The 44,132-nt window shown below is 41.6% G+C and carries 42 protein-coding genes, 2 rRNA genes and 1 pseudogene; 39 read left to right on the top strand and 6 right to left on the bottom strand.

Features of this window, described 5'->3' with window-relative positions:
• From AC07E5_RS00420 to hisC, 9 genes are all read left to right on the top strand, one after another.
• Window positions 1-107: ribosomal RNA gene (locus AC07E5_RS00420) — 23S ribosomal RNA — on the top strand; the annotation flags it as partial.
• A 191-nt stretch (window positions 108-298) separates the two neighbouring features.
• Window positions 299-413, top strand: a 5S ribosomal RNA gene (gene rrf, locus AC07E5_RS00415).
• A 207-nt stretch (window positions 414-620) separates the two neighbouring features.
• The gene (locus AC07E5_RS00410; RefSeq protein ID WP_131261926.1) at window positions 621-2,075 is read left to right on the top strand and encodes an RNA polymerase factor sigma-54; all 1,455 of its coding nucleotides are present in this window, start codon (window positions 621-623) and stop codon (window positions 2,073-2,075) included.
• Between the two features lie 166 nt (window positions 2,076-2,241).
• The gene (hpf, locus tag AC07E5_RS00405; RefSeq protein ID WP_004975196.1) at window positions 2,242-2,574 is read left to right on the top strand and encodes a ribosome hibernation-promoting factor, HPF/YfiA family; all 333 of its coding nucleotides are present in this window, start codon (window positions 2,242-2,244) and stop codon (window positions 2,572-2,574) included.
• 138 nt (window positions 2,575-2,712) lie between these two features.
• The gene (ibaG, locus tag AC07E5_RS00400; protein ID WP_004975198.1) at window positions 2,713-2,964 is read left to right on the top strand and encodes a BolA family iron metabolism protein IbaG; all 252 of its coding nucleotides are present in this window, start codon (window positions 2,713-2,715) and stop codon (window positions 2,962-2,964) included.
• A 7-nt stretch (window positions 2,965-2,971) separates the two neighbouring features.
• Window positions 2,972-4,228, top strand: coding sequence for a UDP-N-acetylglucosamine 1-carboxyvinyltransferase (gene murA, locus AC07E5_RS00395; RefSeq protein WP_131261925.1), 1,257 nt, complete (start codon window positions 2,972-2,974; stop codon window positions 4,226-4,228).
• Window positions 4,228-4,932, top strand: coding sequence for an ATP phosphoribosyltransferase (gene hisG, locus AC07E5_RS00390; RefSeq protein WP_004975201.1), 705 nt, complete (start codon window positions 4,228-4,230; stop codon window positions 4,930-4,932). Before murA ends, hisG begins: the two co-directional genes overlap by 1 nt.
• A 177-nt stretch (window positions 4,933-5,109) precedes the next feature.
• Window positions 5,110-6,414, top strand: a complete 1,305-nt coding sequence (gene hisD / locus AC07E5_RS00385; protein ID WP_165492545.1) for a histidinol dehydrogenase — start codon at window positions 5,110-5,112, stop codon at window positions 6,412-6,414.
• Window positions 6,415-6,549: 135 nt separating this feature from the next.
• Window positions 6,550-7,638, top strand: coding sequence for a histidinol-phosphate transaminase (gene hisC / locus AC07E5_RS00380; protein ID WP_498624458.1), 1,089 nt, complete (start codon window positions 6,550-6,552; stop codon window positions 7,636-7,638).
• A 66-nt stretch (window positions 7,639-7,704) separates the two neighbouring features.
• On the opposite strand, the gene pabB is transcribed toward hisC, so the two are convergent.
• Entirely contained in the window at window positions 7,705-9,045 is a 1,341-nt protein-coding gene (pabB, locus tag AC07E5_RS00375; protein ID WP_004975209.1) for an aminodeoxychorismate synthase component I, read from the bottom strand.
• A 255-nt stretch (window positions 9,046-9,300) separates the two neighbouring features.
• On the opposite strand from pabB, the gene filA reads away from it, so the two are divergent.
• The 6 genes from filA to filF all read left to right on the top strand — a co-directional run bounded on the left by filA (window position 9,301) and on the right by filF (window position 17,478).
• Complete coding sequence (filA, locus tag AC07E5_RS00370) at window positions 9,301-10,320, top strand: putative pilus system protein FilA (RefSeq protein WP_131261922.1); 1,020 nt, start codon at window positions 9,301-9,303, stop codon at window positions 10,318-10,320.
• A 193-nt stretch (window positions 10,321-10,513) separates the two neighbouring features.
• A complete protein-coding gene (filB, locus tag AC07E5_RS00365; RefSeq protein WP_131261921.1) occupies window positions 10,514-11,347 on the top strand; it encodes a putative pilus system C39 family peptidase FilB in 834 nt (277 codons plus the stop codon).
• A 46-nt stretch (window positions 11,348-11,393) separates the two neighbouring features.
• Window positions 11,394-12,524: a putative pilus system protein FilC gene (filC, locus tag AC07E5_RS00360; protein WP_131261920.1), complete on the top strand. Its 1,131-nt coding sequence runs from the start codon at window positions 11,394-11,396 to the stop codon at window positions 12,522-12,524.
• A gap of 12 nt (window positions 12,525-12,536) precedes the next feature.
• Window positions 12,537-14,201, top strand: a complete 1,665-nt coding sequence (gene filD, locus AC07E5_RS00355) for a putative pilus system OmpP1/FadL family transporter FilD (RefSeq protein WP_004975217.1) — start codon at window positions 12,537-12,539, stop codon at window positions 14,199-14,201.
• Window positions 14,195-15,547 (top strand): putative pilus assembly protein FilE, encoded by a 1,353-nt coding sequence (filE, locus tag AC07E5_RS00350; protein ID WP_131261919.1) that lies wholly within the window; start codon window positions 14,195-14,197, stop codon window positions 15,545-15,547. Before filD ends, filE begins: the two co-directional genes overlap by 7 nt.
• Window positions 15,548-15,567: 20 nt before the next feature.
• Window positions 15,568-17,478 (top strand): putative pilus system protein FilF, encoded by a 1,911-nt coding sequence (gene filF, locus AC07E5_RS00345; protein ID WP_498624457.1) that lies wholly within the window; start codon window positions 15,568-15,570, stop codon window positions 17,476-17,478.
• Window positions 17,479-17,579: 101 nt separating this feature from the next.
• Here the strand turns inward: filF and AC07E5_RS00340 are convergent, their stop codons facing one another.
• Window positions 17,580-18,128 carry an NUDIX hydrolase gene (locus tag AC07E5_RS00340; protein WP_026438436.1) on the bottom strand — a complete coding sequence of 183 codons (549 nt, stop codon included), beginning with the start codon at window positions 18,126-18,128 and terminating at the stop codon, window positions 17,580-17,582.
• 123 nt (window positions 18,129-18,251) lie between these two features.
• Here AC07E5_RS00340 and AC07E5_RS00335 point away from each other — a divergent pair, with 123 nt between their 5' ends.
• The 9 genes from AC07E5_RS00335 (at window position 18,252) to AC07E5_RS00295 (ending at window position 26,620) form a co-directional block, all read left to right on the top strand.
• Window positions 18,252-18,848 (top strand): CoA pyrophosphatase, encoded by a 597-nt coding sequence (locus tag AC07E5_RS00335; protein ID WP_004975226.1) that lies wholly within the window; start codon window positions 18,252-18,254, stop codon window positions 18,846-18,848.
• A gap of 31 nt (window positions 18,849-18,879) precedes the next feature.
• The gene (locus tag AC07E5_RS00330) at window positions 18,880-19,410 is read left to right on the top strand and encodes a gamma carbonic anhydrase family protein (RefSeq protein ID WP_131261917.1); all 531 of its coding nucleotides are present in this window, start codon (window positions 18,880-18,882) and stop codon (window positions 19,408-19,410) included.
• A gap of 160 nt (window positions 19,411-19,570) precedes the next feature.
• The gene (gene tsaB, locus AC07E5_RS00325) at window positions 19,571-20,236 is read left to right on the top strand and encodes a tRNA (adenosine(37)-N6)-threonylcarbamoyltransferase complex dimerization subunit type 1 TsaB (protein ID WP_131261916.1); all 666 of its coding nucleotides are present in this window, start codon (window positions 19,571-19,573) and stop codon (window positions 20,234-20,236) included.
• A 12-nt stretch (window positions 20,237-20,248) separates the two neighbouring features.
• Complete coding sequence (locus tag AC07E5_RS00320) at window positions 20,249-21,073, top strand: undecaprenyl-diphosphate phosphatase (RefSeq protein WP_131261915.1); 825 nt, start codon at window positions 20,249-20,251, stop codon at window positions 21,071-21,073.
• Entirely contained in the window at window positions 21,067-21,888 is an 822-nt protein-coding gene (locus AC07E5_RS00315; protein WP_131261914.1) for a class I SAM-dependent methyltransferase, read from the top strand. Before AC07E5_RS00320 ends, AC07E5_RS00315 begins: the two co-directional genes overlap by 7 nt.
• A 146-nt stretch (window positions 21,889-22,034) precedes the next feature.
• Window positions 22,035-23,444, top strand: coding sequence for a C13 family peptidase (locus AC07E5_RS00310; protein ID WP_131261913.1), 1,410 nt, complete (start codon window positions 22,035-22,037; stop codon window positions 23,442-23,444).
• 18 nt (window positions 23,445-23,462) lie between these two features.
• Complete coding sequence (gene fghA, locus AC07E5_RS00305; RefSeq protein ID WP_131261912.1) at window positions 23,463-24,302, top strand: S-formylglutathione hydrolase; 840 nt, start codon at window positions 23,463-23,465, stop codon at window positions 24,300-24,302.
• A gap of 168 nt (window positions 24,303-24,470) precedes the next feature.
• Entirely contained in the window at window positions 24,471-25,574 is a 1,104-nt protein-coding gene (locus AC07E5_RS00300) for a YjgN family protein (protein ID WP_131261911.1), read from the top strand.
• 14 nt (window positions 25,575-25,588) lie between these two features.
• Complete coding sequence (locus AC07E5_RS00295) at window positions 25,589-26,620, top strand: M48 family metallopeptidase (protein WP_179990899.1); 1,032 nt, start codon at window positions 25,589-25,591, stop codon at window positions 26,618-26,620.
• Between the two features lie 10 nt (window positions 26,621-26,630).
• Here the strand turns inward: AC07E5_RS00295 and AC07E5_RS00290 are convergent, their stop codons facing one another.
• Window positions 26,631-26,912, bottom strand: a complete 282-nt coding sequence (locus AC07E5_RS00290; RefSeq protein ID WP_026438437.1) for a DUF2218 domain-containing protein — start codon at window positions 26,910-26,912, stop codon at window positions 26,631-26,633.
• A 229-nt stretch (window positions 26,913-27,141) separates the two neighbouring features.
• Here AC07E5_RS00290 and rpe point away from each other — a divergent pair, with 229 nt between their 5' ends.
• The 8 genes from rpe to AC07E5_RS00250 all read left to right on the top strand — a co-directional run bounded on the left by rpe (window position 27,142) and on the right by AC07E5_RS00250 (window position 34,579).
• Complete coding sequence (gene rpe / locus AC07E5_RS00285; RefSeq protein WP_004975246.1) at window positions 27,142-27,828, top strand: ribulose-phosphate 3-epimerase; 687 nt, start codon at window positions 27,142-27,144, stop codon at window positions 27,826-27,828.
• 426 nt (window positions 27,829-28,254) lie between these two features.
• The gene (locus AC07E5_RS00280; RefSeq protein WP_228291838.1) at window positions 28,255-28,776 is read left to right on the top strand and encodes a hypothetical protein; all 522 of its coding nucleotides are present in this window, start codon (window positions 28,255-28,257) and stop codon (window positions 28,774-28,776) included.
• Between the two features lie 45 nt (window positions 28,777-28,821).
• Window positions 28,822-30,750: a multicopper oxidase domain-containing protein gene (locus tag AC07E5_RS00275; protein WP_253132485.1), complete on the top strand. Its 1,929-nt coding sequence runs from the start codon at window positions 28,822-28,824 to the stop codon at window positions 30,748-30,750.
• The gene (locus AC07E5_RS00270) at window positions 30,737-31,654 is read left to right on the top strand and encodes a copper resistance protein B (RefSeq protein ID WP_498624456.1); all 918 of its coding nucleotides are present in this window, start codon (window positions 30,737-30,739) and stop codon (window positions 31,652-31,654) included. Before AC07E5_RS00275 ends, AC07E5_RS00270 begins: the two co-directional genes overlap by 14 nt.
• Before the next feature lie 122 nt (window positions 31,655-31,776).
• Window positions 31,777-32,838, top strand: a complete 1,062-nt coding sequence (locus tag AC07E5_RS00265) for a cation efflux transmembrane domain-containing protein (protein ID WP_253116819.1) — start codon at window positions 31,777-31,779, stop codon at window positions 32,836-32,838.
• Window positions 32,839-32,984: 146 nt separating this feature from the next.
• Window positions 32,985-33,302 (top strand): quaternary ammonium compound efflux SMR transporter SugE, encoded by a 318-nt coding sequence (gene sugE / locus AC07E5_RS00260; RefSeq protein ID WP_004975255.1) that lies wholly within the window; start codon window positions 32,985-32,987, stop codon window positions 33,300-33,302.
• A gap of 95 nt (window positions 33,303-33,397) precedes the next feature.
• On the top strand, window positions 33,398-33,889 hold the full coding sequence (locus tag AC07E5_RS00255) for a methylated-DNA--[protein]-cysteine S-methyltransferase (protein ID WP_004975257.1): 492 nt from the start codon (window positions 33,398-33,400) through the stop codon (window positions 33,887-33,889).
• A gap of 51 nt (window positions 33,890-33,940) precedes the next feature.
• Window positions 33,941-34,579, top strand: coding sequence for a nuclease-related domain-containing protein (locus AC07E5_RS00250; protein ID WP_253132487.1), 639 nt, complete (start codon window positions 33,941-33,943; stop codon window positions 34,577-34,579).
• Between the two features lie 63 nt (window positions 34,580-34,642).
• Here AC07E5_RS00250 and AC07E5_RS00245 read toward each other — a convergent pair whose 3' ends face one another.
• Window positions 34,643-35,410 carry a hydroxymethylpyrimidine/phosphomethylpyrimidine kinase gene (locus AC07E5_RS00245; RefSeq protein ID WP_136144318.1) on the bottom strand — a complete coding sequence of 256 codons (768 nt, stop codon included), beginning with the start codon at window positions 35,408-35,410 and terminating at the stop codon, window positions 34,643-34,645.
• Between the two features lie 88 nt (window positions 35,411-35,498).
• On the opposite strand from AC07E5_RS00245, the gene AC07E5_RS00240 reads away from it, so the two are divergent.
• On the top strand, window positions 35,499-36,158 hold the full coding sequence (locus tag AC07E5_RS00240; RefSeq protein ID WP_019837216.1) for an HAD-IA family hydrolase: 660 nt from the start codon (window positions 35,499-35,501) through the stop codon (window positions 36,156-36,158).
• A gap of 106 nt (window positions 36,159-36,264) precedes the next feature.
• The gene (locus AC07E5_RS00235; RefSeq protein WP_004975264.1) at window positions 36,265-36,612 is read left to right on the top strand and encodes a hypothetical protein; all 348 of its coding nucleotides are present in this window, start codon (window positions 36,265-36,267) and stop codon (window positions 36,610-36,612) included.
• A 117-nt stretch (window positions 36,613-36,729) separates the two neighbouring features.
• Here the strand turns inward: AC07E5_RS00235 and hemJ are convergent, their stop codons facing one another.
• A complete protein-coding gene (hemJ, locus tag AC07E5_RS00230) occupies window positions 36,730-37,182 on the bottom strand; it encodes a protoporphyrinogen oxidase HemJ (RefSeq protein WP_004975266.1) in 453 nt (150 codons plus the stop codon).
• Window positions 37,183-37,200: 18 nt separating this feature from the next.
• Window positions 37,201-38,430 (bottom strand): beta-ketoacyl synthase N-terminal-like domain-containing protein, encoded by a 1,230-nt coding sequence (locus AC07E5_RS00225; protein ID WP_019837217.1) that lies wholly within the window; start codon window positions 38,428-38,430, stop codon window positions 37,201-37,203.
• Between the two features lie 284 nt (window positions 38,431-38,714).
• Here AC07E5_RS00225 and AC07E5_RS00220 point away from each other — a divergent pair, with 284 nt between their 5' ends.
• From AC07E5_RS00220 to AC07E5_RS00200, 5 genes and pseudogenes are all read left to right on the top strand, one after another.
• Window positions 38,715-40,223, top strand: coding sequence for an EcsC family protein (locus AC07E5_RS00220; protein WP_253116823.1), 1,509 nt, complete (start codon window positions 38,715-38,717; stop codon window positions 40,221-40,223).
• A gap of 139 nt (window positions 40,224-40,362) precedes the next feature.
• Window positions 40,363-40,737, top strand: coding sequence for a 30S ribosomal protein S12 (gene rpsL / locus AC07E5_RS00215; protein WP_000246374.1), 375 nt, complete (start codon window positions 40,363-40,365; stop codon window positions 40,735-40,737).
• 179 nt (window positions 40,738-40,916) lie between these two features.
• Window positions 40,917-41,387: a 30S ribosomal protein S7 gene (gene rpsG / locus AC07E5_RS00210; RefSeq protein WP_004975277.1), complete on the top strand. Its 471-nt coding sequence runs from the start codon at window positions 40,917-40,919 to the stop codon at window positions 41,385-41,387.
• 131 nt (window positions 41,388-41,518) lie between these two features.
• Complete coding sequence (gene fusA, locus AC07E5_RS00205; RefSeq protein ID WP_096902149.1) at window positions 41,519-43,654, top strand: elongation factor G; 2,136 nt, start codon at window positions 41,519-41,521, stop codon at window positions 43,652-43,654.
• A gap of 114 nt (window positions 43,655-43,768) precedes the next feature.
• Window positions 43,769-44,132 (top strand): annotated as a pseudogene (locus tag AC07E5_RS00200) (GTP-binding protein); the annotation flags it as partial.

Below are 44,132 nucleotides of genomic sequence, written 5' to 3'. Positions count from 1 at the left end.
TATGCCTCCTAAAGAGCCGTTGAAGACTACGACGTTGATAGGTTGGATGTGGAAGCATAGCGATATGTGAAGCTGACCAATACTAATTGCTCGTGAGGCTTGACTATACAACACCCAAACAGTTGGGATTGTATGCTCAATCGATTCAAATCCAATCAGTCAATTCAGACTGATCTTGATTTAGTTAACGCTAAACAATAAAATTCAGACCCAATACAGCCCAATCTGTTACAGATTCGGAAAACGCAGTGCATCACCATCGTGAATAAGACCAATGCAAGTCTCCGTAAACAGTTGTGCTGGCGACCATAGCAAGAGTGAACCACCTGATCCCTTCCCGAACTCAGAAGTGAAACCTCTTCGCGCTGATGGTAGTGTGGGGTTACCCATGTGAGAGTAAGTCATCGCCAGCTCATTATTCGAACACCCTCAACTAGCGTTGGGGGTGTTTTTTTATGTGGGAAAGAAAAGTAGAAAGAAATCTGAACAGAACTTCTGATTAAAATCTTTATGTCTTTTAATGAATCTATGTTATACCTAATAAAACGGCATAGAAATTGCTTATCAAAAACTTATATATTAAGTTGTTGAAAAACATAAATTTAAAAGAGTGGGTGAAAATGAAGTTATCGGTTGGATTAAAAGTTGCAAACTCCTTGTCACTGACACCGCAGTTACAACAAGCCATTCGTTTGCTTCAACTTTCGAGCTTGGAACTTGAACAAGAAGTTCAAATTCAGTTGGACAGTAATCCCTTATTAGAAAAAGTCGAAGAACAAAGTAGTGTCGAAAGTTTATCCACCTTAGAAGAGCAAGAGCATGATCAAAAGGATTTGACTAAAGAATTAAATGCAGATCATCTACCGAATGACTTGCCTGTCGATACAGACTGGGATGATGTGTACACTCATTTACCCACGAGTTTGGGAGCAGCGGAATATGAAGAGCGCGAGGATAATCGTCAGGGACATTTAGGTTTAAAAGAGCACATGATGCAACAAATCAATCTGTTGCATTTTTCTCAAGTCGAGCAGCTCATTGCCTACTGTATTGTCGATGCTTTGGATGACAATGGTTTCTTGGATTGTGAAATATCTGAAATCACTACATCTGTGCAACATTTATTGATCTCCATGGAATACGAAGATGAAGTTGAAGACGATGAAGTTTTGGTCGTTTTGAAACATATTCAGCGTTTAGAGCCGATTGGTATTGGTTCGCGTAATTTGGCGGAATGTTTATCTATTCAGCTTGAAAGTTTGGCTACAGATGTGCCTTATCGGCAGGAAGCACTGCAACTCTTGCAGCATTATGAGTTATTAATTTCGAATGATTTAGCCAAGTTAATTAAGCAAACGGGTTTAAGCGCAGATCAGCTACAGCATGCAGTGGCTTTATTAAAAACCTTGAAAGCGCATCCTGGTACAGCATTTGAAGATCAGGAGTCAGATTATCAAATTCCAGATGTAGTGGTCAGTAAAAAGCAGGACCATTGGCAGGTGCAGCTGAATCCTGATGTTGTGCCTAAGCTTAGAATTAATTCGTTTTATGCCAATATGATTAAACGCGCAGATCAAAGTGAAGATAATCAATATTTGCGTAATCAAATGCTAGATGCGAAAAACTTTATTAAAAGTGTTGATGAACGTCATAAAACCTTATTAAAGGTAGCGACTTGTATTGTGCAGCATCAACGTGAATTTTTAGAAATTGGTGCTGAAGGAATGAAACCGTTGATTTTGCGTGATGTAGCTGATGAGGTGGAGTTGCATGAATCTACAGTTTCACGGGTGACCACCAATAAATATATGTTAACTCCACGTGGTTTATTTGAATTGAAATATTTCTTTTCAAGTCATGTTGGAACCTGTTCAGGTGGAGAAGCATCCTCAACTGCGATTCGCGCGAAGATTAAAAAGTTAATTGCAGATGAAAATCCACGTAAACCTTTGTCAGACAACACAATTGCAAACCTTCTTAAGGAAGAAGGAATTGATGTGGCACGTAGAACGGTTGCGAAATATCGTGAGTCATTAAATATTCCGTCATCTTCTGAACGAAAAGTCTTGATCTAGTTTTTAAAATCGGTCTATTCTAAGGATTCATTATGACCAAATAATGAATTTTTTTTGAAGGAATAGTTAGACATGATTTAAAGTGACCGCTGCAGTGATCTGTTATTTGGCAATCAATCATGTGAACTATGCCTTCCTAATCCTAATGAAGGTGAGGGATAGAATTATGCAAATAACAATTCGTGGACATCACTTAGCTATCACCCCTGCAATTGAAGAAAATATTCGACTTAAATTTGCACAAATGACCAAACATCTGGATCAGGTCAATAGTATGCAGGTGAAATTAAGTAAAGATCATCAAATCGATAAACATTCTAAAAAAGGCAGCGCCAATCATATTGCAGAAGCAATTATTCGTTTACCTGGAACGGAGCTTTTTGCGCAGGCTAGTGCAGATGATATGTATACTTCAATTAAGATGATGACAGAAAAATTAAAACGTCAGTTAGAGAAACATCGGAAGATGCAGTTGGATTATCAGCCTTTAGCCATCTAGTTAAAATGTGATTTAAAAAGAGGTTTTGGATAAACCTCTTTTTTTATTGCGATAATGTATAGTATTAATGAATTATTTTTTCTATTTATAGTAAAATGACAGGTTTTTACACCGTTGGTCCTATAAGAGGTCTTTGTGATGAATAGTGAACAGCTCACTGAAATTTTAAAAGCTGCTTTTCCAGAGGCTGAAGTTGCTGTAAGTGGGCAAGGCGGCAAGTTTGATCTTCGTATTGTAGATAATCAGTTTGAAGGTAAGCGTCCTGTTGCTCGTCAACAAGCAGTGTATGCACCATTGAATAGCTATATTGCCAGCGGTGAAGTTCATGCGGTTACAATTCGTGCAATGACACAAGAAGAATGGCGTAAAGCAAGCTTATTTGGAGCTTAATAATTTAATGGATAAATTTTTAATTCAGGGCGGTAATAAGCTCGAAGGTGAAGTGCGTATTTCTGGTGCAAAAAATGCAGCCTTGCCACTTCTTGCTGCAATGATTCTTGCAGAAACGCCAATTACATTGAAAAATGTTCCAAATTTAAAAGATGTAAATACCTTGGTGAAGTTGATCGCAGGCTTGGGCATTAAAATGTCTTATGAAGGCGATACAGTCATTGCAGATACATCAACGTTGGACAACCAATTTGCACCTTATGAATTGGTAAAAACCATGCGTGCTTCTATTTTGGTGCTTGGCCCATTGGTCGCGCGCTATGGTAGTGCAAAAGTATCTTTGCCAGGTGGTTGTGCAATTGGTTCACGTCCTGTCGATCAGCATCTTAAAGCACTTGAAGCTTTAGGCGCAGAAATTGAAGTTGAAAATGGCTATGTGAATGCCAAAGTTAATGGTCGCCTTAAAGGTGGCGAAGTGGTCTTTGATATGGTCACTGTTGGCGGAACAGAAAACATTCTCATGGCTGCGGTATTGGCAGATGGTGTTACCACTATTCGTAATGCTGCACGTGAACCTGAAATTACCGACCTTGCGCAAATGCTCATCAAAATGGGCGCTAAAATTGAAGGTTTAGATACCGATACTTTAGTGGTTACAGGTGTTGAACACTTGCATGGTTGTGAGTATTCGGTGGTTGCTGACCGTATCGAAACGGGTTCTTATTTGGCTGCGGCTGCAATTACAGGCGGTAAAATCAGAACCACACATACCGATCCTGCCTTGCTAGAATCTGTGTTAGATAAGTTTGAAGAAATGGGTGCGGAAGTCACACGTGGCGATGACTGGATTGAACTGGATATGATGGGCAAGCGCCCTAAAGCCGTGAGTTTGAGAACTTTACCACACCCTGAATTTCCAACAGACATGCAAGCACAGTTAATGGCGGTGAATGCGATTGGACGCGGTTTTGCTACCATTTCGGAAACTATTTTTGAAAACCGTTTTATGCATGTCCCTGAGTTGTCACGTATGGGTGCCAATATTCAGGTAGAAGGCAATGATGCGGTGGTGACAGGCGTAGAAAAACTTTCTGCTGCACCTGTTATGGCAACCGATTTACGTGCCTCATTCTCGTTGGTGTTAGCAGCATTGGCGGCAGAAGGCGAAACATTGATTGACCGTATTTATCATATTGATCGCGGTTATGAAAATGTAGAACAAAAGTTACAAGGTTTAGGCGCCCAAATTAAGCGAGTAAATTGATGAATGACATGAGAAACGATGATCCAAATTTTGACGTCATGGGCAATTTTGATCATGGTTTAACTTTGGCATTAAGTAAGGGGCGAATTTTAAAAGAAACTTTGCCTTTATTAGAAACTGCGGGAATTAATTTACTGGAAGATCCAGATAAATCACGTAAGTTGATTTTCCCAACCACACATAAACAAGTGCGTATTTTAATTTTACGTGCCTCTGATGTACCAACTTATGTTGAAAATGGTGCGGCAGATATTGGGGTTGCGGGTAAAGACGTGCTGATGGAGCATGGCGCTCAAAATGTATATGAGCCGCTGGATCTGAAAATTGCCAATTGTAAATTAATGACTGCGGGCAAAGTTGGTATGCAGCGTCCAAAAGGTCGTTTAAAAATTGCCACTAAATATGTGAATTTGACCCGTCAATATTATGCCAGCTTAGGTGAGCAGGTTGATGTCATTAAACTCTATGGCTCAATGGAATTAGCACCATTGGTCGGTTTGGGTGATTACATTGTCGATGTGGTTGATACAGGTAATACTTTACGTGCCAACGGTTTAGAGCCGCTAGAAGAAATCTGTAAAGTATCTTCACGTTTAATTGTCAATAAAGCCAGTTTTAAGCGCAAGCAAGATTTGCTCAATCCAATTTTGGCACAACTTGAAAAAGCTGTGGCAGAACGAGAGTTGGCAAAACAATCTGCTTAACTTTGAACTTTGTATCCATCATCCTGCCTTCTCAAAAAACCGTCATTCAATGGCGGTTTTTTTATGTTCGTGCATGATTCTGTTCTTGAATTTCCATCAAAACATACTGCTTTCGCCATGTATAGATTCCCACAAAGCCCTAGAAACAAGGTAAACTAAACTTTTCTATCAAACCTTGTGGGTAAATTGATGCGACGTTTATCGACTCAAGATCAAAGCTTTAAACAAGCCTTTGCAGACTTGTTGGCTTTTGAAACTGTCAGTGATCCTGAACTTTTAAAAACTGTAGATCAAATTATTGCTGATGTGCGTCAGCACGGTGATGCTCAGGTTCTTAAACTCACTCAACAGTTCGATCGACATCCAGCGCATCAATTTTCAGAACTTGAGTTAAGTCAAGAACAACTGAAAGCCGCATTTGATGCTTTAGATAACGAAGTTCGTGAAGCTTTGGAATTGGCTGCTGCACGTATTCGTGAATTTCACCAAGCGCAAAAGCAGGATGGTTGGACTTATGTTGATGCTTTGGGCAATACACTCGGGCAAAAAGTCACACCATTAGACCGTGTTGGTATTTATGTGCCAGGTGGTTTGGCGTCTTATCCATCTTCAGTGCTTATGAATGCTGTACCTGCGCATGTTGCTGGCGTGCCTGAAATTATTATGGTGGTGCCTGCACCGAATGGTGAACTCAATCCATTGGTTTTGGCTGCTGCATATTTGGCAGGGGTGACTCGTGTATTTACCATTGGCGGCGCGCAAGCCGTTGCTGCGTTGGCGTATGGTACAGAAACTATCCCTTCGGTAGATAAAATTACGGGGCCGGGTAATCGCTTTGTGGCAGCTGCAAAACGTGCTGTGTTTGGTCAGGTCGGCATTGATATGATTGCAGGGCCATCCGAAATTTTGGTTTATGCTGAAGGTGAGAATAATCCTGAATGGTTGGCCATGGACTTACTTTCTCAAGCCGAGCATGACACGGTTGCACAATCTATTTTTATTACACCAGATGAGCAATTGCTGAATCAGGTTGAGCAAGCGATTGAACAGCACTTGGCGAATTTGCCTAAAGCTGAAATTGCCCGTACTTCTATTGCAAATCGTGGTGCATTGGTTTTGGTGAAAGATCGTCAAGAGGCGATTGAATTGATCAACCAAGTTGCGCCCGAACACTTAGAATTGTGTATGGATGATCCACAAGTGATGGCAGAAGAAATTCGTCATGCGGGTGCGATCTTTATGGGGCGCTATACACCAGAAGCTATTGGTGATTATTGTGCAGGGCCAAACCACGTATTACCAACGTCGGGTACAGCACGTTTTTCATCGCCATTGGGTGTTTACGATTTCCAAAAACGCTCAAGTCTGATTATGTGTTCAGCTGAGGGCGTGAAAAGTTTGGCGAAAACCGCTGATATTTTAGCGAAGCAGGAAAATCTGGATGCGCATGCACGATCAGCACGTTATCGTTATCAATCATAAATAGCATTACAACCTCTCCCTGACCCTCTCCTAATAAAGAGAGGGGAATTTAAACCACACAAATTTTGTGTCTTTAGTAATGAAAATTCCTCTCCCTTTGGGAGAGGTTAGGAGAGGGTTTAAAGAGAATACAAAATGAATATCACAGCAGAACAAATGCGTTTTTGGAGCCCTGAAGTACGTGAGCTAGAGCCTTATGTACCGGGTGAGCAGCCAAAAATTCAAAATTTATTAAAATTGAATACCAATGAAAACCCGTATCCACCTTCGCCTAAAGTGGTGGAAGCGGTGCAAAAGGTTTTAGAAAACTCGGCAGATGCACTGCGTTTATATCCAGATCCAGATGCGTCTGAGCTTAAGCAAGCCATTTCGAAACAGCAAAATGTAGCTGTTGGAAATGTCTTTGTTGGCAATGGTTCAGATGAAGTCCTTGCACATATTTTTAAGGCTTTTTTTGTTCAGGAACAGCCGTTACTGTATCCGGATATCACCTATAGTTTTTACCCTGTATATAGTCAATTTTTTGGGGTAAAAACTAAAATTTTGCCTTTAAATGATGATTTTGAAATTGTAGTTGATGACTATAAGCAAGCCAATGGTGGCATTATCATCACCAATCCGAATGCACCGACCAGTATTGCTTTAGGTTTAAGCGCGATTGAAGAAATTTTACAGGCCAATCCAAATTCAGTGGTGGTGATTGATGAGGCTTATGTCGATTTTGGTGCAGAGTCTGCAGTGAAATTGGTGGAAAAGTACGAGAATCTAGTGGTGTGTCAAACCACCTCTAAATCACGTTCATTGGCAGGTTTACGTGTTGGTTTTGCGATTGCACAACCACATTTAATTGCCGCATTGGAAGCCGTAAAAAATAGTTTTAACTCTTATCCAATGGATCGTTTTGCCATTGCAGCTGCGGTGGCATCTTTTCAAGATCAGGCGTATTTTGAAGCCCAATGCCAAAAAGTTATTGCTAGCCGTGAGAAATTGGTGACGGATTTAACGAGCTTGGGCTTTAAGATATTGCCATCACACGCCAACTTTATTTTTGCATCACATCCTCAACAGGATGCGGGTGAATTAGCTGCAGCATTACGTGAACGCGGTATTATTGTGCGTTATTTTAATAAACCACGCATCAATCAATATTTGCGCATTACTATTGGTACAGATGATCAAAATCAACGCTTAGTAGATACTTTAAAATACGATATTTTGGCTTAATTGTTAAAATATCGTAGAGGCGAGTGAAGCATTGAATTCACTCGCTTTTTTTGTTTTTGTGACATGCTATTGCGCAGGTTTGTACCAGCGGTTCAATAAGTCCAACATCGCTGAAACCTTGTCAAAACATTCTTGATATTCTGCTTCACAAACAGATGCAATCGTGACGCCACCACCAGCCCATAATGAAACATCTTGCTGATATTTCTGAATAGAACGGATCAGGATATTCCAAGAACCCGTTCCATCGGCATCAAAATAACCCATAGAGCCGCAATAGGCGCCACGTGCTGCACCTTCGAGTTCATCTATAATTTGCATGGCACGAATTTTCGGTGCGCCTGTAATTGACCCACCTGGCAAGGCAGACATCAACACATCAAAAGGATTCATCTCGGCTTTTAGTGTTGCGGTCACTTCACTGACCATGTGATGCACTTGGTTAAAAGACTCAATATTGAATAACTTTGGCGTTTTGACGCTGCCAGTTTCGGCATAAACACTTAAATCATTACGTAATAAATCCACAATCATCACATTTTCAGCCTGATCTTTTTTAGATTCACTTAATTGTTGTTTCGATTGTCGGTCTAATTCAGGATCGCCATAACGTGGCATCGTGCCCTTAATGGGTTTTGTGGTAATTTTTCGATTTTCCTCAAAATCGATAAAGAGTTCGGGCGAACAACTTAAAATTTCAAAATCACCAATACGTAAATAACCTGCATAAGGTGCATTGGTCAGTTGCCAAAACTGAGCTGCAGTCTCTAAAAGTTGACCTTGAGCCTCAGCGCTAAACTCTTGCGTAAGATTAATTTGATAACAATCTCCTGCCACTATATAGTCTTGAACATGTTGAAAGGCGCGTTGGTAATCTGTGAAATTCCAGCGGGCTTGACACTTTTGGCTTAATTGGAACTGTTCAATTATGGTTGATTGAGTATATAAATTTAAAATAAAATCAAAGATTTGAGTAGCAGCATCGTCTGAACTATAAAAATACCAGCCATCAGTTTCTTGCTGTAAATAGCTTTTAAATTGACCTAAAAAAATACTTGGCTGGGGACGAGACTGCATATTGATGTGTTGCTGTGCTGCTGCATCATACGAAACAAACCCCATTACACTGCAAAATGGGGCGGTGTCAGCATCTTCTAAAGCACCGAGATGAGCTGTTAAATCTAATTGAGTTGGACTTAATTCATATTGATCCAATGCCGTTTTTTGAAAGTAAAAATGTTGATGGTTTTGCTGCACACAATAGCGTTCAGCCAAAAAAGCAATACGTGCCTTTCCATTATTTTGCAAATAAATACAATGTGAAAGTGCTGCCAAAGCTTGCAAAATTCTTGCAGCCTCATATTCAGGTTCACAGAATAATTTTTTAAAATGAGTAGGATAGGACATAAAGCGTAAACAGCTGAGAGATTTTAAAAGGCTATTTTACATGATTGCAGCAGATAAAAAGCAAATAACCGTTTGTCGGTAAGATGTGGATTGCGACCAACAGCAGTTGAACAAAAAATAACTCAGATATACCTTTGTATGTGCAAACCGGCTACTCAAGGAATGTGTGTCAGTGTTGTCCTCATCAAATAAAAACACAATCACTGGCACTGAGTGGTAAAACCAAAAAAATAATACTCTCGGGAGAGTAACAAGATGAAAAAATTTACTAAACTTGCTTTGGTATCATCAATCGCGTTAACGACAAATGCAATGGCAATGCAGGCAATGGACGATACTGCATTAAGCGCAACTACTGGTCAAGATGGTTTAAGCATCGGGATTGGTATTTCTAAAATCGAAATCGAAAAACTTTTAATCCATGATAATGATGGTTTGGCTGCAAAAGGTGCTGCTGGAGACTTAGGTTTCGGTGGTACTTCAAAGGCAGGTGCTATCGTAATTAAGGGCAATGGCGAAGGAAAAACAGCGAATCACGGTGTGGTTATTGAAGCCAATATGTCTGATGTGACAAATCCAACAAAATATTTATTGGCTTCTCATAATTTAGCAGATTTAGTCATTGATACAGATGCTGGTGAGACTGCTGATGGTGGTGCATTTATTAATGTAGCTGCTCAAGTAGCTGGGCTTGAAATTAATATTGGTGAAATTGGTGTCTCTGCATCGAATGCTAAGCCAGTAGCTGGTGCTACGAGCATTCGTCGTGGTAATGATGATAACAACTATAATGCAATTTTATCTGGCTTAACGTTAAAAACAGGTAAAATGGATGCCAATATTCAATTGGGTGCAGCGCCACAAGGTGCCATGATTAAACTTGATACCACAATGGTGGGTGGTTTAGAAATTGCAAACTTAGGTATTTTAGATAACTCTACTAAAGCAGGTACTGGTGATGGTACTGTAGGTAATCGTGCAGCAGGTGAAATCTTTATTGAAAGTATTAAGTTTGCAGATGCTAATTCTACGGACTTAACCTTAAAGCAAGATATTAGTGTGATAGGTAAGGAAGGTGCAAACAATGGCTATATTCAAATCATTAGCCATGGTGGTGCAAAAGATAATTATGTACAAGGTATCCGTTTAGGCAGTAAGACTGCTGCTTCTATTGGTGATATGGAAGTTCAAGGCTTACAAACTTATTACGGTGGTAATACATTGCAACCTGCTGGTTATACACAAGGTGCAAAAATCACCATTTCGGGTCACTAATTTAAACACTGAAAAAGCGCGTGAATTCACGCGCTTTTTTTTACAAATAAACTGATGAGTTCGCAAAAAAATATAGAAAGCTCTTTTTTTTTTCTATAAAACGAGTATCTTTCTAAATACAAGGAAGTAGAGTGAAAACTCTAAAAATAAAAATATTAGGCAGGTATTGCCGAGAACTAAAAAGTAAAAATATATGTTAGAGATCGCTTTGGGCTCGGCATTGATCTATTACGCTGCCACACAAGCCTTTGATTTAAAAGAACAGCATCCAGAAGCTGTGCACTATACAGAAACTTTGGATTCTAGAAATAATTCATTTACCCGTATGCATAGAGAACCTGTGCAAATTAAACCTGCTTTAGAAGATCAATTCCGTGGCATTGTACGCCAAGCCTATGACTATAGCTGTGGTTCTGCAGCGTTAACGACTTTGCTCAATGGTTATGTTGGCACACAACTGAACGAACAACAGACCATGAGTGGTTTACTTCGTTATGGAGAGTATGAGCGAATTATCGAGCGTCGTAGTTTTTCATTGTTAGATATGAAGCGCTTTGTTGCTGCTTTAGGGCTAGAGAGTGGGGGGTATCGTGGTGAATTTGAAGATTTAGTCAAGCAAGGGCAGCCTGCAATCGTACCAATTTCTTATGCAGGTTTTAAACATTTTGTGGTGTATAAAGCCTATAAAAATGGGCGGGTTTATGTGGCTGACCCAGCTTTGGGCAATATTAGTTTTGATGAAGAACGATTTAAGGACGTTTGGGAAAATAACACCCTGTTCTTAATTAATGTAGCACCTCAGCATCGACAAAATATGTTGGCATTACATGAAAAAGATTTACGTCATGTGGAAGATGCAACAGTGAATCGTTATGCCTTTGTTGATATTCAATATCCACAATTTGCGATGGAAAAAATAGCCGATAAAGCATCGACAATACGTCTGGAACGTAATGTAAATAAAGATTCCGAAAATTATGGACAGTACGAGCATCGTTTTTTAAGACTCTACTATAAAAACAAGTAATTAGTTGTTCACGAAATACAAAAATAAAAAATGGAAGGGGTAAATCATGGATCGTAAATGGATGAATAAAACCTTATTGGCTCTCAGTATTCAAATGGCATTTGGGGTGGCTTATGCCGCAGAGGAGACGCAATTAGGGGAATATGAAACTACAGCTGAACAGGCAGAAGTATCAAATACAGCAGCATCAACTGCAGATACAAGTGCTGAAACAAATAGTGCGGTTGTCGCTACAAATGGCGTACAAGCAGCATCATCTGCTTTGCAACAGCAAGAGGGCGATGCAACCAAAGAGGCGAATTTAGAAGAAGTATTTACCTCGAATGAGCGTCAATACTCGCTCATGAAACAAGGTGATATTTCATCTTATTATGATATTGATTATACCTATCATCGTGATACGCAGCTCGACCTTGAAATGGCTCAAGGTCAGTTGTATCAGCTTCGTGTGCAAGAAAATGCGTCCCACGCATTAACTAACACCTTCACCGCACAATATGGTTTGCGTGACAATTTAACTTTATCTGCTTCTGTACCATTGGTTGCAAAGTCAGACTTGTTAAAAGATGCCACGGCAGCAGGCTTGGGGGATATTTCTTTAGGTGCACGTTGGGAGCCATTCCCATTAAAAGCGGGGCGTTTACCTTTAATTTTATTCGCAAATTTATCGACCAAAACGGGGGATAGTCCTTACGAGATTAATCCTGTTAAAGATTTATCAACAGGTAAGGGTTACTACTCTGCAGGCATCGGTGCAAGTACGCGTAAGTATATTGACCCAGTTGTATTGTTTGCTTCTGCTTCAGCCAACTATGGTTTTAAAGAAAGCGGTCTCAATCAAATTCGCGGTAGCCGTATTATTGAAGAGTTTGAGCCAGGTATTAGTGGTGGTTTTGCTTTTGGTTTTGCTTATTCGTTTAACTACGATGTGTCGATGACCATGTCCTATCAGCAAAGCTTTAATACAGGTTCGGAGTTTACTTATCATACGGGTGAAAGCTATTCACCTGCAGACCAGACCAGTTCGACTTTGGCTATTTCATTAGGCGTTCGCGTTTCACCTGAAACCATTGTGAATGGTACGGTAGGAATCGGTCTGACCGAAGACGCGCCAGACGTATCACTTGGTTTGTCATTCCCACTGGATATTCTCGGTTTCGGTAAAAAAATTCGCTAAGAGGCTAGTCGCATGAAAATGATACGACTTCGCCCGTTAGTGACTGCAATTATACTGTCGGGCTGTTCAGGGGCTGCTTTTGCGCAGCTTGGACAAAACTTATCTGTCGATATTCGTTCTTTGACTATGGGGAATGCGGTCACTGCAGATCCTCCTGGTATTAGTGCGATTCACTTTAACCCTGCTGCACTGACCAAGATTGAAGGTTTGCAAACAGATGTGCAAGGGGTGTTGGCACATTTTGATGTACAGCGTGAGCTTTCCGTTCCAGCAGGTTATGACGTATTTGGTTATTCTGATGACCCTGTGGTGTGTAACGATGGACCAGAAATTTTGGCCGATTTTTGTACCGATTTTAAAGGTACAGTACAAGCCGATGTAGAATATCCAACGCTGTATGTCCCGATTCTGAAAAAATTTGTCGATTTGGGTAAAGGCATGCCACTGGCAGCGCCAACCAACGGTATTGCCTATAATCCACCAGGTTCCAAAGTGACCTTTGCCACCGCATTATATGCGCCGTTGATTGCGGGCTTTGGTGCCGAAAATGGTAACCCTGGTAACTTTATGGGACAACAGGTTGCCTTAGAACGTATCACCTATCTTTCTCCATCTATCGCCTATCAAGTCAATGATGAATTGTCAGTCGGTGCGTCAATAGGGATGTCTTACCAAGCCATCGCCATGAATACCGATTTACGCTTCCCGAATGAACTGATCGGGATGTTACGTATGGTGGATGAAGTGGTCTGTACGCCATTTAAAGAAAATTCAGACATCATTACCGATATTTTGTTGCTCGGGATTTGTAATGCCGAAGAAGGTATGAATCCATTTTCCCGTTTTGGGCAAATGCAACTGGCGGTTGAGCAAAGTTTAAGCCCGAGTTATAACTTGGGTATTTTGTGGGAACCGACAGAAGATTTTAGCTTTGGTATGGTGTATCAGAGTGCAGCTAAAATGCGCTTAAAGGGCAAATATCATATTGATAACTCGAAAGCACCGCGTGAGTTAATTAATGGTTTGATGTCTTCACCAACAGGTCAGATTTTAGCGGCAATTTTAGGTTTCCCAAGTTATATTCCAGCCAGTGAGTCTGGTTTGGTTTCTATGGATTTTGAATATCCTGCGCACTTTCAAGCGGGGATAAAATATAAAGTCATGCCTGATTTACAAGTCAATTTTGATGTGGGCTGGACTGACTATAAAGCATGGGATAAATTCAAATTCGAGTTTGACCGTCAAATCTCGGCATTAAAAATTGCAAAATTGCTTTCGGAGCATGTGTCTGATGACAGTTTAGCTTTGCCATTAGAGTTTAAGTCACCGTGGAACTGGGGTGTTGGCATCGAATATTCAGCCACAGACCGTTTAAAACTGCGTGCGGGTTATGAACCACGTGGTAGTGCGATTCCTGACAATAAACGTAACACTATGGTACCAATTAATAATGCACGTTTATTCGGTCTGGGTGTGGGATATCGTTTTGATGCAGATACAGACCTTGATTTATCCATCGGCTTTTTACAAAGTAAGGATAAAATTCCAGCCAATACCAGTAGCTTAGCCAATAAGGAAGGTGTGAATAACCTGCTGTTAAACCCTTATGCGGGTTTGAATGTGAAAACGGATACAAAAATTACAATTCTTGGATTGAGTTATAGAACACGATGGTAAGTTCAGTACGGAAAATAAAACGGACTTTATTTTCAAAGTCGATACTCACACTGATTTTCAGTATGGGATCGGTGTGTTACGCGAATCAGTTTTACACCATTATTGGACCAGATGGTCGTCCAATTGTGGTGCAGCGTAATGCTGCAGAAAAAAAGCAAACGATACAGGCGTTGGAAACCGCACAACAGCAAAAGCAAGTCCAACAAAAGCAACTACAAGAAAACCAACAACAAGACCAGTTTAAGCAAGACAAGGTGCATCAAGTACAGCAGATAACTGCTCAAACATCCGTTCAGGTATCTAAAAATATTTCTGTTCAGGCGAGCAAGCAACTGAATTTGTCTAAGCCGAATATCTCAGAACAATCCGCTATGTCACAAAATCAGGCTAGTCAAAGCAAAGAGAACTCATCATTGCGTGCATCACACACTGAGCCAAATGCAGTGCAGCAAGATATTTCCAGTGCGGAATCTGTTCATCAAACAGGATTGGCAAAAGAAGCAGCGATCAACAAAGTCGCGGTAAAACCATCTGTACTAGAGGATTTACAACAGCTTCCTCAGCAATTTGCGATTGATCCATCCACAGTGTCTGTTTCTAAAAAAACACCAGATCAAGCATCGCATGCATCTGCCCAACAAACGGGTTTTATGGAGATGGCGGGAGAACAGTATGTTAAAAGTGAGTATTTGGAAGATCAGGAGTTTAATTTAGAAGGAAAAAAACGCTTTTATAGTATGCCAGAAGGCATAATTGACACAAAAAATGGCGGTGGTACTCGTATGCAAGTGGTCGAACGTGAACGTGGTGTAAGCCGTTCCGTTCTCAATAAATTATTTAAAAAGCAATCGGTTGCTGAGCCTCACGCTATTGTTTTGGCTGCAGACTATTATCGTGTTAATCAAGCTGAAGCAATTGAGGGTTTGGGGCAGCAATGTTTTGCTGAAAGCAAAAAAAATAAAGCTAAAACCTTAAAAGCACAACAAGATTTAAATTTGTGGCCTAGAGCTCCCTTAACCGAAAAATTTGATTATGAATTGGTGAAGTTAGAAGGCAATATTCAAAATATTCAAATCAACTCTTATGCTACGAAGCAAAATCAACCTACCTTTTATTGGCCTTTTGTGGTTTTTCTGGATCAAAAAGGCTGTGTGATTGAAGGTGCTGGTGGTTTTAGAAATCAGGATACTGCAGGCAATGTCTTACAACATGAGGTGATAGAGGGCATGCTGCAACTTCCAAAAAATAGCCACTATGTATTATTAACGCCATTGGCTTCTGCAGTGGATATGGAACATCGCGCGCTCAGTAACCAAGGGCAATTAAAACTCATTGCGATACGCTAACAACAATAAGAGAATTCAGGATGAAAACAAGACATATTTTACCTTTTGCAACGACAGCATTGATGGCGGCATTGAGTGGCTGTGGTGGAGAAAGTGCCAATATTAATCCAGAGCCTAATGCTGTGGCGTATATCAACGGGAGTTGTGCCAGTACAGCAAAAAACTGCGTGGAATTTGCATTGGATTATCCTGTGGATGGTTTGAATTTTACCTGTAGCAGTGATACCAGTAAAACCTACATCACCATGATTGAGCCGAAAAGTAATGCGGCAACAGGTAAATGTAGTGAAGGAGATAAAGTCCACTTCTTTATTCAGGAAAAGACCAATCAATATATTGATTTAGGGACAGTATCATTGTCTGATATTGGAATGGTCAGTACTGCAGGTGCGGGTTATCCACGTTTAAGTGTGTTAGATATGGCACGTGGATTAACAGGACGCCAAGCAACGAGTTTAAGTAGTAGTGACGAAACGATACAGGTCGCGACTGCAATTGTACGCTTGCTACAAGCACTTTCTGTTGAAGGTGGAGGAACCATTGCAGGTGATATTCAGCCTTTAACGATTACGACACTCAAAAAAGAACAATTGGCAAATATTGCTGAGTCCGTTGAGGTTGGTGACTATCGTTCAGGGGCTTATGCCAGTATTTTACGCCCGTGGGTAGATGTGTCACAGGTATCTCAAGATGATGCTTATCAAGCATTAAACACCTTGGTTTACATGAATAACTCGGCATCTTATCAAGCTAACTATCCAATTTTAGCCAAAGAAGATTCACAATTACCACAAGGTTTATATGGCTGTAATTTGGCAGACTGTAAATCTACGGTCGCAGATTTGAAACACCTCATTGGGCAATATCAACTAATCACAGACCGTTCTGGATATACCTTCGGTTATGGTATGCAATGGAAAGGTGCGGTGTCTGCAAACACGACCAACCCAATTTTAACGGTGAGTGGTGAATTGATTCGTAAAGTACGTCCTGAGCGTATGGTAGCAGCAGCACAAACCACATGGGTCAACCCATTGAATAAACGTATTCAGGGGCCATTCCGTTTTAGTGTGAATGACAATGCGGCTGATGATTTTAAAATTACCCAAGGTAAGGTGTTTAATGATTATTTAATTGCAGGCACGGAAGGTTTTTATAAATTATTGACCAAATCTACAACAGCGAATCCTGCAGATTATGGTCAATGGCAACAAACCATAGGTACCGATCAGTTCAAAGGTTCTTTTGATGCCTATAAATTCTTTTCTGTGAACTTTTTGGATAATCGCGTTTTTAAAACCCAGAAAAATGTACCTTTAGGCAGTCGCTATATTTTCCCAATTTATGCAACCTTGACCTTTAATTTTGATGGCGGAACGACTACAGATAGCATCAAATTAGGTGTTGTTTTAGATGAGGATGGCAATATTCGTACAGATATAGCACCAAATGCCACAGAAACCGATATGTCTGGTCAGTGTGCAGCAATTCCTCAGTCTGGTGCTGAATATGTTGATACAAATGGTGTGCAGCAATACCGTATAGGTGTGTTAGGTGCAACCGATATCGACAATAAAGCAGTCACTTTACGTATGATTTTAGCCAATCCAAAATTTCATAAACTTGATGGCGCAGTCATTGGTTTGAATACCAAAATTGAAGCGGTTGAAGGTGGAAATGGTCAAGTGGTGGGCGGTGCACGTGCCAATATTGGCAATTTAGTTGCAGCCAACTCTACACGTATTACATTGTCTGATTTCAATGGCTCAACAGTGAAGTGGAGCAATATTTATCATGCGCAACTTGCAACTTACGTGGCTCAAAACCCTGCTTTAGCAACTGATGCAGATAAAGCTTTGGTGAAAGCCCAAGGTGGAGCTGTAAGTCTAGATGTTGCTGAGTGTTATAACCCAAATAAAGTGCGTATTTAGCATTAATTTTAGGTGACATAGTGATGAAAATAGCCCACTTTAGAGTGGGCTATTTATTATTCGAATTTTAGCTTGATTCAAATGAACATCATGTGGGGTTTTTAACCCGTATGATCTGTACGTGAACCTAAGGTTTCTAAGTGGGTCGTAAAATGATTGTTTTTTCGATCTGCAAAGTAGTGTTGTAAAGTACGTTCTACACTTGGGAAAGCCAATTCAGACCACGGAATTTCATCTTCACTAAACAAGCGTGATTCGATGGTTTCTTCACCTGCACCAAATTGACCATTCAACAATTGAGCTTTGAACAGCACATAAATTTGCCCAATCCGTGGAATGTTATACATGCAATAAAGTTGTTCGATTTCAATTTCCGCTTCGGCTTCTTCGCGGGTTTCACGGGCAGAACCTTGCTCCATGGTTTCAAACATTTCCATATAGCCTGCGGGTAAAGTCCACAAACCATAGCGTGGTTCAATTGCACGACGACACAACAATACTTTATTTTCCCAAACGACCAATGCACCACAAATGACTTTTGGATTGACATAGTGAATATTGCCACATGCGCTACACACTTGACGTAATTGCTGATCGCCAAGCGGAATTTTCGTTGTTGTTTTTTGTCCACAATTTCCACAAAAGTTCATAGTGATCGTCATTGTTGAAGGGAGTTCTCAGAATAACTGAAAATTTCAACTTTGGCATCCTCTCTATCTATTGCCCACCTATTTCAGCTATGATGAAAACTTAGACAAGGAGAATTATAAGGCATGATTGATCATTCGCTCACGCATCTATTACAGCAACGTTTGCGCTTTTCTAAAACGTTCATGGAAGCGCATGCAGCGGTATTGATTGCCATTACCGACGAGTCTGATCCAAAGGTATTGCTAACCCGCCGTTCTACCTTACTCAATAATCACGCGGGTGAGGTGTCTTTCCCTGGTGGCAAACGCGATCCGCAAGATACCAGTAATATTGTGGTGGCATTGCGTGAAGCGCAGGAAGAAACCGCATTAAATCCATTTGAAGTGCAGTTGATTGGTGACTTGCCAATGCAAAAAGCCCGTAATGGAATGTTGGTTAAGCCTGTGGTGGGGCTGATTCCTCCAAAAGTAGAATTAATTCCACAACCTTCAGAAATTGATCGGATCTTTTTTGCCTCTTTACAGCATTTAATGGAAGCGCCACCAACGCCGTATGAAGTGAGCTTTGCACAACAAAAATTATATTTTCCGAGTATGCAGGTTGAAGATGAAGTGGTTTGGGGCTTAACAGCGCGGATGTTGGTGTCTTTATTTGAATATGGTTTGGATTATCGTAAAGAATGGCCGTTTTTGTTAAATTCACCAACATTTAAGAAATAGAAAAATTTTGATGTGAAGATAGGAAGGAACCATGTTGTATAAATTTAAAGGATATGCCCCGAAAGCAATGCAGCAACCGTGGGATGGGTGGGTGGCGGATAATGCCACGGTCATTGGTCAGGTTGAGTTGGGACAGAAAGTTAGTATTTGGTTTGGGGCTGTGGTACGTGCCGATAACAGTAAAATCAAATTGGGTAATTTTAGTAATGTTCAGGAAAATGCTGTTTTGCACACCGATGCAGGTATTGAAATGCAGATTGGTGATTATGTGACTATTGGACATCTGGCGATGTTACATGGTTGTACCGTGGGCGATAACACCCTGATTGGTATTAATGCAGTGGTGCTGAATCATGCGGTGATTGGTAAAAACTGTATTATTGGTGCCAATGCTTTAATTCCTGAAGGGAAAGTGATTCCTGATAATTCTGTGGTGATGGGTTCTCCCGGTAAAGTGGTTAAGACTTTGGATGAGTCTGCAGAAGCACGTTTAAAAATGAGTGCGCTGCACTATGCTGAACATTTTCAGCATTTTGTAAACCTAGAGCCTGCAACACTCTAAAATAGAATTTGCATCGTTTAGTCAAACGCATTTTTTAGCTGTAATTACATAGAATTTTATACTCAGGAATTGCAATCTAAGGCATGTAAATCCTCGCGTGAATTTCAGGAGTGGAGTATCATAACGCCAATTTTTGATATTTACTCCTTGAAGGTTGTGCATGAAATTGCTGGCATTGGAAACTGCCAATGAGCAGTGTTCCGTTTCGATTGTAGATGAAACACAGGAACTCTTTTTTCAATTAGATGCGCGAGCAAAAGCACAAACGCAAATCATCTTACCGATGATTGAGCAAGGCTTTGCTGAAACTCAAATTAGTACGGCTGATCTGACTGCAATTGCCTTTAGCCGTGGCCCGGGTTCTTTTAGCGGTGTGCGAATTAATGCGGCAGTCACGCAAGCTTTGGCGTGGGCGCATGATGTGCCTGTAATTCCTGTATCGACTTTGCAGGCATTGGCGCAGGCGGCTTATCGTCTTGAAGGATTAACTGCGGTTACGGCTGTGTTGGATGCACGCATGAATGAAGTGTATATCGCCAGTTTTGAGCTAGATGCACAAGGAATCATGCAGGCGGTTGATCAGGAACAATTATTGAATTATAGCGATGCTGCACAGGCGGTACGCTTTGAATTAGTCGGTTCTGGGGCGGGTCTGATTGATCAAGAACAAATACAATACAAAGGCTTAAGTGCAAGCGCACAAGATATTGCTACTATTGCACGCGTCTGTGCACAGCAACAGCAATGGGTCAGCGCAGAACAAGCATTGCCTGTTTATTTACGTGACAATGCTTGGAAAAAAATTCCAGAACAAGGCAAGGCATAATTAGGGTTATTTATGGATCTTTTACTGCTGCTCAAAGCGGCAATTATGGGTATTGTAGAAGGGATTACCGAATTTCTACCCATTTCTAGCACAGGACATTTGATTCTAGCTGCAGAGCTAATGGACTTTTGGACCAAAGAAAAAAGCGATGTATTTGTGATTGCCATTCAAATGGGAGCAATTGCAGCGGTCATATATGAGTACTGGACACGTCTATGGGGCGCAGCCACAGGCATGTTTACTGGCGAAGAAAAAGGTCGACGCTTGGGCTTTGGTCTGATTATGGCATCTATTCCAATTATTCTGATTGGATTGACCTTTGGGCAGACTGTAAAAGAATTACTCTTTAATGATGTTGCCGTGGCGATTGGTTTGATTATTGGCGGTTTTATTATTATGTGGATTGAAAAACATCCACCACAAGTACGTGCCCATGAGGTTGAAGAACTAACTTATCGAGATGCGATTTGGATTGGTCTAATTCAGGTATTGTCGCTGATTCCGGGGACTTCGCGTTCAGGTGCAACTATTATTGGCGCGATGTTCTTGGGTGTATCGCGTAAAGCAGCAACCGAGTTTTCCTTCTTTTTGGGGATTCCTGTCATTATTGGCGCAGGATTACTCGACTTGTACCAAAGCTATGATGTATTCCAAACCACCGAAGATTGGACCGTGCTCAGCTTCGGGATCATCGTTTCTTTTGTTTCCGCACTTTTGCTGATCCGTGCATTGGTGGCGTATGTGGCTAAGCAAGATTTTATGATTTTTGCTTGGTATCGTATTGCTTCAGGTTTAATCATTTTATTGTTCGCATTCACAGGCTGGAAACTATGGTAAGCGAACTTCGCTTATATACCGAAGCCGAGTGTCTCACTCAAGCACAGCATTATTCTGCTGTGCTTTTGTCTAGAGGCGTGCAAACGCGCATTGAAACAGTAGAAAAACTCAATGCGCGTTTTTTGCGTTTGAACCCTGAATTGGCATTGTGTGTCGATGCTGAAGGGCTGTGGTTATGTGCCCATGGCATGAAAATGCAACCCGATTGGAAAGCTGAAATTGGGCGGTTAAAACGTGCCTCTTTAAAATCGGAAATGATTGCTCGCGCCTGTAATTTGTCGGAAAAACCAAGTTTGATTGATGCTACGGCAGGGCTAGGACATGACAGTTTACTCATGGCACATTTGGGTGCTTCTGTCACGTTATTGGAGCGCCATCCGATTCTTTTTACTTTGTTGGAAGACGCTAAACGTCAAGCCGCAGATGATCCTTTCTTGGCAAGTGTTGTTGCTCGTATCCAATTGGTTTTTACAGATTCAGCAGATTATTTACGTGACTGTATAGCGCAGAGTAAAGTGGTTGATGTGGTGTATTTAGATCCGATGTTTCCGCAGCGAGATCAACATCAACAGGCGCAGAAAAAGCAGGCTCAAGTCAAAAAACAAATGCAGTTATTACATTTGTTGTTACCTGAAGATGGTGAAATGGATTTGGGTGATCATTTATTAAGCTTAGCACAGCAAATTGCCAAACGTGTTGTGGTGAAGCGTCCACGTTTGGCGGTGTTTTTGGCGGGGCAGGAAACTACACATCAATGGCAGGGCGATGCTTGCCGATTTGATGCTTATTTCCAAGCAAATTTGAACAATGGGTAGATTTCTACCACTAAAGCAGTGGCAAGGCGTTCAATGCTTCTATAATGCGCAAAGATTTGTTATATAGTTAAAATTGACAATTGATAATTACGACGACAAGCATAAACTTGGAGTGTGGAAACGCGAGCAGCGATTAACAGAATCCTATGATTGACTTCAAACCCTCCATTAATTTTTGGCACGATTTTAAAAGCAACCAAGCCGCGGGTGTTTGGTTATTTTTGGGTTCGCGACGCTCTTTACAAATTATTCGACCTTCTATCTTACAACTGATTTTTTGGGGGATTTTAGGCGGTCTTGCCAATACCTTATTCAGTTGGTTGGTGGCGGGAGAAGTGGGGGAATTTAACCCACAGGGTTTGGTTAGTTATGCTTTGTGGCCTTTTATTGCCTTAATTGTCGGAATTATTCTTTCTCAGCGTGTCAATAACCCGCGTTTATTATTAGTACCTGCTTTGTTGTGGTTAGTATTAGATACACACGTTGCTTTATTACAAAGCTTGATTCAATACATGGGCATGATGGATGTCTTACCGTATGTGTTGTATGACTATTTACCTACCATTTTTATGGTGCTGTTTGTTTGGCAAAGCTTGGCCGTGGTGTGGGTATTTTCACGTGAGCTACATTGGCCGTGGTGGGAACGTGCACTGATTGTTTTGGCGACCTTATTCACTTTGGTGGTTTGGCAGATGTCAGTGAAAAGTCAGCCCATTTGGAAAGTAGAAGAAGTTCCACCAAGTTTAAGCGAAGAAGCTTTTTATGCACAAAGCCGTGTACTGAATAAAGCTTTAGACAGTATTCAATATGGGGAATTTGCCCAATCGCATTGGTACTTCTTAGGGGTTGCAGGGGCGAGCTATCAAGACGTATTTATGTCTGAAATTGAGCGCATTCGTGAACAGTTTGATACCCGTTTTGGCACTTTTGGACGTTCGATGGTGCTCATTAATAACCCAATGACCCGTAATGTAATTCCAATTGCTTCGCAAACCAGTATTGAATTGGCGCTGCGCCGTATTGGGCAACGCATGAACCGTGAAAGTGATGTGCTGTTTTTATATATGACCTCACACGGTTTAAAAGATCATTTTGAAATTGAAAATGCGCCACTCGACTTAAATCAGGTCGATCCGAAATGGCTGCGTGATACTTTGGATAAATCGGGTATTCGCTGGCGTGTGATCGTTATTTCAGCCTGTTATTCAGGTAGCTTTGTATCAGCCTTGCAAGATGATAATACCTTGGTGATTACTGCATCGGCAGCAGATCGTGAGTCGTTTGGCTGTTCAAACGAAGCTGACTATACCTATTTTGGCCGTGCCTTTTTTGATCAGGCTATGCGTGAACAAAACTCTTTTGCCAATGCCTTTAATGAAGCCAAAGCGACCGTGGCAAAATGGGAGCAAGCGCAAGGTTTTGAACCTTCAGAGCCACAATGGGCAATTGGTAAAAATATGGAATTAATGCTGCCACAATTAGAGCAGCGTTTGTTTCCACAAAAAAGTGTTGTAACATCGGCAGAAATTCAATCGAGTGCGCAGTCTGTTCAATAAGCCAAAGAGGAGAGGGTGATGGAGTTAATTCAGAACAACTGCTGTTTTGAGGGTGAGCAACGGATTTATCGTTTTCATTCAAATGCTTTACAGACTGAAACTCAGTTTGGCATTTTTTTACCAGAACAAGCTTTGGCGGGGCAGGCGTGTCCTGCGGTATTTTATTTGGCGGGTTTAACGTGTAACGAAGAAACCTTTGCGATTAAAGCACATGCGCAGCACATGGCAGCACAATTGGGATTAATCTTGATTAGTCCAGATACTTCACCACGTGGTGAAGCTGTTGCGAAAGGCGACCATTGGGATATTGGACAGGGTGCAGGTTTCTATATCAATGCGACACAATCACCGTGGGCGACACATTATCAAATGGAAACGTTTGTCTCCGATGAGCTTTATCAATTGGTACTGCAACAGTTCCCAATTCAGGCACAGCACCTTGGCATCATGGGGCACAGTATGGGCGGTCATGGTGCATTGACCCTCGCGTTTAAATATCCTGACAAATTTAAGTCCGTATCTGCTTTTGCTCCGATTTGTGCGCCAAGCCAATGTCCGTGGGGTGAAAAAGCATTTTCGAATTATTTAGGTACAGATCAGCAAGTATGGTTACAGCACGATGCTACTGCTTTGGTGCGGGCCAAAGGTGCATTGTTCAGTGAAATTTTGATTGATCAGGGATTGAAAGATCAATTTTATAGTCAGCTCAATCCTGCATTATTTCAGCAAGCTTGCGATGCGGTTGGGCAAAAATTGAGTTTGCGGGAACATGCAGGCTATGATCATGGCTATTATTTCATTCAAAGCTTTATAGATCAGCATTTGCAATTCCATGCGGTACAATTGCAAGCGGACTAAGCCAAGTACTCAATTTTACGCATTGATTTTTAAACTTTTCTAGGCAAGTTGTTCACTTTTTATTAGAATGGTGAACACTTGCTTTTTTACCATTTGGAAAGATTGCTCATTTGGGTTTGAGTGTCTGGGTAAAATAACGACCGCACAATAAAATAAATAAGGCATCACATGCACAATTCAGAATGGGATTCACCACAACAAGCAATGCCATCTTCCCCCTTTTTTGCAGCGGAGCCTACGACGCCACCCGCACGGAATCCATTACTTGGACGGATTCATCATTTTCAGTTTCATGGTAGTGCCTCAGAGTATTTTGGTATTTGGATTGTCAATATTTTGTTGATGATCGTGACCTTTGGGCTGTATGCACCGTGGGCAAAAGTACGTCGTTTGCGCTATTTTTATGGCAATACCGAATTAATCAAACGTCGTTTTGATTTTACAGGCATCCCACATAAAATTTTATTGGGACGTTTAATTGCCATTGGAATTTATGTTGCGATCTCGGTGGTTTCCAATTATTCAGTCAAAGCCATGGTTATTGGCGTGGTGGCTTTATATTTGGCTGTGCCGTGGTTGATTCGAGCGACCATCCGTTTCAAGGCGCGAAATAGTAAATTTGGCAATGCGCGTTTTTATTTTTCAGGCAGTAACAAAGAAGCCTATTGGGTATTTCTAAAATGTATCGTAATTAATTTGTTTACTTTGGGCTTATTTTTTCCTGTGTTGGTGTGGATGTATAAGCGTTATTGCCTAGACCATTTATATGCAGGACAGCTTAAATTTAAACTAAAAGCAGACTGGCCAGCATATATGCGCGCAATGTATATGCCTATTTTTTTGTTCTTTGGCATTTTGCTTGCTGTCGGGATAATGTTGACTTTGGCAGGACAGTTGAGTCGTAATCCTGCGCAGTTGGTTTGGTTATTTTTAGCGGTTTATCTGTTGGGGATATTTTTAATTTGGCCACTAATGTCGGCGCGAATTTTTATCACCACATGGAACAATACCAGTATCAGTCGTAGTGAATTTCAGACCGATTGCGGACAGTGGCACTATACTTGGATTGTGGTGACCAATTGGATTGTGAAAGTTCTGAGTTTGGGTTTAATGACCCCATGGGCAGCCATTCGTTTATATCGCTATCAGGTTGAGTCTTTAAGTCTACATTTAAAAAATGATCCAGATTTGATGATCAATAAACTGCAAGCTGAACATAGCGCACTTGCAGAAGAACTCAGTGATATTTTTGATATTGATGTATCGCTGTAAGCTAGGAGAAGAAGATGGCAGCACAGATCGTGGATGTGGTGTTTTATGATGGTGTAGTGTCTAAACCATGGGCTGCCAAAATCTCTCCTATAGATGCTCAGTCGGTACTTATTCGTTATGGTGAAAATTTACAGCAACAACGACACTATCATTATCAAGACATGATGTTGGTGGGCGCACTAGGTAAAATTCAACCTGTCATTGAACTTAAAGACGATGCACGTATTGAATTTTCCGAAGCCTTGCCTGAATGGTTTCAACTGCGAAATAAACAGGTGCAGCATTCTATTTGGAAATTGGAACGTACGCCAAGCCTAATTGTATTTAGTCTGGTTTTTGTGTTGTTGATGGTATTTGCCACAGTGCAATGGGGCATCCCAAGTGCATCCAAATACGTTGCTTTTCAGTTACCTGCGAATACCTTAAAGCAAATTGGTGATGAAGCAGAGCGTTATATCTTAGACATGACAGCGCCAAGCCAACTGCCCGCAGCGCGTCAGCAGAAAATTCTAACAGATTATCGACAGCTTATTGCAGGAGATACACCTGCCAAAGTGCTGTTTCGACAAGGTGATCGCTTAGGCGCGAATGCTCTGGCAATTCCGAATAACACCATTATTTTGACCGATGAATTGGTGGAATTGGCGGAGAATGATCAGGAAATCATTGGCGTGTTGGCACATGAACAAGGGCATTTGGTAGAACGACACAGCTTGCAACAGGCTTTATCGAGCTTAGGGTTTAGTATTATTTTGCTCGCGATTACAGGAGATGGTACAGATTTAGTTTCGACCTTGCCTGTGGCGCTCGTGGGGGCAAATTATTCACGTAATTTTGAATCTGAAGCAGATTATTATGCTTTAAATACGATGCATGCTCAGGGCATTCCAACCATTCATTTTGCCCATTTTCTGGAGCGTTTGGCAGAAGATGCAGGTGAAGACACCGCCAAAAGCCCTTTGGATTTTTTACAAAGCCATCCTGCAACACAAAAACGTATTCAAGCGGTTAAGGATTTTGAACAAACGCAGCGTTTAGCGCCTTAACATGAAACAGTTAGTACCGTTGCCAAACCGCGCTCAATTCTGTTTGTCCCATACGACTTAAATGATCAAGCACGACTTGTTCGAGGTAACTTAAATCTGTTTCAGTATTTTTTACCTGAATTTCAACTACAAGCTCATGTGTTTGGGGTATAAGTAGAATTGTGGCACTTGGCATCATAATTTGGTATTGGGTTGCGCTTTCTGCAACGTCAAATTTATGTTTCCAGTGGTTGAGTAGACGCTTGGCAATACGGCTTGCTTGCGTTGTTTGAATATGGGCAGAACTGTTCATCATCTGTTGAAACCAGCATTTTGTTCAAATGAGTAAAGACCTTTACTATAACAAAGCCAGACTGAAAGAACAGTGGAGTGCTGCAACAGAGCGTTGCGGAGATAGAATTATCAAATTGGCTGATCGACCTGAATCATCGAACTGAATGATCCAATCGTAACAGAATCCACCACACCAAGCAGTCTTTGCTATAATGCGCCACAATCCCAATATTTAGCTAGGTTCTCCCATGTCCAAGCCTTATTTAATTGCGCCGTCTATCTTATCTGCAGATTTTGCTCGTCTAGGCGAAGAAGTGGAAAATGTACTTCAGGCAGGTGCCGATGTGGTGCATTTTGATGTGATGGATAATCACTATGTACCGAATTTAACTTTCGGTGCAGGTGTATGTAAGGCATTGAAAAACTATGGTATTACTGCACCAATTGATGTGCACTTAATGGTAAAACCTGTAGACCGCATGATTGGTGATTTTCTAGAAGCGGGCGCAGACATTATCACGTTCCATCCTGAAGCTTCAGAGCATATTGACCGTTCATTGCAACTGATTAAATCGGGTGGGGCAAAAGCGGGTTTGGTCTTTAACCCTGCTACACCGCTGCATTATTTAGATTATGTACTTGATAAAGTTGATCAGATTTTACTCATGAGTGTGAACCCTGGTTTTGGTGGGCAAAAATTCATTCCAATGACTTTAGAGAAATTACGTCAGGCACGTCAAATCATTGATGCTTCAGGTCGTGATATCCGTTTAGAAGTCGATGGTGGTGTGGGACCTGCCAATATTCGTGAAATTGCAGAAGCGGGCGCAGATATGTTTGTTGCAGGCTCAGCAATTTTTGGCAAGCCAGACTATAAAACGGTGATTGATGAAATGCGTGCTGAATTGGCAAAAGTTGGCGCAGTCGAAGTATAAATTTCTACAATCACAAGTGCTTATGCTGTGGATAACTTTGTAGATAACCGTATGGATATCTATGTTGATAACACTATGGATAAGCCGATTAATTTATAAACATTTGTACATCAATTGTTTATGACTTATACAAAATAAGTATAAAAAGGATTCAATCGAATCCTTTTTGTTTATTTTAAATACACTGAATTTATTGAGTATTTACTCAGTTAATTATAAAAATAAGTTGCTTAATATATAACTTGATTGTTTTAGTTGGCTTTTAAATCGCACGGATTCACTCTGTTTTTCAATGCAGAAGATATTGTGTATAAGTGGGGCTTGAATTATATTGAGTGCATTGTAGATTGTGGATTGTACTTGGCAAAAATGTTCAATTCTTGTGCAAGTTCAGGTCTGCATCTTTCATACTCAGGAATTTATTTAGTGCTGACTCAACCCTACAAACAAATGTGGTTTGTTGTCCTGATGGCATTTGTCATAGGGTGGAGTGGTATTGTTAGTGCTGCGGTAAAACCTGCACATGATTGGATGATGTCAAATCAGGCAGCAGGGTCTGAGATTCGACATTCTGCAACCGCAGCGAGTGAAATGACATCTTTACCAGATTGTCATACCACAGCTTTACAAACGTATCCTGAAACCAAGCAGCATATATCTGGGCATGATGCCAAGGCCAACCATCATCTCAGTCAGCACACATCCGCAACGGATACCGATTTAAATGCGGCAGATTGTTATGGCTCGGCTGATTTTTCTACTGCAAAGACGAATTGTCAGGACTGTGCGCAGTTGCATTGTCAAAGCTTAAACAGTGTGTTGAATGTGCAAGTCCCTGAACTGATTCAACCTATAGCATTTACATCGGTCAATATTCTATTGCCTGCTTATCAAGCTCAACATTTACTTGGGCATTGGCAGCAAATTTTACGTCCACCCAAAGCTTAATCCTGAATTCAAAACACCTTTACGTTTTATTTTAAGGATTAAGTCATGTCTAAATTTTATCAGCCTGCGCTGTTTTTAACAGTCTGTGCATTGTGTTCGAGTTCTGCATTTGCTGCGGTCAAGGAATATCACCTGACCATTGCAGAACAAACGGTCAATATCACGGGAAAACCTGTTCAACGTATTACAGTCAATGGACAATTTCCCGCGCCTGCACTCGAATTTGAAGAAGGCGATGAGGCGGTAATTCACGTTAATAATCAATTAAAAAATCAGGACTCATCTATTCACTGGCATGGTTTATTGTTGCCCGGTTTGATGGATGGTGTGCCTGGATTTAATGGTTTTCAAGGGATTAAGCCACAAGGACATTTTGTTTATCAATTTAAAGTACGTCAAAGTGGTACCTATTGGTATCACGCACATTCCAAAGGTCAGGAACAAGATGGTCTATACGGCTCTTTGGTGATTCATCCTAAAGCCAAGCCAGCCGTAAACGCACATGAATACACAGATCGTGATTATGTGGTGATGCTGTCAGATTTTCATGAAAAATCTAGCAATCAAATTCAGAAAGATTTAAAAATTTCAGCCGAGTTTTATCAAAATCAGCGTGAAACCTTAGGTGATGTTTGGCGTCAAGTACAGCGTGATGGGCTAAAAGCCACATGGTCAGACCGCAAAATGTGGAATCAGATGCGCATGCTGAAAACCGACCTTTCCGATGTCACAGGCTATACTTTTTTAATGAATGGCAAGACACCTGAACAGAACTGGACAGGTGTATTTAAGCCAAATGAAAAAGTGCGTTTACGTTTTATCAATGCCTCTGCCATGTCGTTTTATGATGTGCGGATTCCAAACTTAAAAATGACAGTGGTCAGTGCCGATGGTCAGCCAGTCAAACCTGTTACTGTGGATGAATTTCGTATCGGCACTGCAGAAACCTACGATGTGATTGTTGAACCTCAAGCAGCGCATTATCAAATTGAAGCGGAATCAATAGACCGCTCAGGTTTTGCTGTGGGTAGCTTGCAGAGTGAACTTCATTCTGCAACATCAAATCTACAGCTCCCTGCAGCGCGCCCGCGTGCTTTACTCACCATGCAAGATATGGGGCATGCTACAGAGCATTCAGGCGATGATCATTCCAAGATGAACCATGCAACGATGTCTGAAATGGATCACTCAAAAATGAATCATGCAGCGATGTCTGAAATGGATCATTCCAAAATGAACCATGCAGCGATGTCGGAAATGGATCATTCCAAGATGAACCATGCAGCGATGTCGGAAATGGATCATTCCAAGATGAATCATGCAGCGATGTCGGAAATGGATCATTCCAAGATGAACCATGCAACAATGTCTGAAAATACGCATACACAATATGGCATGCCTTCAACAGAACACAAAAATGCGGTGGTATATGGATGGGCAAATGCTTCTACACCCGCGGGGCATAAAGCCTTGCACTATGAAGATTTGAAATCGCTGCAGCCACAAGCAGATACACGTGAACCAAGCAGTGAATTGGTCGTGCGTTTAGGTGGTACGATGGAGCGTTATATCTGGACAATCAACGGTAAGAAATTTAGTGATGCCACACCACTCAAGGTGAAATATGGTGAGCGTATTCGGATTAAATTTATCAATGACAGCATGATGGCACATCCAATGCATTTACATGGCATGTTTATGCAGTTGGAAAATGGTCAAATGGCAGCAGAAATGCCGAATAAACACACCTTAATTGTGCCGCCAGGTCAAACTGTAACTGCACTGCTTACTGCAGATGAATTAGGTGAATGGGCAATACATTGTCATTTGCTCTATCACATGAGCGCGGGAATGATGAATAAATTGATTGTAGCGCAGGTGAGTGAAAATGAACCGCTTTCAACCACAGCAATTCAAGCCACTCAAACCCCTTCAGCGACAGCGCAAAAAGGAGCAGCACATGCACAACATTAATCTTTTTGCGAAAACAGTTTTAAGTATTTCTGTCTGCTGCATCAGTACAGTTGGGCTAGCAGCGACAGAGGTGCATAGTGCACATGCCAGTTCAGCAGAGATTGCAACAATTGCAGCTCAGGCTGATACTCAATCGCATCAATCGCATCAATCGCATCAATCGCATCAATCGCATCAATCGCATCAATCGCATCAATCCGATTCGTCCGTGCAAGAGTCGCAGTCACACGATCATCGTAAAGAACATGGTGCGCAGGTGTACGCGGTGAGCACTTTAGATACGCAATGGCAAGTGAATGATCATGCCGAGGGAGTGCTCAAATCTAAATTACAAACTCGTATCGGAACTGATGAAAACAAGTTGTTTGTGAAAATTCATAGCGATAAGCAAGAGTCACAAGCGACTGAATATGATGCCAAGTTGTTATACAGTCGTATGATTTCAGATTTTTGGGATGTGCAAGCAGGTGTGCGTTATCGACACGAAGTGAATCAGCAAGAGCATCAAACAGACCGAGAAGATAAGTTTGACGCTGTGTTTGGCTTACATGGTTTAGCTCCATATTTTTTTGAAACCGATGCTTATTTTTATTTGGGTGAGGATCAATATGCGGCTTTGAGTTTGGAAACCACACGGGATCTGTTATTGACTCAGAAATTGATCGCACAGCCTTATTTAGATGTAGATGTTATTCTGCAGGATGATGCCAAATATGCGAAAAAAACAGGACTCAACCGCGCAGCTGTGGGTGTGGAAATGCGTTATGAAATCAGCAAGAACATCATGCCGTATATCAGTGCAGGTTATGAGTATACGAAAGGTGATCAACACACTGCTTGGCAGTCTGCAACCGATTCCGAGCAGAGCGGCTTATATGCGATAGGCTTGCGTTTCAGGTTTTAATGATTAGGGGTATTTATCAATGATTAAGTCAATGGATCGTTGCTGCTTCTAAATAGAATAGATTGTCCCTAAATACATAGGCTTGGTTTATACTGAGCCTATTGTATTTTTGGGTGTGGCGTATGTCTTCATCAACTCAAGATCCTCAATCGAATCAAGATAAAAACTTAGAAAACCAAAATCTAAACAATACTGGCTGTGGTTGTGATACGCAAAAAAATGTAAACCAGCCTTGTGCAACTGCGCCTACACACTCCAAGTCATGTGGCGATACAGGCTGTGGTTCGTCTTGCGATACAGAAAAAAGCTGTGCTGATCAAAATAGCTGTACATCTGCAACGACTGCCAAGACAGATAAAGCAACAATTTTGGATTCGGAACTTTTGAGTCCGTGGGTGAGTGCATACCATATTCCTAAAATGGATTGTGGCGCAGAAGAACAAATGGTGCGGATTGCTTTGGCAGATCATAATGATATTGCAGCCTTGTCTTTTGATTCACCTGCACGACTTTTAAAGGTTTATCACAGCAACCAATCTGCCACAGAAATTACCCATAAATTAGAAGCATTGGGTTTGGGTGCTGTGTTGCAACAGACTGAAGCCAATACACAAACTGAACTGCCTGTATCTAACAGCGCTGCACAACAAAAAGTGCTATATGCCTTGCTTGGTATTAATGCCGCTATGTTTTTGGTGGAATTAATTGCAGGTTTAATTGCATCTTCGACTGGGTTAATTGCTGACTCCTTAGATATGTTTGCCGATGCCGCCGTGTATGGTTTGGCTTTATTTGTCGTGGGTCAATCCGCCAAGAAACAGCTCAAAGCTGCACATTTGTCTGGTTGGGTACAACTGGGTTTGGCTGCACTGGTTATCTTTGATGTCCTGCGCCGTTTCTTCTTAGGCAGTGAGCCTGAATCCATGTTGATGATGGTCATTGGTGCTGTGGCATTGCTGGCAAACGTCACCTGTTTATGGCTACTTTCAGGGCATAAAGATGGTGGAACCCACATGCAAGCCAGTTATATTTTTTCCGCCAATGATGTGATTGTGAATTTAGGTGTGATTATCGCGGGCGGTTTGGTGATGCTGACAGGGTCGAATTATCCAGACCTGATTATTGGCTTAGTTGTGGCCATGTTTGTATTGAATGGTGCGCGCAAAATTTTAAGTTTAAAATAGACGGATCATCGCTGCGCGGTGGCTTAAATTGCAACAGGAGGAACGACCTCCCTTGTTTGGGTTTTTAGAAATAGTCAAAGTGACTGAAGACTCGACAAGAAAAATCTTCAGGACGGCCTGATTTCATGATATTGAAGGAGGGCGTTATGGCCTGGATGATGTTGATATTGGCGGGTATTTTTGAAGTGGTTTGGGCATACTCCATGAAGTTGTCTGACGGCTTTAGTAAATTAACGCCCAGTATCGTGACTATCTTTTTTATGATTTTAAGTTTTGCGCTTTTGGCTTATGCCATGCGCACTTTGCCATTAGGCACGGCTTATACGATTTGGACAGGTATAGGCGCAGTCGGTTCATTTTTAGTCGGTATTTTTGTTTTAGGCGAACCTGCCAGTGCTATGCGTATGTTGGCTGCAGTTCTGATTATTTCAGGTTTGGTGCTTATGAAAATTTCATCCAGCTAACTTGGAATGCAGTCTTTTAGTGTGTGCTCAATAACAGATCGGTTTGAGTTAAAAACAGGATGACCTGATACCCAACCTGCTTGAGGAGAAAAATAATGCAATTGGCATTTACTGAAATGGACACTCCTGTAGGCGTGCTTAAATTGGTGGCTCACGATCACGCATTGGTTGCGGTAATGTGGGATAACGAAGATCATAAACGGGTACGTTTAGCCAGTTTAGTTCGACAAGATGATCATCCAATTTTGCTCAAAACTCAGCAGCAACTCCAAGAGTATTTTGCAGGTCAGCGTCAGCAATTTGATGTGCCTCTTGATTTTGAAGGCACTGAATTTCAGAAGAAAGTCTGGCAGGCGTTATTAAGCATTCCTTTTGGGGAAACTCGTAGTTATAAGCAAATTGCCGAACAAGTTGGTAGTGAGAATGCGATGCGTGCCGTAGGGGCGGCAAATGGCAAAAATCCAATTTCGATTATTGCACCGTGTCATCGGGTGGTGGGTGCAAGTGGAAAATTGGTGGGCTTTGCAGGCGGGTTGGATAATAAAGCGATTTTGTTAAAGTTAGAATCTTCAACTTCAAAAGTTTAAATGACTGAGATTCAACAACAATTTTGATCAAAATAAAATAGAGCAGGGGAAATGTTAAAAACATTATTGTTGCAGTTTTGGTGGCTTATTCTGCTTGTTGCAGGTGTAGGGCTGATCAAAATTTTCAAACCTTTTCTAAAGGGAAAGGTGGGGGAACTCGCAGTAAGTACGCATGTGAAGTTGTATTTAGATGAACGTTATATCTTGTTGAATGATGTAACTTTGCCTGATGAGTTCGCAGGAACAACTCAAATAGATCATATTTTATTGAGTCCTTTTGGGGGTTTTGTGATTGAAACAAAAAACTATAAAGGCTGGATTTTTGGTGGAGAACGCCAAAAAGTATGGACACAAAAAATTTATAAAAAGACCTACAAGTTTCAAAATCCTGTCTATCAGAACTATAAGCATATAAAAGTTTTGGAATCAGTATTGAGCGATATTGTCGAGCCTGAATATCTGCATTCTGTGATTGTATTTATGCCAGACTGTGAGTTTAAGACCCATTTGCCCAACAATGTTTTTAAAGGCAGTGCATGGGTTGAGTATGTCAAAGGTTTTCGGCATGAAGTCATTTCACCGATGAAACTGAAACGTATTCAGCTGAGAATTGAAAAAGAACTACTTGATAAGTCTTGGAAAACCAATCGTCAACATGTCGAAAATTTGAAACAACGGCACGAACGTTAAAAAGTTGCAATGAAAAACCCTGATACAAGGTGATCAGGGTTTGAAGGAGTTGAACGATAAGCACTAAAACCTTTTCGGAATTTTCTGTCCGTTCGGTACAGGCGTTTCCGCATATTTAAGCACACCAAACAACCAAGTTTCAGCATGTTGTACCGCTTGTTTCAGTTGATCTCCCATTGCCAAGCGCCCTGCAATAAAGCTCGCCAATGAACAGCCTGAACCGTGATATTCACCTTCAAGCCGTGGACAGCGGGTTTCTGAAACCATTTCATTGTTAATATACAGTGCATTACGAATATGATCAGGGGTATCTTCATGCCCACCTTTGACCAAAACGGCCTGCGCGCCCATTGCAAATAATTTAGCTGTTGCGCGTTCTAAATCATCTTCACCCGTTAAGGCACGTAATTCCACAGTATTTGGCGTGATTAAAGTCGCCAGTGGAATCAACTCGACAAATGCCTGAACCAAAGTCGCTTGATCACCTAAAGAACCACCACTATTGGCAACCAAAACAGGGTCAAGCACATATAAATAATCAGGATGTGCACGTAAAAAATCTGCCAGCGCTGCAATATTGTCAGTGGTGCCCAACATGCCCGACTTTACAACTTTAATGGGCAAATCATTCACCACCGCATTGGCTTGCGCCAATAACAATTCTTTAGACGTTGCTTCAAAGCCAAATACTTGCTGAGAGTTTTGAATGGTCAGTGCTGTGCAGGCAATCGCTGCATGTGCACCGCTATTGCCAACGGCTTCAATATCAGCCTGTAAACCAGCGCCACCCGAAGGGTCTAAACCAGAAAAACATAGTACTGTTGGTCGCACACACATATCCTTAATTGCTTCTATTTACGTTAGTATAGGCAACTTTGGAGTAACACTCGATAGTCATTTAGGCACATAGGCTGACATTGTGATAAAGAACCTTTTAATTGATTTAGATGGCACGCTGACCGACCCGAAAGAGGGCATTACCGCTTCTGCGCGTTATGGTTTGGCTAAGGTTGGACATCCTATTGCAGATACGGAAAATATTGATTGGATTATCGGGCCGCCCTTAAAAGCCTCTTTGGCAAAATTACTTCATGTAGATGTGCATGACGTATTGGCAGAGCAAGCCTTAGCAGGCTATCGAGAGCGTTTTGCTGCAACAGGCTTATTTGAAAATCATGTCTTTGAAGATGTTGCTGCAACATTGGCAGATTTAAAACAGCAAGGCTATCGACTGTTTTTAGCAACAGCCAAACCTGAAATTTATGCACGCCAAATTTTAGATCACTTCGATTTATTGCAATATTTTGAATATCCCTACGGTAGCGAACTAAATGGTGAGCGTACCAATAAAGCGGATTTAATTGCCTATATTTTGCAGCAAGAACAATTGCAACCTGAACAATGTTTAATGATTGGAGATCGTGAACACGATATTTTAGGTGCACGAGCCAATGGAGTCGATTGTGTTGCAGTCGAATACGGCTATGGTTCGGCTCAGGAGTTAGACTTGGCTGCACCAAAACATAGAATTCAGTGTTTTGCGCAAATTTTGTCGGTGCTTGAACAGTTATCTGGATGAGCGAGATGCTTACATCTGTTTGCATTTCTAGCGCAGTGTTATTGCAAAGATCGTGCTTCAATATTTAATTTGAATATTTAATTTTAATATTGAAAGAGGGTATGTGATGAAGATATTTAGTCAATCTATTGCAGTAGTAGCGGTTTCAATACTGATGACTGCATGTGCCAATCATGCTGCTACATCCACAACACCTACTGCGCAGGTCGAAATGTACACATCATTGCAACATCGACAGTGTGAGCCAGATTCAGGTTTAACCCTTACGGAAATTGTTCAGCGTTTACAGCAAGCACAGATTCAGGTGAAGCGGGCCAGTGTAGGTTCAGATGGGCGGATGTATGCACAGGTCTGTGGTGGTGCAGATGGAAAAATTGCTATTGTCACGATTCCTCAATCTCAGCAGAAACAAGCAGCGGCATTGGGCTTTCAGCCTTACTCACAAATACGTTGAATTAAAGCATAAGTGCTGTTTTTAGTTGTCACCCATAAAAAAACCTCAGTTCTTTGCACTGAGGTTTTTTTACAACCGAATCAGGTTGAGATGTCAGGATACTTGGCGTTTCAAATTTTAGAACTGTGGTTTTACCACGACTAAAATTACAATCGCTAATAGCAGCACAGTCGGCATTTCATTGAAGAATCGCCAGAACTTGTGTGATTTATAATGCGCATTGCCAATCAGTTTTTGGCGGTAATAGCCACAAACCAAATGGTAAATCACCAATAAACCGACCAATGCTACTTTCAGGTAAAACCATAACGCATCGTGGTAATTGCGGGTCGCATCGCCCCAATCTACCAAAAAGTGTGCCGTGATGAGGGTGGCAATCATAGACGGCCACATAATCCCTCGGTACAACTTGCGCTCCATGATTTCAAAACGCTGATGGCTCAGTGTATCTTCACTCATGGCATGGTAAACATATAAACGTGGTAAGTAGAACAATGCAGCGAACCAGCAAACCACGGCAATAATATGTAATGCTTTTACCCATAAAAAAGCATCAGAAGGTGCATCCATCGACTATCCTATAGGAGATTATTCATCCCACTTCTTGAAAATAAGGCAGGCATTTACACCGCCAAAACCAAAACTGTTACTCATCACAGTATTCAATTTTGTGTCGCGTTTTTCAAGTACGATATCAAATGCTTTCGCGCCTTCATCAAGTTCAGTGACGTTGATGTTTGGTGCAATGAAGTCGTTTTGCATCATCAAGACAGAATAAATTGCTTCTTGAACGCCTGCAGCACCCAAGCTGTGACCAGTCATTGACTTCGTTGAGCTAAGAGCAGGCACTTTACCTTCACCAAACGCACGTTCCATGGCTTTCAATTCAGTCACGTCGCCTGCTGGAGTAGAAGTACCATGTGTGTTCACATAGTCAATTGCGTCTACACCGTGTTGTTTCGCTTCGTCTAAAGCCATCAAGATACAACGTGTTGCACCTTCACCGCTTGGTGCAACCATGTCTGCACCGTCAGAGTTTGCAGCATACGCAACCACTTCAGCTAAAATATTTGCACCACGTGCTTGTGCGTGTTCAAGTGATTCAAGAACCACGAAACCACCACCACCTGCAATGACGAAACCATCACGGTCTGCAGAGTACGGACGAGATGCTGTTTCTGGTGTGTCGTTGTATTTAGAACACAAAGCACCCATCGCATCAAACAATAAGCTTTGTGACCAGTGATCTTCTTCACCGCCACCTGCAAGCATTAAATCTTGTTTACCCAATTGAATTAGGTTGTAGGCATAACCAATTGCATCGGCAGAAGTTGCGCATGCACTGGTAATTGAGTGCGCGATACCTTGTAATTTGAACGCAACACCCAAGTTTGCCGTAATGGTGTTCGACATGTTACGTGGTACGAAGAACGGGCCAATTTTACGTGCGCCTTTTTCTTCAAGTAGCTCAATCATTTCTGCAACAGATGCAGTTGAGTTACCGCCTGAACCACCCGCGATACCGTAACGTGGGTTGCCTGCTAAATCTTCTTGCTTTAAGCCCGCATGTTCAATGGCATCTACTGCAGCGTTGTAAGCGTACATCGCACACACGCCCATAAAGCGTTTTAATTTACGGTCAATGTGGTCAAAGTTTTGTTCTGCTGCTGCACTTACGTGGCTTTTGAAATTAAGTTCAGCATAAGTTGGGTTGGAACGTGTTCCTGAAATACCGTTTTGTAAAGAATGAGTCACAGCTTCTAAAGTATTACCAATGCACGAGTTAATGCCCATGCCGGTGATTACAACACGTTTCATCTACAGATCCCTTTTATGGTGATAATGTTGAGCCGAACACCGTGACTGCCAAGCAATCGCTGATACGGTATGACTCATGTCTTACAATTGCGTTCATAATAGCAGAAAGAATTTTGAATTCTTATGGCAAATATGATGCCACTTTGCAGGGAAGATCAAACCGCAGCGAAGCGATAAATGAGATGCAGGAAGCCAACCAAAAGATACACAATCATATTGAGATAAACTTAGACTACACCTAGTATCTACCCATAAATCATAGAAATTAAAAATGAGGAGTAAGAATGTCAGATTCCAAGAATAAACAATCAAGCGGATTCTTCTCGAATGCGATTGGGGTGGCTAAAAAGCTCAGCAGTACAGGCATCCATGTATTGCAGCAAGTTGCACCGGGTACTGTAGCGAAGGATGAGCACAGTGCAAAATCAGGGCAAATTATTGAAGGTCAGGCACGTAGCTTTAGTGCTTTTCAAGCGCGTCAATATGACAATCCTCAACACATGCTCAGACAGCATGTGCCTCAAGTTTCACGTCAGCTTTTAGGTCGTCACTATAACCGCGTCAATCAGGTGGCGAGTTTTGTGTCGCCCGATTTTTCCGACAAAATTTCAGATTACCTATTTGATCAGTTGAATAGTTTTACTTCCAATATCAGCTCTGTTGATGATGTGCTTGATCAGGCTGGCGTACGCGATTTAGAAGAATTGACTCAAGATGTAGATCGTTCTAAACGAATTAGTCAGGCACTCGCAGAACAAAATAAATGGATTGCATCACTGCAAGGCGCATTGACAGGTGCAACAGGAGTAATCGGTTCAACTATTGATGTGCCTGCATCTATTGTGATGTCTTTGCGTACCATTTATCAGGTGGGACGTGCATACGGTTTTGAACTGAACAAAGACACCGAGCAAGAAATTGTTCAGTTTATTTTTAAACAAATTGATTTAGGCGTCATTGCAGAAAAGCAAGCGGTACTGATGGGGCTAAAAACCTTATCCAATATGCTGCAAACTCATGATGTGCATCAATTACAAAATATGCTCGGTTCAAGCAATGATTATGAGGCATTAAAGAAATACTTCTTGAATGAGCAAGGTCAAGTCAAATGGCCGTGGTTGAATCATGTACCTAAGTTTTCCATGTTGAATAAACTCACGCCTGTAGCAACCGCATCGGTGAGTGCAGTATATAGCTGGAAATTGGTGGAAGATGTGCATCACAAGGCACAGCAAGTGTTTTCCAATGCCCGTAGCTATTTAATTCAGCATAAAGACAGCAATTTATCTGCCATTCATGCGTATGAAAAATCGTTGGAATTGCTGGCACAGGCTGCGCCTAAACTCTTAGAGCAGTTGAAGGGTAATGAAGCCAAACATGCAGAGCAAGATGCATTAGTAGAGGGGCAAGAGAGAGCAGAATCTGCGCCGTCAGATGCTTTAGTGCAAACCGTATCAGACCATGAAAGTATCCGAGCGGTAAAAGTGCAGAAAAAATCGGACAAAGTGGAAACAACTGCAGCACAGCTCGATGAAAATATTCAGCAAGGTCTAGGAGAATTGGCAGATCAAATGCTAGAGCCACATGCTGAAGTTGCACCGCAAAAACCTGCTGTACCTGCAGAAGAAATTGATGAATATATGCTGGAAGATGCTTTAGAGCCTGTGGAAGATTCAACCCAAGTGGCTGAAACTGTTTCGGAAAATCCAGTAACATCAAGTACAGAAACTGCAAAGCAGGTTACAAAAAAGCCGAGAACTCGTACAAGTGCTCGCAAGCCAAAAGCTGAATAAAAACAAGTGATAAGTAGAAATTTGGTTGGTATTTTAACTGCCTATGAAATATTGACCATTTTTCTATCTTCGCTTACAATTGCATGCCCTCAAAAAGTAGTATGTTTTTGGGGCTTTTTATTAACGGGAGAATTGCCACATGGCAACAACAAATCAGTTGATCCGTAAGGGTCGTACGACTTTGGTTGAAAAATCAAAAGTTCCTGCGTTGAAGGCTTGTCCACAACGTCGTGGTGTTTGTACACGTGTTTACACAACTACACCTAAAAAACCTAACTCAGCAATGCGTAAAGTTTGCCGTGTTCGCTTAACTTCAGGTTTTGAAGTTTCTAGCTACATCGGTGGTGAAGGTCACAACCTACAAGAGCACAGTGTTGTTCTTATCCGTGGTGGTCGTGTTAAAGACTTACCAGGTGTACGTTACCATACCGTTCGTGGTTCTTTAGACTGTGCTGGTGTGAAAGATCGTAACCAGTCACGTTCTAAATACGGTGCTAAACGTCCTAAGAAATAATCTTTTAAAGATTAAGCCCTTAGTTCGTAGAGCTGCAATCCTTTATCGTCTCGCTTGTCTGATTTCTGCATTTAATTTTGTGAAATTCAAGCGACGTGTAGTAAGGCCAGCGAAATGCACACGACACTTTGTGCTACGGCTGGATCACCCTGAAGTGTCATATTTATAGGTAGTTTAAAATGCCAAGACGTCGCGTAGTCGCTGCTCGTGAAATCCTTCCGGATCCTAAATTCAGCAGCCAAACAATCGCTAAATTCATGAACCACGTAATGCAAGATGGTAAAAAATCTATTGCTGAAAGTATCGTTTACGGTGCTTTAGACCGCGTTCAAGAAAAATCTAAAGTAGACCCAGTTGAATTTTTTGAAGCTACGCTTGAAAAAGTTCGTCCAATGGTCGAAGTAAAAGCACGCCGTGTTGGTGGTGCTACTTATCAAGTTCCTATGGAAGTACGCCCATCCCGTCGTACTGCTTTAGCGATGCGTTGGTTGGTAGATGCTGCTGCTAAGCGTTCTGAAAAAACTATGGCGTTACGTCTTGCTGGCGAGTTGCTTGATGCATCTGAAGGTAAAGGCGCAGCGATCAAAAAACGTGAAGATGTGCACCGTATGGCTGAAGCCAACAAAGCCTTCTCTCACTACCGTTTCTAAGCGGATAAAACAGGCCCTAATCAGGAGGGTGATGAATCGGTTGTCACTGAATTGTCATCAAATCGCTTTAAGTTGCTAGGCAGCTTAAAGCGTCCTGTTTTAAACAACAAAATTTAGGAATGCTAGAAATCATGGCACGTCAAACCCCAATTTCTCGTTACCGTAACATTGGTATCTCTGCGCACATCGATGCGGGTAAAACAACAACTTCAGAACGTATTTTGTTCTATACAGGTGAAAGTCACAAACTTGGTGAAACTCACGAAGGTTCAGCAACAACTGACTGGATGGAACAAGAGCAAGAACGTGGTATTACTATTACCTCAGCAGCTGTAACATGCTTCTGGAAAGGTATGGGTAACCAGTTTGACCAACACCGTATTAACGTAATTGACACCCCAGGACACGTTGACTTCACAATTGAAGTTGAGCGTTCTATGCGTGTTCTTGACGGTGCATGTATGGTTTACTGTGCTGTAGGTGGTGTACAACCTCAGTCTGAAACTGTATGGCGTCAAGCAAACAAATATAAAGTACCTCGTTTAGCGTTCGTGAACAAAATGGACCGTACAGGTGCAAACTTCTTCCGCGTTGTTGAACAAATGAAAACTCGCTTGGGTGCAAACCCAGTGCCTATCGTTGTTCCAGTGGGTGCAGAAGACACATTCACAGGTGTTGTTGACTTAATCGAAATGAAGGCAATCATCTGGGATGAAGCTTCACAAGGTATGAAGTTTGAATACGGTGAGATTCCAGCTGACCTTCAAGCAACTGCTGAAGAATGGCGTACGAACATGGTTGAAGCTGCTGCAGAAGCATCAGAAGAACTCATGGACAAGTACCTAGAAAATGGCGAACTTTCTAAAGAAGAAATCGTTGCTGGTTTACGTCAACGTACATTAGCGGGTGAAATTCAACCTGCAATGTGTGGTTCTGCATTCAAAAACAAAGGTGTTCAACGTATGTTGGACGCAGTAATTGAATTCTTACCTGCACCGACTGACGTAGAAGCGATCAAAGGTATCTTAGACGACAAAGACGAAACTGAAGGTTCTCGTGAAGCGTCTGACGAAGCTCCTTTCGCAGCGTTAGCGTTCAAAATCATGAACGACAAATTCGTTGGTAACTTAACGTTCGTGCGTGTTTACTCTGGTGTTCTTAAAGCGGGTAGCCCGGTTTATAACCCAGTGAAAATGAAGCGTGAGCGTATTGGTCGTATCGTACAGATGCACGCAAATGACCGTCACGACATCGAAGAAATTCGTGCAGGTGACATCGCAGCGTGTGTAGGTCTTAAAGATACAACCACTGGTGATACATTATGTGACGAAAACCACGTAATTACACTAGAGCGTATGGAATTCCCAGAGCCAGTAATTGCATTGGCTGTTGAACCTAAAACTAAAGCTGACCAAGAAAAAATGTCAGTTGCTTTAGGTCGCTTGGCGAAAGAAGATCCATCATTCCGCGTTCGTACAGACGAAGAATCTGGTCAAACGATCATTGCGGGTATGGGCGAGCTTCACCTTGACATCATCGTTGACCGTATGAAGCGTGAATTCAACGTAGAAGCGAACATTGGTAAACCAATGGTTGCATACCGCGAAACGATCAAAAAGACGATTGAGCAAGAAGGTAAATTCGTACGTCAAACTGGTGGTAAAGGTAAATTCGGTCACGTATTCGTACGTTTAGAGCCGCTTGATCCTGAAGCTGGTAAAGACTACGAATTCGCTGAAGAAGTTGTAGGTGGTGTAGTACCTAAAGAATTCTTCGGTGCAGTAGACAAAGGTATCCAAGAACGTATGAAGAATGGTGTCTTGGCTGGTTACCCAGTTGTAGGCATTAAAGCGACATTATTCGACGGTTCTTACCACGATGTCGACTCTGACGAATTATCGTTCAAAATGGCGGGTTCTTACGCATTCCGTGACGGTTTCATGAAAGCAGATCCTGTTCTTCTTGAGCCAATCATGAAAGTTGAAGTAGAAACTCCAGAAGACTACATGGGCGATATCATGGGTGACTTAAACCGTCGTCGTGGTATGGTTCAAGGTATGGACGACTTACCTGGTGGTACTAAAGCAATTCGTGCAGAAGTTCCACTTGCAGAGATGTTTGGTTACGCAACACACATGCGTTCTATGTCTCAAGGTCGTGCGACTTACTCTATGGAATTTGCTAAATATGCTGAAACTCCACGTAACGTGGCAGATGGCATCATTGCTAAATTCCAGTCTGGTGGTAAAAAAGGTGACGACGAGTAATCTTTCGATTACTATAAGCGCAAACTAATTCATAGTTAAAAAACCTAATGCTCATGGAGTGATCCTCCATGAGTTGTTTTAAAAAGGAAGATCTCATGGCTAAGGCTAAGTTCNGAATACGATTCTCCAACTCGTCACTACGCGCACGTAGACTGCCCAGGCCACGCCGACTATGTTAAAAACATGATCACTGGTGCTGCTCAGATGGACGGTGCGATCCTTGTTTGTTCAGCGACTGATGGTCCAATGCCACAAACTCGTGAACACATCCTTCTTTCTCGTCAGGTAGGTGTACCTTACATCATCGTATTCTTAAACAAATGCGATATCGTAGACGACGAAGAGTTAATCGAATTAGTTGAAATGGAAGTTCGTGAACTTCTTTCTACTTACGACTTCCCAGGCGACGACACTCCAGTAATCCGTGGTTCAGCACTTGCTGCACTTAACGGTGAATCAGGTCAATATGGTGAAGATG

This window comes from Acinetobacter seohaensis (genome assembly GCF_056431365.1).
Note: the sequence above shows the minus strand (reverse complement) of the source record. Positions and strands in the feature narration are given on the sequence as shown.

Excerpts from the sequence above, each read along its gene's own strand:
- AC07E5_RS00335 (WP_004975226.1), top strand. The coding sequence starts at position 18,252 with ATGATTGATCATTCGCTCACGCATCTATTACAGCAACGTTTGCGCTTT.
- hemJ (WP_004975266.1), bottom strand. The coding sequence starts at position 37,182 with ATGGATGCACCTTCTGATGCTTTTTTATGGGTAAAAGCATTACATATT.
- AC07E5_RS00310 (WP_131261913.1), top strand. The coding sequence starts at position 22,035 with ATGATTGACTTCAAACCCTCCATTAATTTTTGGCACGATTTTAAAAGC.
- rpsG (WP_004975277.1), top strand. The coding sequence starts at position 40,917 with ATGCCAAGACGTCGCGTAGTCGCTGCTCGTGAAATCCTTCCGGATCCT.
- AC07E5_RS00315 (WP_131261914.1), top strand. The coding sequence starts at position 21,067 with ATGGTAAGCGAACTTCGCTTATATACCGAAGCCGAGTGTCTCACTCAA.
- AC07E5_RS00340 (WP_026438436.1), bottom strand. The coding sequence starts at position 18,128 with ATGAACTTTTGTGGAAATTGTGGACAAAAAACAACAACGAAAATTCCG.
- filB (WP_131261921.1), top strand. The coding sequence starts at position 10,514 with ATGTTAGAGATCGCTTTGGGCTCGGCATTGATCTATTACGCTGCCACA.
- AC07E5_RS00300 (WP_131261911.1), top strand. The coding sequence starts at position 24,471 with ATGCACAATTCAGAATGGGATTCACCACAACAAGCAATGCCATCTTCC.
- fusA (WP_096902149.1), top strand. The coding sequence starts at position 41,519 with ATGGCACGTCAAACCCCAATTTCTCGTTACCGTAACATTGGTATCTCT.
- AC07E5_RS00250 (WP_253132487.1), top strand. The coding sequence starts at position 33,941 with ATGTTAAAAACATTATTGTTGCAGTTTTGGTGGCTTATTCTGCTTGTT.
- AC07E5_RS00220 (WP_253116823.1), top strand. The coding sequence starts at position 38,715 with ATGTCAGATTCCAAGAATAAACAATCAAGCGGATTCTTCTCGAATGCG.
- AC07E5_RS00275 (WP_253132485.1), top strand. The coding sequence starts at position 28,822 with ATGTCTAAATTTTATCAGCCTGCGCTGTTTTTAACAGTCTGTGCATTG.
- filF (WP_498624457.1), top strand. The coding sequence starts at position 15,568 with ATGAAAACAAGACATATTTTACCTTTTGCAACGACAGCATTGATGGCG.
- filD (WP_004975217.1), top strand. The coding sequence starts at position 12,537 with ATGAAAATGATACGACTTCGCCCGTTAGTGACTGCAATTATACTGTCG.
- hpf (WP_004975196.1), top strand. The coding sequence starts at position 2,242 with ATGCAAATAACAATTCGTGGACATCACTTAGCTATCACCCCTGCAATT.
- AC07E5_RS00410 (WP_131261926.1), top strand. The coding sequence starts at position 621 with ATGAAGTTATCGGTTGGATTAAAAGTTGCAAACTCCTTGTCACTGACA.
- tsaB (WP_131261916.1), top strand. The coding sequence starts at position 19,571 with ATGAAATTGCTGGCATTGGAAACTGCCAATGAGCAGTGTTCCGTTTCG.
- hisC (WP_498624458.1), top strand. The coding sequence starts at position 6,550 with ATGAATATCACAGCAGAACAAATGCGTTTTTGGAGCCCTGAAGTACGT.
- filE (WP_131261919.1), top strand. The coding sequence starts at position 14,195 with ATGGTAAGTTCAGTACGGAAAATAAAACGGACTTTATTTTCAAAGTCG.
- AC07E5_RS00235 (WP_004975264.1), top strand. The coding sequence starts at position 36,265 with ATGAAGATATTTAGTCAATCTATTGCAGTAGTAGCGGTTTCAATACTG.
- AC07E5_RS00255 (WP_004975257.1), top strand. The coding sequence starts at position 33,398 with ATGCAATTGGCATTTACTGAAATGGACACTCCTGTAGGCGTGCTTAAA.
- filC (WP_131261920.1), top strand. The coding sequence starts at position 11,394 with ATGGATCGTAAATGGATGAATAAAACCTTATTGGCTCTCAGTATTCAA.
- sugE (WP_004975255.1), top strand. The coding sequence starts at position 32,985 with ATGGCCTGGATGATGTTGATATTGGCGGGTATTTTTGAAGTGGTTTGG.
- AC07E5_RS00295 (WP_179990899.1), top strand. The coding sequence starts at position 25,589 with ATGGCAGCACAGATCGTGGATGTGGTGTTTTATGATGGTGTAGTGTCT.
- rpe (WP_004975246.1), top strand. The coding sequence starts at position 27,142 with ATGTCCAAGCCTTATTTAATTGCGCCGTCTATCTTATCTGCAGATTTT.
- AC07E5_RS00265 (WP_253116819.1), top strand. The coding sequence starts at position 31,777 with ATGTCTTCATCAACTCAAGATCCTCAATCGAATCAAGATAAAAACTTA.
- ibaG (WP_004975198.1), top strand. The coding sequence starts at position 2,713 with ATGAATAGTGAACAGCTCACTGAAATTTTAAAAGCTGCTTTTCCAGAG.
- pabB (WP_004975209.1), bottom strand. The coding sequence starts at position 9,045 with ATGTCCTATCCTACTCATTTTAAAAAATTATTCTGTGAACCTGAATAT.
- AC07E5_RS00330 (WP_131261917.1), top strand. The coding sequence starts at position 18,880 with ATGTTGTATAAATTTAAAGGATATGCCCCGAAAGCAATGCAGCAACCG.
- fghA (WP_131261912.1), top strand. The coding sequence starts at position 23,463 with ATGGAGTTAATTCAGAACAACTGCTGTTTTGAGGGTGAGCAACGGATT.
- rpsL (WP_000246374.1), top strand. The coding sequence starts at position 40,363 with ATGGCAACAACAAATCAGTTGATCCGTAAGGGTCGTACGACTTTGGTT.
- AC07E5_RS00320 (WP_131261915.1), top strand. The coding sequence starts at position 20,249 with ATGGATCTTTTACTGCTGCTCAAAGCGGCAATTATGGGTATTGTAGAA.
- murA (WP_131261925.1), top strand. The coding sequence starts at position 2,972 with ATGGATAAATTTTTAATTCAGGGCGGTAATAAGCTCGAAGGTGAAGTG.
- AC07E5_RS00225 (WP_019837217.1), bottom strand. The coding sequence starts at position 38,430 with ATGAAACGTGTTGTAATCACCGGCATGGGCATTAACTCGTGCATTGGT.
- hisG (WP_004975201.1), top strand. The coding sequence starts at position 4,228 with ATGAATGACATGAGAAACGATGATCCAAATTTTGACGTCATGGGCAAT.
- AC07E5_RS00290 (WP_026438437.1), bottom strand. The coding sequence starts at position 26,912 with ATGAACAGTTCTGCCCATATTCAAACAACGCAAGCAAGCCGTATTGCC.
- filA (WP_131261922.1), top strand. The coding sequence starts at position 9,301 with ATGAAAAAATTTACTAAACTTGCTTTGGTATCATCAATCGCGTTAACG.
- AC07E5_RS00270 (WP_498624456.1), top strand. The coding sequence starts at position 30,737 with ATGCACAACATTAATCTTTTTGCGAAAACAGTTTTAAGTATTTCTGTC.